We start from the raw sequence: 57,671 nt of genomic DNA, 5'->3' as shown, positions 1-57,671 counted from the left end.
AGGACGGCCTGCTGCCACAGGGCGTAGTCGGCGTACTGGACGTCGAGGCCGGGTAGACCGGTCTCGCTGCCCTCCGCCCGTGCCGCGTAGGCGGCCATCAGGTCTCGGGCGAGCACCGGGATGGACTGGCCGTCCATGGCGATGTGATGCGCCGTGATCGCGATGTGCAGACCGGCCTCGTCGCGATGGAAACGTCCGCGGATCGGCAGCTGCGAGCTGACGTCGAAACCTTCTGTGGTCGAACGGATCAGAGCGTCGATCGAATCGGCCTCGTGCCAGTCGAGCCGCTCCCGGGCCGCAGCGACGGGCAGGACTTCCTGCACCGGAGCGGCACCGACGGACGGATACACGGTGCGCAGTACTTCATGACGTGCAACGACGTCGCACACCGAGTCGAACAACAACGTGTCGTCGACGCCCCCGGACAGCGTCAGCGCCATCGGGATGTTGTAAGTGCCCGAACCCGTGTCGAACTGGTTGAGGAACCACATCCGTCGCTGAGCACGCGACAGGGGCAGCCGGTCCGGCCGAGACTCGACACGACTCACCGGCGGCAGAGCAGGACGACGATCGGCCACCGCGGCAACCAGATCCCGCACCGACGGCGCATCGAACACATCCCGGATACCGACCTGCACACCCAACGCATCCGACACCCGCGCCACCAAACGCATCGCCGACAACGAGTTACCACCCAAATCGAAGAACGACTCGGTCACCGAAACCCGCTCGGCATCAAGCAAAGTCGCAAACACCGCCGCAACCCGCTCCTCGGCATCCGAAGCCGGAGCCACATACTCGACAGCCTCGAACACCGGCGCAGGCAACGCCTTACGATCCACCTTGCCCGACGACGTCAGCGGCATCACATCCAACCGCACCCACACCGACGGGCGCATATACCCCGGCAACACCGACGCCACCGACTCGGCAACCACATCCACATCCACATCAGCCGGCGCCACATACGCCACCAACTGCTGCCCACCACCAGACTCAGCCACCACCGCTGCCGCATGCACCACACCCGGCGCCGCCGCCACCGCAGCCTCGACCTCACCCAACTCCAGCCGCTGCCCACGCAACTTCACCTGGAAATCGGTACGCCCCAGATACTCCAACTCACCCGAAGCATTCCACCGCACCAGATCCCCGGTCCGATACAACCGCTCCCCCGGCCCACCGAACGGATCAGCAACAAAACGCTCAGCAGTCAGATCCGGCCGCGCCGCATACCCCCGCGCCACCTGCACACCACCGAGATACAACTCGCCCGGCACACCCACCGGAACCCGCGCCAACCGCGAATCCAACACCCGCGTCACCGTCTTGGGCACCGGCGAACCAATCGGCACCACCGCATCACCAGCCCGCACCGAATACGCCGTCACATCAACCGCAGCCTCGGTCGGCCCGTACAGATTGTGCAAACCCACACCCGGCAGCCGCGACAACAACCCGCCCGCCACCGCCGGCGCCAACGCCTCACCCGAAGCAAACACATACCGAAGCGACGTCAACCCGCCGAGCCGATCACCCAACACGTCGACAAACGCCGACAACATCGACGGCACGAAATGCACCACCGACACCGAACGATCGACGATCACCTCACGCAGATACTCCGGATCACCATGACGACCCGGCTCCGCGATCACCAACGGAACCCCGGCAACCAACGGCCAGAACAACTCCCACACCGACACGTCGAACGTCACCGGCGTCTTCTGCAACACCCGATCCGACCCCGACACCGGATACCACGCATCCATCCACGCCAGCCGATTCAGCACCGACCGATGCGACACCGTCACACCCTTCGGCCGCCCCGTCGACCCCGACGTGAACAACGTGTACAACGCATCATCGACACTCAACGGCGCACGACGATCTGCATCCGACACCGGCCCCACACCGGCATCGAACGAACCCGACGCATCCACCTCACGCACCGACAGACCATCGACCTGCGCCACCGCAGCCGGCACCGGCAACCCGCCGGCCACCAGCACCAGCGAAGCACCCGACGTCGCCAACATGTACTCCACACGATCAGCAGGCGCATCCAGATCCACCGGCACATACTGCCCACCAGCAGCAACAACCGCATGAACCGCGACCAACAACTCCACCGACCGCGGAATCACCACAGCCACAGCAACATCCGGCCCCACACCAACCGCGATCAACTCACGCGCCAACCCCCACACCCGAGCACCGAACTCACCAAACGACACAGTCCGATCCCCAAACACCAACGCATCACGACCCGGGTACGCCGCCACCGCACGCGACAACCCGTCCGCCAACGAGCCAAGTCCGCCGAACGTGGCCGAATCGATCGTCGGCGAACCAGACTCCAGGGACGCGACAGCCGACGCCTCATCGTCCGACATCAGCGCGACGTCTCCCACCGGCGATGTCGGCGCCGCCGTCAGTTCATCAAGAACCGACACCATTCGAGTCGCGAAGGCATCCACCGTCGACGGATCGAACAGATCTGCGGCCGCGACCACCGAACCCGTCCACGAGCCGGTCTGGGAGATCTCGATGTTCACAGTGAGATCACGTTGCGCGGGTACTTCCTCGGTGACCACGGGGGCGAATTCGAGTTCCCCGAGTTCGATCGAACGCGGCACCCCAGCGGAGCGGGGCGTGGCGACGAGCATCACCTGCGCGAGCGGTGCGAATGCCTCACTGCGCACGGGGGCGACTGCATCGACTACCGACTCGAACGGCACATCCGCGTGGGCGAACGCATCCACATCGACGACGTGGACGTGGTCGAGCAACTGGGTGAACGAGCCACCGGGGTCGACCGTTGTCCGCAGCACAAGGGTGTTGACGAACATGCCGACCAGCGGGTCGAGCACCTCGCGTCCGCGCCCCGCGATGGGCGTACTGATGGCTATGTCGTCGGTACCACTGAGCCGGGACAGGGTCACGGCGAGAGCCGAGTGCAGCACCATGAACGGGGTGACCCCGTGGGCATCAGCAACCTGCCGGACGCGCGAGGTGACCTGGGGCGGGACCTGGAAAGGCCGTCGGACTCCGTGACCGGATGCCACCGGCGGTCGGGGTCGATCCGTCGGCAATTCCAGCACGTCCGGCAGACCCGCGAGCCGCTCGGTCCAGTACGCCAGCTGCCGACCGACCACCGACTCGGCATCGTCTGGCGAACCCAGCACCGCACGCTGCCACAACGCGAAGTCGGCGTATTGCACCTCGAGAGGCGCGAACACCGGCGACTCTCCGCCTGACCGCGCAAGGTACGCAGCGACGAGATCCGACACCAGAGGTGCGAGGGACTCTCCGTCTGAGGCGATGTGGTGCATCACCACCGCGACCACATGCTCCCCTGGTGCGGACTTCCAGACACGTACGCGCACAGGCCATTCGCGCTCCAGCGCGAATCCACTTGCGACGACAGCCTCGATGTCGCCGGCCGAGTCCACCTCCCGCCAATCCAGCCGTTCGGCGATCTCGGAAACCTCGTGCACCGACTGAAACGGCTCCCCTTCGACATCCGGGAACGTCGTCCGCAACGATTCGTGACGCGTCAACACATCACCCACTGCGGAACGCAGAGCCAGCAGGTCCAGCTCACCACGGACCCGCAACACCGCCGGGATGTTGTACATCCCGCTCGAAGGTTCGAGCTTGTTGATGAACCACATCCGCTGCTGCGCAAACGACAACGGAATACGATCCGGACGCGGATCCACCGCGGTGATCGGCGGCAGCGCGGCACCGCGGCTACTGGTGGCGCCCAACAACTCCCGCACGCTCGGGGCGTCGAACACGTCCCGGACCGTCACCTCGACGCCCAGTTCATCCGAGACGCGTGCCGCGATACGGGCAGCCGAGAGGGAGCTTCCGCCGAGATCGAAGAAAGATTCGGTGACACTCACCTGCTCGAGCCCGAGCAGGTCGGCGAAAAGTGCGGCGACGGCCGCTTCCTCAGATGTTTCCGGAGCCACGAACTCGACGGCACCGAATTCCGGCGCCGGCAACGAACTGCGGTCCACCTTGCCAGATGTGTTCACAGGCATGGATTCCAAGCGCACCCAGGTGGTCGGCCGCATGTACTCCGGTAGGCGTGCGGTCACACTGGCCGCCACGGCGTCCACGTCGACGTCGGCCGGGGCCAGATAGCCGACCAGTTGCTGCCCGCCGGGTGCGTCCACCACTGTCGCGGCCGCGTGCAAGACACCGGGAGCCGCGGCGAGCGCCGCTTCGACCTCCCCGAGTTCGAGGCGCTGTCCGCGTAGCTTGACCTGGAAGTCGTTGCGTCCGAGGTATTCCAGCTGGCCCTCGGTGTTCCAGCGCGCCCGGTCCCCGGTCCGGTAGAGGCGGGCTCCCGGCTCCCCGAACGGATCGGCAACGAAGCGCTCCGCTGTCAGGTCGGCTCGGCCGGCATATCCGCGGGCGAGCTGTTTTCCACCCAGATACAACTCGCCCGGCACGCCTGCCGGAGCGATGTCCAGCGAGTCGTCGAGAACGTAGGCTTCGACCCACCTCGTGGGGGTTCCGATCGGCACCGTCCGGCTGTCCGGCGTCACTCGGTGGACGGTGGCGACGATGGATGCCTCGGCCGGACCGTACTGATTCTGGACCCGCGTCTGCGGTAGGTACGCAATCAGGTCTCGCGCGACCGGTGGCGTGAGGGCTTCGCCTCCGGTCATGACCAGCCGCAGAGAGCACAACTCCCCGACTCGAGCCCCGAGGACCTCTGTGAACGCGGCGAGCATGGCCGGCACGAAGTGCACGATCGTGACGCCGTGACGACGGATCAGATCCGCCAGGTGGGCGGGATCGCCGTGCCTGCCGTGTTCAGCGATCACCATGGTCGCCCCGACCGTCACCGGCAGGAACACCTCGCGAACCGCTACGTCGAAATTGATCGGCGCCTTGTACAGAAAGACGTCCTCGTCACACAGGTCGTACTGTTCGGCATCCGCCTCGAGTCGATTGGCGACGCCCTCGTGCGTGATGACCACTGCTTTGGGGCGGCCTGTCGAGCCGGACGTGAACAAGGTGAAAGCAGCGTTGTCTGGCCTCACCGGCACGGCACGATCGGCGTCGGTGATCGGTGATTCGTCGCCGGCGGGACCCGTCCCGTCGAAGACGTGGACATCGGCGAGGTCGCCGAACCGTTCCATCGCCTCGGCTTGGCCGCTGCCCGTCACGACGACCAACCGGACCCCTGCCGTGGCCACCATGTACCGGGAACGGTCAACAGGGAGTTGCGCATCCAGCGGAACGAAGTGGCCACCGGCAGTGATCACTGCATGGATCGCGATGACCTGCTCGATCGAGCGCTCCATCTGGATCCCGACGGCGACCTCCGAACGGACACCGAGCGCGATGAGCTCACGTGCCAACGTCGCCACTCGCGATTCGAACTCGCGGCGACTGACCTCGCGATTGCCGTGGACGATTGCCGGACGGCTTGACCTGTTGCCCGGATCAGTCACCTTCGACACCTTTCGCGATTCCTCACTGTCAGTACGCTTACTCATCAGTTGACCACCGGGCTCATGCAGGGCTCGTCAGATGCACGAGCGTCGGAGACCCGATCACGCTCCGACGGCCTCGGGACCACTCCAGTATCTGATTCCGTTCACTGTCGGTGAGCAGTCGAGTACCCCCGATCGTCATCTCGGGATTCGTCGTGACCTCTGCGAGAACTCTGACGAACCTCTCGCCGAACCGGCTCACCGACTGTTCGTCGAAGAGATCGGTCGCGTAGGTCACGCGGACCTCGCCGTCGCCTGCCCGATTGGTGCCCACCGATATGGACAGATCGTTCTGCGCCGGGACGACCGGCGGCTCGAGCGGCGTGAACGCCAGATCGTTCGCGACCGCGTCGACGACGCCGGCTCCTAGGTCGACCGACCGGTCGATCACCGAGAGCACGACCTGCGCCAGGGGCGCGAACGCCTGCGAGCGCACGGGCTGAAGTCGCTCGACGACGGATTCGAAAGGTACATCCGCGTGTTCGAACGCCTCCAGGTCGACCGAACGAACCTGGTCGAGCAGATCGGCGAAACGCCCCCGCGACGTGACCTTCGTCCGCAGCACGAGTGTGTTGACGAACATGCCGATCACCGGTTCGAGAGCCTGCTGTCCCCGCCCTGCTATCGGGGTGGCGACCGCGATGTCGTCGGTCGCCGACAACCGCGCCAGCACCACCGCCAGGGCCGCATGCACAACCATGAAGGGGGTCACGCCGCGCCGGCGAGCGAGTTCCTCGATGCCCAAACTCACCTCGGCGGGCAGCGGCACCGAGACCACCGCGCCCCGGTGGGAGGCCACCGTCGGGCGGGGACGATCGGCGGGCAGCTCCAGGACATCCGGCACCCCGGCCAGCTGCCGCGCCCAGTAGGCCAACTGGCGACCGACCACCGAGTCCGGATCTTCCGGCGATCCCAGGACGTCGCGCTGCCACAGCGCGAAGTCGGCGTACTGCACATCCAGTGGCGCGAAGGCCGGGGTCCGGCCGTTCGAGCGGGCCGAATATGCAGTGACCAGGTCGGAGACGAGTGGTGCGAACGACTCCCGGTCGGAGGCGATGTGATGCATGATCACCGCGACCACGTGCTCGTCCGTGGCGGTCTTCCAGACACGCGCCCGCACCGGCCATTCGAGGCCGAGTCGGAAACCGGCTGCGACGGCGTCCTCGATGTCGGAGGCAGAGTGCGCCTCTCGCCAGTCCAACCGCTCGGCGATCTCCGAGACGTCGTGCACCAGCTGGAAGGGCTCACCGTCGACGTCCGGGAAGGTCGTGCGGAGTGACTCGTGCCTCGCCACCACATCGCCGATCGCCGTCCGCAATGCCGCCACGTCGAGTCCACCGTCGACCCGTAGGACCAGCGGGACGTTGTACATCCCGCTCGACGGGTTGAACTTGTTGATGAACCACATCCGCTGCTGCGCGAAGGACAGCGGGACGTTCCCCGGACGCGACTCCGGCCGGGCCACCGGGGGCAGCGGGGCACGTCGCCCCCGGACTGCTTCGGCGAGCTCGCGCACCGTCGGGGCATCGAACACATCGCGGACCGTCACCTCGACACCCAGGGCATCCGACACCCGGGACGTCAGACGCATCGCCGACAGCGAGTTGCCCCCCAGGTCGAAGAACGACTGGGTGACACTCACCTGCTCCACGCCCAGCAGCCCGGCGAACACGCCGGCGATCGCATCTTCGGCTTCCGAAGCGGGCGCGACGTATTCGGCCGCTTCCAGCTCGGGCTCGGGCAGCGAACGGCGGTCGACCTTGCCGGCGGAGTTCAGCGGCATCTCGTCGAGGAGCACCCACGCGGTGGGGCGCATGTATTCGGCGAGCGCGTCCGAGAGCGATGTGCGCACGGCATCGAGATCGACGGTCGCGGGAGCGACGTAGCCGACGAGCTGGTCGCCGCCCGGCCCGGCGACCACGCGGGCCGCGGCGTGGACGACACCGGGCGCGTCGGCGATCGCGGATTCGACCTCACCGAGTTCGAGTCGCTGTCCGCGCAGCTTCACCTGGAAGTCGGTGCGGCCCAGATAATCCAGATCGCCGGTGCGGCGTCGGCGGACCAGGTCACCGGTCCGGTACAGCCGCGCTCCTGGGGCCCCGAACGGATCCGCGACGAAGCGCTCCGCGGTCAGGTCCGGCCGGGCCGCGTAACCGCGCGCGGACTGGACACCACCCAGGTAGAGTTCGCCGGCCACCCCGTCTGGGACCGGGTGCAGGCGATCATCGAGCACGTAGGCGGTGGTGTTCGGCATGGGCCGCCCGATCGGGACGACGTCGACGGGCTCGTCCAATGCCGACGACATCGTGTAGACGGCGGCCTCGGTGGGACCGAACAGGTTGACCACCCGGGCGTGGGGCACGCGCTCGGTGAATCGTCGGAGCACCGCCGGAGGAAGCGCCTCGCCGCCACTGAACAACACCTGTAGTCCGGTCAGCAGATCCGGTCGGTCGACGACGTCGAGGAATACCGAGAGCAGCGACGGCACGAACTGGGCGACGGTCACGCCCGTTTCGGCCATGAGGTCGGCGAGGTAGTTCGGGTCGCGGTGGCCCTCGGCATCCGCGACCACCATCGTCTGCCCAGCTGTCAACGGCCAGAACAGTTCCAGGACCGACGCGTCGAATGTGTGCGGGGTCTTGAACACCAGACGCTGGGGCCCGGCAGGAATGAGCGAATCGAACCAGGCGACGAAGTTGGCGACCGCCCGATGCGAGATGGTGACGCCCTTCGGCCTGCCGGTCGAACCGGAGGTGAACAGCGTGTAGGCGGCGTCGTCGAGACGCAGTGTGGCGAGTCGTTCGGAAGCCGACAGCGGGGCCGCGTCGGCGGAAAGCGGTGCATCGGCGTCGAGTTCGATGATCGGCGACCGTCCGTCGAGCACATCGAGAACCTCGACGGGCCGGTGTCCCTTCTCCACGAGGACCGGTCCGATACCGGCGGTCTCGACCATGTATCGCGCGCGGTCGGCCGGGGTGTCGGGATCGATGGGGACGTACTGGCCACCCGCTGCCATGATGGCGTGCACCGCGATGACGGTGCAGGCAGACCGGCGCATCACGACGCCGACGGCTGTGTTCGGACCGACGCCCTCGGCGATCAACGTCCGTGCGACCGTGGCGACGCGGAGCCCGAACTCGCCGTAGGTCAGCGTGCGCTCGCCCGTGACGAGCGCGAGGGACTGCGCGGAGTCGGCCACGCGGGCACCGACGAGCTCGGCGATCGTCTCATCCGCGGCGGACGCCGCCGGCCCGATGGCCCCGGCGAGCAGTGCCTGATCCTGTTCGGCTGCGAGGAGCCGGATGTCGCCGACGGCGGTCTGCTCGGATGCGAGCACACCGTCGAGCAGGCGGAGGAACCACCGGGACATCTCCTCGACGGTTCCTCGGTCGAAGAGATCGGTGGCATAGGTCAGGATTCCCGACCAGTCCTCGTCGGCAGAGCCGGTGGAGACGGTCAGATTGAGGTCGACCTGGGCGGGGGCCTCGGTGATGTCCACCGGGGCGACCGTCAAACCGTTGACCGTGGCGGCACCGCTGACGTCGGCGCCGATCGGATCGACCGACAGGATGACCTGAACCAGAGGCGAGAAGGCCTCGGAGCGAACGGGATTGACCGCATCGACCACCGACTCGAACGGCACCTCGGCGTGCGCGAAGGCATCGAGATCGTCGGCTCTGACGCGGTCGAGAACAGCGTCGAACCCGCTGGCGGAATCGATCTCGGTGCGCAGCACGAGGGTGTTGACGAACATGCCGACCATGGCGTCCAGCTCGCTCTGCCCGCGGCCACCGATCGGCGTACCGACCGCGATGTCGTGGGTACCCGTCAGACGGGCGAGCAGGACCGCGAACGCCGCGTGCAACACCATGAACCGCGTCGCGCCGTGCCGGGTGGCGATGGCATCGACGCGGCGGCCGATGTCGGCGGGGATGTCGAAGGTGAACACGTCGCCCAGGTGGCTGGCGACGAGCGGCCGGGGCCTGTCGGCGGGCAGTTCGAGGACATCCGGGAGTCCTGCGAGTCGGTCTCGCCAGTAGGCGAGTTGTCCGCCGAGGACCGAATCCGGATCCTGGGGCGCGCCGAGTACCTCGCGCTGCCACAGGGCGTAGTCGGCGAACTGGATGTCGAGGGGCGCGAAATCCGGTGCCGCGCCGCGGCTTCGCGCTTCATAAGCGGCGAAGAGGTCGGTCGCGAGCGGACCGAACGACTGACCGTCGAATGCGATGTGATGGGCGACGAGGGCGAAGGTCGCCTGCCCGTCACCGGTGAGCAGAACGCGGGCACGCAGGGGCCACTCGTGCGCGACATCGAACCCGCGACGCATGTCGGTCGCGAGTTCGTCGGCGCTCGCCACGACCCGCCAGTCCAGGCGTTCGGCAGCATCTGCGGGCGCGGCGATCTGCTGGTACGGCTCCCCGTCGACGGCCGGGAAGGTCGTCCGGAGGATTTCGTGTCGGGCGACGACGTCAGCGGTCGCCGTCCGCAAGAGGTCGACGTCGACCTCGCCGGACAGCGTGAACACGGCCGGGATGTTGTATGTCGCCAGCTCCGGTTCCATCTGGTTGATGAACCACATGCGCTGCTGGGCGAACGACAACGGAATCCGTTCGGGCCGAGACTCGACACGGCTCACCGGCGGCAGAGCAGGACGACGATCGGCCACCGCGGCAACCAGATCCCGCACCGACGGCGCATCGAACACATCCCGGATACCGACCTGCACACCCAACGCATCCGACACCCGCGCCACCAAACGCATCGCCGACAACGAGTTACCACCCAAATCGAAGAACGACTCGGTCACCGAAACCCGCTCGGCATCAAGCAAAGTCGCAAACACCGCCGCAACCCGCTCCTCGGCATCCGAAGCCGGAGCCACATACTCGACAGCCTCGAACACCGGCGCAGGCAACGCCTTACGATCCACCTTGCCCGACGACGTCAGCGGCATCACATCCAACCGCACCCACACCGACGGGCGCATATACCCCGGCAACACCGACGCCACCGACTCGGCAACCACATCCACATCCACATCAGCCGGCGCCACATACGCCACCAACTGCTGCCCACCACCAGACTCAGCCACCACCGCTGCCGCATGCACCACACCCGGCGCCGCCGCCACCGCAGCCTCGACCTCACCCAACTCCAGCCGCTGCCCACGCAACTTCACCTGGAAATCGGTACGCCCCAGATACTCCAACTCACCCGAAGCATTCCACCGCACCAGATCCCCGGTCCGATACAACCGCTCCCCCGGCCCACCGAACGGATCAGCAACAAAACGCTCAGCAGTCAGATCCGGCCGCGCCGCATACCCCCGCGCCACCTGCACACCACCGAGATACAACTCGCCCGGCACACCCACCGGAACCCGCGCCAACCGCGAATCCAACACCCGCGTCACCGTCTTGGGCACCGGCGAACCAATCGGCACCACCGCATCACCAGCCCGCACCGAATACGCCGTCACATCAACCGCAGCCTCGGTCGGCCCGTACAGATTGTGCAAACCCACACCCGGCAGCCGCGACAACAACCCGCCCGCCACCGCCGGCGCCAACGCCTCACCCGAAGCAAACACATACCGAAGCGACGTCAACCCGCCGAGCCGATCACCCAACACGTCGACAAACGCCGACAACATCGACGGCACGAAATGCACCACCGACACCGAACGATCGACGATCACCTCACGCAGATACTCCGGATCACCATGACGACCCGGCTCCGCGATCACCAACGGAACCCCGGCAACCAACGGCCAGAACAACTCCCACACCGACACGTCGAACGTCACCGGCGTCTTCTGCAACACCCGATCCGACCCCGACACCGGATACCACGCATCCATCCACGCCAGCCGATTCAGCACCGACCGATGCGACACCGTCACACCCTTCGGCCGCCCCGTCGACCCCGACGTGAACAACGTGTACAACGCATCATCGACACTCAACGGCGCACGACGATCTGCATCCGACACCGGCCCCACACCGGCATCGAACGAACCCGACGCATCCACCTCACGCACCGACAGACCATCGACCTGCGCCACCGCAGCCGGCACCGGCAACCCGCCGGCCACCAGCACCAGCGAAGCACCCGACGTCGCCAACATGTACTCCACACGATCAGCAGGCGCATCCAGATCCACCGGCACATACTGCCCACCAGCAGCAACAACCGCATGAACCGCGACCAACAACTCCACCGACCGCGGAATCACCACAGCCACAGCAACATCCGGCCCCACACCAACCGCGATCAACTCACGCGCCAACCCCCACACCCGAGCACCGAACTCACCAAACGACACCGTCCGATCCCCAAACACCAACGCATCACGCTCAGGATGCTCCGACACGGCACGCGACAACCCGTCCGCCAACGAGCCAAGTCCGCCGAACGTGGCCGAATCGATCGTCGGCGAACCAGACTCCAGGGACGCAACGGTCGATGTCTCGTCCTCGGAGATGAGTGGCGCGTCTCCGACCGACATCCGTGGCGTCGAGGTCAGGGCATCGAGCAGCCGTACGAATCGGCGCCCGATGAGCGCGGCCGTCGACGGATCGAACAGATCTGTGGCGAAGGTGACCGTGCCGGACCACCCACCGGAGTCGAGGGAATGCAGACCGACCGTCAGGTCGTACTGCGCCGGGATGACCGGCGGATCGATCTCGGTGAACTGCAGTCCGCCGATCGTCGCGTCCAGCTTGTGGGCCGACTGCGCGGGATCGAACGACAGCATCACCTGCGCGAGCGGTGCGAATGCCTCACTGCGCACCGGCGCAAGGGTTTCGACGAGTGTCTCGAACGGGACGTCGCCGTTGGCGAAGGCGTCCAGATCGGCGGCCCGCACCTCCTCGAGGAAGTCGAGGAATGACTTGCCGGCATCGACACCCGTGCGAAGGACGAGAGTGTTGACGAACATGCCGACCAGCGGCTCCACCACGGCATGCGTGCGACCGGCGATCGGCGTGGCGATGGCCACGTCGTCGGTGGCCGCCACCCGTGACAGCAGCACGGCCAGTGCGGCGTGGGCGACCATGAACGGTGTGGCGCCGCTGATCCGGGCGATGTCCTCGACGCGTGCGACCACTTCGGCGGGTACGTCGAAGGCCACCTGGTCACCGCGGTTGGTCGCGACGCGAGGCCGCTCCCGGTCGGTGGGTAGGTCGATGACGTCGGGGAGATCGGCCAACCGCTCCGTCCAGAAGCGCAGCTGACCCGCGACCAACGAAGTCGGGTCGGTCGCGTCGCCGAGAACGCGATGTTGCCAGAGCGCATAATCGGCGAACTGCACCTCGAGCGGTGCGTAGTCGGGCGCGCGGTGCTCGACCCGCGAGGTGTAGGCGGTGAGGAGGTCGGCGACCAGCGGCCGCATCGACTCGCCGTCGGCCGCGATGTGGTGCACCACCACGCCGAGGATGGTCTCGTCGGTGTCGGTGCGCAGCACAGCGACTCGGATCGGCATCTGCTCGGTGACGTCGAAACCGGCCGAGACCGCGGACTCGAAGACCTCCGGCGAGTCGGTGACCGTCCAGTCGAGAACCGATTCGGCCTGTGCGAGCGGCAGAATGACCTGGTTCGGCCGACCGTCGGCGGCCGGGAACACCGTTCGCAGAACGTCCTGGCGGGCGATCACGTCGACGACGGCGGTACGCAATGCTTGGACGTCGAGATGTCCGGTGATCCGGAGCAGGACCGGGATGTTGTATGTCGGCAGCGTCGGGTCGAACTGGTTGATGAACCACATCCGCTGTTGGGAGAACGAGAGCGGGATGACAGCCGGGCGGGGATTGGCGGGAGTGATCGGCTCGAGACCGGGCGCCGCATCCTTCACCCGGGCTGCCAGGCCGCGGACGGTGGGTGCATCGAACAGATCGCGCATGTTGAGGTCGACGTTGAGGACCTCACACGCCCGACCCACGATCTGGGCTGCGATCAGCGAGTTGCCACCGACGTCGAACACGGACTCGGTGACGCTGATGTCCTCGAGACCGAGCACCGCCGTGAACACGTCGACGAGCGCGCGTTCGGTGTCGTCCGCCGGCGGCACGTACTCGACGCCGGACTCGAAAACAGGCCTGGGCAGTGCTTTTCGGTCCAGCTTCCCGTTCGCGGTGAGCGGCAGGCGTTCCACGCCGACCATTGCGTCGGGAACCATGTACCCGGGCACGTGTGCGGCCATCGCCGACCGGACCGCGGCGGCGTCCACGTCCTCGCCGGGAGCCACCACGAGGTAACCGACCAGCTGGTCACCACGATCCGGGTCCTCGATCACCCGAGCGGCTGCTGCGGCCGCCTCCGGCATCGCGGCCAGCAACGCCGCCTCGATCTCACCGAATTCGATCCGGAAACCGCGCAGTTGGACCTGCGCATCGTTACGGCCCAGATACTCGATGTCGTCACCGACCCGCCGGGCGCGGTCGCCGGTCCGGTACATCCGGGAGCCGTCATCGGCGAACGGGTTCGCGACGAATCGCGAGGACGACAGACCCGGTCGTTTCAGGTAGCCGGAGGCCAACTGGCCTCCGGTCACATAGATCTCGCCCGGCACGCCCTGCGGTACCGGGTTCAATCGCTCGTCGAGAATGTGGATACCCAGCGAGGTCAGCGGTCGGCCGATCAGGGACGCGTCGGTGCCGGCAACCGAATCCCGGTCGAGCGCACGGAAACTCACATGCACGGTGGTCTCGGTGATGCCGTACATGTTCACCAGCTGCGCGGTATCGGACGGGTTCTCGTCGTACCAACGGCGGACCTGGTCGAAACTCAGCGCCTCGCCGCCGAACACCACATACCGCAACGCCAGTTCGCGCCGATCGCCCCGACGGGCGTCGATCAACTGGTAGAACGCCGACGGGGTCTGACTCAGCACCGTCACCTGTTCGGTCACCAGGACGTCCAGGAATGCTCGTGGATCCCGTGCCAGGTCGCGATCGATCACCACCAGCCGAGCCCCGGAGAGCAGCGGGCCCCACATCTCCCACACCGAGAAGTCGAACGCATACGAATGGAACATCGTCCACACGTCCGACGCGGAGAACTCGAAATCGTCTGCCGCGGCGTCGATCAGGGTGACCACGTCACGATGGGTGATCTCGACGCCCTTCGGCCGCCCGGTCGACCCCGAGGTGTAGATGACGTACGCCCGCGAGTCCGCGGGCACCCGCACCAGGTCCGTGGAGGCGACAGGTTCGGCCGCGAGAGCCTCCACGTCGACGACCATCGCCCCGTCCGGGAGGCGATCCCACAGGGCGTGATCGGCCGACGACGCATCGCCGATGACCACCGCCACCTCGGCGTCGGCGACGATGAACGACAGGCGTTCGACCGGGTTACCCAGATCCAGCGGCAGGTACCCGGCCCCGGCCTTCATCACACCGAGGATCGCGGACATGAGGTCGACCGTCCGGGCGGTGGCGATGCCGACCAGGTCACCGGCGGCGACCCCGCGGGCGGCGAGCCCGGCGGCCACCGCGTCCGAGCGAGCATCGAGCTCGCCATAGGACAGCGACCGGCCCGACGCCGACACCGCGACGCGATCCGCGAACCGATGCGCGGCAGAGCGGAACAGACCCGGCAGCGACTCCCAATCGGAGGTTCCGGCCAGTGCCCACGCCGCGGTCCGGATCTGCTCGACGACGCGACTCGTCGTCGTGGCGATCTCATTCGGCGCGAGTCCTGCCAGCGACAACTGACCGGTGACGGCGGCTCCCACCGCCGCCTCCGTGTCGATCCCCTGCGCCGCGAGAACTCCCGCGGTCATCGAGACCGTCGCGTTCAGTGCGGCGAACGGGACCGGGCCGGACTTGCCCTCGAACGCGGTCTGCGCAGGAGCAACCGACGCGGCATGTGCGATCAGTTGCAGGGTGGACGGCCGAGCGCCCCAACCACGCGAGATGTCAGCGGCGTCAGAGTCGACGGTCACGTCCTGTTGTTTCCTTCTGAAGCGGTGGACAGATCGATGATCGCGGAGGCGTTGGAGCGCAGGCCGCTCAGAACCTCGTCGAGCGCGGCCGGACCACCTGCGGCCAGACTGGGCACCACACTCATCAGTGCCATCGTGAGCGTGGCGTCGGAGTCCGATCCCGGAAGGGCGGCCGCCATTGCTCTCACCATGTCCGCCAGTTGACCGAAGTCGGCGCTCACGCCGTCGTGTTCCACGGCGATCGCCCCGGGATCGGTATCGCCGGCGATGGTGACGAGATCGGTGAGCCGAATGTCTGCCGCAACCGGATCGACAGCTTCGGCCTGCTCATCAGCGGTGAGGATCACGATGTCCCCGACGATACACTCGGCGTCGGCGGCGACGGCCTCGAGGATTCCGAGATATCGCTGCGCCACGGTCTCGATCGTGGACCGGTCGAAGAGATCGGTGGCGTAGACGAGCTGCGCCTTCATCGCGCCGGCTCCCGGATTGTGTCCCGCCGCTGCCGGGTCGTTCGGGTACAGGTTCAACTGCAGATCGACCTTGGCCGGGATGATCCCCTCGGCCACCGGTGACACGACCACGTCGCCGAGTTCGAGCGACGGGAAGTCGATGTTCTGGAAGGCGAACATCACCTGGAACAACGGGTTGTGGGACGTCGTCGGCGCACTCAGTATCTTCGCGACGATCGTCTCGAAAGCGACGTCTGTGTTGGCCATGTCGGCGAGGTCATCACGACGCACCCGGGACAGCAGATCGCTGAACTTCTCCCCGTGGTCGATCCGGGTCCGCAACGCGAGACTGTTGACGAACATGCCCACCACCTCGTCGAGCGCCTGTTCGCCACGTCCGGCGTACGGCGTGCCGATCACGAGGTCGTTGCGTCCGCTCAGACGCGACAGCAGCACCGCGTAGGCGGCATGGGTGACCATGAACATCGTGGTGTTGTTCGCGCGTGCGACGGACTCCAGGGACCGCGCCAGATCCTCGGGGATCTCGAACTCGACCTGATCGCCGACGTACGACGGCGTCCTCGGCCGGGGCCGATCCGTCGGCAGATCGATGGTCTCGGGGGCCCCGGACAGGCGGTCGATCCAATAGTCGAGCTGGCGTTGCGCCTCGGTGACGCCCTCGTCGTCGGTCGTCGCCAGCCGTTCGGCCTGCCACAGGGTGAAGTCTGCGTACTGGACCGGCAGCGGCGCCCACGTCGGCGGGAGCCCTTCGTGGCGGGCTGCGTAGGCCATCATCAGATCGCGGGCCAGCGGCGCCATCGAGGCGCCGTCGGCGCTGATGTGATGCACGACGAAGACGACCACGTGCTCGTCCTCGTCGACACGCAGCAGGGCGAGGCGGACCGGCGGGGCGGTCGTGATGTCGAACCCGCGGCCGGTCACGGCCGCGATGGCGTCGGCCACGCTCCCCGAGACCTGTACCGGGGTCACGTCGAGGCCGGCGACCTCGTCGGGTGGGCTGATGATCTGCATCGGTTCGCCGTTGATCATCGGGTAGCTGGTCCGAAGCGATTCGTGCCTGCGGAGCAGGTCGTCCACCGCGGCGCGCAGTGCGTCGACGTCCAGCCGGCCGCGCAGCTCGAGAGCGAGGGCGACGTTGTAGGCCGGGGACTCAGGATCGGCACGGCTGAGCAGCCACATGCCGCGCTGAACGGCTGACACCGGGACCATCTCGGCGCGCTGACGCGCGATCAGCGGGACCGCCGAGTGACCGGAGAGGCTGTTGGTGATGTATTCGGCGAGCCGGGCCACATCTGCGGACTCGAAGATCGCCTTCACCGGGACCTGCCGGTCCAGCGCCGCCGACAGACGTGCGGACACCTTGGTAGCCGACAGCGAGTTGCCACCCATCTCGAAGAAGCCGTCGTGCACGCTGACCCGCTCGACCCCGAGTACCTGGGCGAAGACTTCGGCGACGATGGCCTCGAGCTGCGTCCGCGGCGGGACAAAGTCCTTGCTCGCGCTGAAGTCGACCGGCGGCAGCTTGGTGCGGTCGATCTTGCCGACGTTGGTCAGTTCGAAGGAGTCGACCACGACGATCGTGTGCGGGACCATGTAGCGCGGCAGGAGCTGCGTGACGTGCTCGGTCAACGCCTCGGGCATCGGCGAGCGGTCGTCGGTCGCGGTCACATATGCGACCAGGACGTCTTCGCCGGCCGGTCCGGGCACACCGAGGCTGACCGCATTGGCGACGTCCGGGTGGGACATCAATGCGTTGTCGACCTCACCGAGCTCGATGCGGAGTCCGCGCACCTTCAGCTGGAAATCGTCGCGGCCGTGATAGAGCAACCGCCCGTCGGCACGACGGACGACCCGGTCACCCGTCCGGTACATCCGCGTCCCGTTCGAGTACGGGTTCGCGATGAACCGCTCGGCGGTCAGACCGGGGCGGCCCAGGTAACCGATGGCCAGCTGATCGCCCACGAGGTAGAGCTCGCCGACGACCCCGGCCGGGGTCGGCCGCAGTCCGCGATCCAGGACGAGGGCCCCGACTCCGGGTACCGCCGTTCCGATCGTCATGTCGTCGGCGGGCGAGAACGGTCCGTCCGCGGTGGCCCAGATGGTCGTCTCGGTGGGGCCGTAGAGGTTGAAGAACCGGCGACCCGCGGACACCCAGCGGCGCATCAGTTCTGGCGGGCATGCCTCGCCCGCACTCAGCACCGTGGTCAGCGACGGCACCGCTGCCGGTTCCAGGGTCGCCAGTGCCGACGGCGTCATGACCGCGTGTGTCACACCGGATTCCGCGATCAGCTGCTCGAGCTGGTCGCCGGCGTAGGTGTCCGGGTCGGCGACGACCAGCTGAGCGGACGACCCGAGCGCCATCGTCAGCTCGAAGACCGAGGCATCGAAGCTCGGGGACGCGACATGCAGCACCCGCGAGGTCTCGTCGAGCCTCAGGATCTCGCGCTGATTCGCCATCATGTTCGCCAGACCACGATGGCTCACGGCGGCCGCCTTGGGCGTGCCCGTCGAACCCGAGGTGTAGATGAGGTACGCCATCTCGTCGACGCGTGTGGGCCGGACCAGTTCATCGACTCCGATCGGAGCGATGGGGTGCCCGGCGAGACGCAACTCGGTCTCGCTGTCGTCGACGATGATCCACTCCGCACCGCTGTCGATCGCGTCGACCCCGGCTTCGGCGGTGGCCAGTCCGACGCGCGCGCCGCTGTCGCTCACCATCGCCGATCGACGCTCGGCCGGGTGCATGGGATCGATCGTGACGAAGGCTGCGCCGGAACGGATCACAGCGATGGTGCACAGTACCGAGCGCGCCGAACGGCGAGCGCTGATGGCGACGACGTCGCCGGGTCCGATCCCGCGTGAGATCAATTCTCGTGCAAGTTGATTGGTCCGAGCATCGAAGACATCCGGGGTGATCTTCTCGCCGGCGACGAGTACCGGCGTCGCCGAACCGGGCGAGCACGTCGCCAGCAGATCGGCGAACACGACCGGTGTCCGACCGACGGGCTCGGTGGTCAGCTCCCGCACCTCGGCAGCGGGCACGATGTCGAACCGGCCGATCGCCTCGGTGGGGGTGGACGTCATCTGATCGAGCAGCATGACCAGCGCCTCGGCCATGGACTCCACCGTCGAGCGGTTGAAAAGATCCGTGGCGTAAGAGAATTCGAGGGCCACGCGTTCGGAACCGGCGCCGGCGAACTCGGTGGCGGTCACCGACAGATCGTACTTCGCGGACGGGATCCGGATGTCGAGTACGTCGAACTCCCCCGTCTGAGCCAGAACGGCCGACGAGTCGCGCTGGAAGGTGAAACCGACCTGGAACAACGGGCTGTGGGCACGCGACCTGCTGGGCGACACCTCGTCGACCACCATCTCGAACGGCACCTGGGAGTACTCCAGCGCGCCGGTACGTACACGGTGTGCACGGTCCAACAGTTCGGCGACCGAATCACCCGGGCGGATGTTCAACCGCAGGACGACGGTGTTGACGAACATGCCCACGAGGTCGGCGAGTTCGGGTTCGTCGCGCCCGGCGACCGCGGTACCGATGGACACGTCATCGGTGTCACCGAGCCGGCCGAGGACGGCCGCCAAGGCCACATGCAGAACGGTGAACGTGGTGACGCCGAAACGTCCGGCCAGTGAGCGGATCTTCGCGAACTGCTCGGGTGAGATCTCGGCGTCGACGTAACCGCCTCTTCCCGTGGGGATCTGAGGACGGGGCCGGTCGGTGGGAAGGGCCAGCAGTTCGGGCTGGCCGGCGAGCTGGTCGCTCCAGTAGGCGAGCTCACGTGCCATCCGGGCATTCTCGTCGTCGGCCGAACCGAGAGTGTCGCGTTGCCACACCGCGAAGTCGGCGTACTGGACGGGCAGCGGTTCCCAGGCCGGCGCAAGTCCGTTGACCCGGGCCCCGTAGGCGGCGAGGAGGTCGACGATGAGGGGGCGCAGCGACGCGCCGTCGCCGACGATGTGATGGAGGACCACCAGGAGCACGTGCCCGTCAGCGGGAGTCTCGAACAGGGAGGCACGGAAGGGCACCTGCGAGACGAGGTCGAAACCGGCCGCGGCCTGTGTGGCGACCGCGTCGAGGAGATCGGCCTCGGTCGTGGTGTGGACACCGAGCCGTACCTGGTCCTCGACGTCGGCGACGTCGACGATCTCCTGGATCGGCTCGCCGTCGATCGACGGGAAGCGGGTACGCAGCGGCTCGTGCCGGATGACCACGTCTCGGACCGCCGCGCGCAGGGCGTCGACATCGACGTCGCCACGCATACGCACCGCCCCGGGCATGTTGTAGGTCCCCGACGACGGGTCCATCCGGTTGATGAACCAGAGGCGGGATTGCGAGTACGAGACCGGGATGGTCTCCGGCCGCGTTCCCCGACGCAGCGGCGGCCGCGCCTCGACCACCGCGGCATCGGCGATGGCGGCGGCCAGCTCGCCGACGTCGTTGCTGTTGAAGATGTCGCCCAGCGCGACCGCCCGCGAGTACTGCTTACGCAGCCTCGACGCCAGCCGGGCCGCTGCCAGGGAGTCGGCTCCGAGAGCGAAGATGTTGTCCCGCATGCCGATCCGCTCGACACCGAGGACGTCACCGACGATCTCGGCCACCTTCTCCTCGATCTCCGACCGGGGAGCGACGTAGACGCGCTCGGCAGTGGTGGTGGAAGCGGGCGCGGGGAGCGCGCGTCGGTCCAGCTTGCCAGAGGCATTCACCGGGAAGGTCTCGAGAACGACCACCGCGGACGGAACCATGTGTCCGGGAAGGCCATTGCGCGCGGCACGCATCTGCCGGTCGACGATGACCTCGGCCGGGATCGTGGTGTCACGGGGTTTGACATAGGCGACGACTGCGGCGCCTCCCGTGTCGGTGCGGACGATCGCCACGGCAGCGGAGACCGATCCCTCGGCCAGCAGCACGGACTCGATCTCGCCGAGCTCGACGCGCTGTCCACGGATCTTGACCTGGAAATCGGTGCGTCCCAGGTACTCAAGCATCCCGGTCGCGTTCCACCGCACCAGATCTCCGGTCCGGTACATCCGGGTGCCGGCGTCGAACGGATTGGCCACGAACCGCTCGGCCGTCAGCCCGCCACGGCCGAGATATCCGTCCGCGAGCTGTGCACCGGCGAGGTACAACTCGCCGACCACTCCGACGGGCACCCGACGGAGCCGGGAGTCGAGCACATAGGTGTCGGTGTTGGCCACCGGTCGCCCGATGGGCATGTGGACTTCCCCACCGCCGACTCGATACTCGGTGACGTCGACCGCGGCTTCGGTGGGACCGTAGAGGTTCACCAACTCGGAATCCGAGTGTTCGACCACCTGGGTCGCGAGATTCGTCGGCAGCGCCTCACCGGACGTGAAGACCCGCCTCACCGTGGACGGGACCGCCGACTCGCCGGTCGCCGCCGCCTCGACGAACACATCCAGCATCGACGGCACGAAGTGGAGCGTGGTCACCCCGCGCTCGACGATGGTGTCGCGGAGGTAAGCCGGATCCCGGTGCCCGCCCGCCCGCGCGATCACCATTCGCGCGCCGATCTGCAAGGGCCAGAACAACTCCCAGACCGAGACGTCGAACGTGATCGGCGTCTTGTAGAGAACGGCGTCGGAATCGTCGATGTGGTAGTGGTCCTGCATCCACGCCAGCCGGTTGACGACGGCACCGTGCGAGACCTGCACGCCCTTCGGGACTCCGGTCGAGCCGGACGTGAAGATCACGTACGCGGCCGACTCCGGACGGATGTTCCCCTCGTCCACCGGGAGCCGGCGAAGCGATACGTCTGTCGCCGAGGAACCGGCGTTCGCGAGGAACTCGCGGTCGATCACCACGGTGGGTTTCGCGGTGTCGAGGATCAGGCTCCGACGGTCTTCGGGTTGCTCCACGTCGACCGGTACGTATGCGGCGCCTGCCATCAGCGTCGCGTACACGGCGATGACCTGCTCCACGCCGCGTTCGATCAGCACGGCCACCTTGTCACCGGGTCGAACGCCCGCCTCGACCAGGGCGGCTGCGAGTTCGCGACTTCGCGCATCGAACTCGCGGTAGGTGAACTCGGCGTCGTCGGTGACGATCGCTGCCGCATCAGGGCTTTCGGCCACCCGCGCGGCGAACAGATCGAGAAGCGTATGGTTGCCGGCCTGCGCCGCGGTCCAGTCGGTGCGCGGCCCGCGTTCGAAGTGATCGAGTTCGGCGTCCTCACCCGGGAGCAGGACCGGCATCGAATCGATAGGGGCGTCTACGTTGTCGAAGAGGTGCTCGACGAAAGCCAGGAACCGGCGATGATGCGACGCGATCTCGGATTCGGAGTACAGATACGGATTGCCGTGCAGATCGACGACGAGAGGCGCTTCGGGGCTCGACTGGTACAGGTTGATCAGCAGGTCCTCGAGGATGCCCGAGGTCAGTATTCGGTAGTCCATCGACGTGCCGTCGATGGCGACCGGGTCGTCGAAGAAGACCATGTTGATGGTCGGGCCGAACGAGACCGAGTTCGCCTCGAATCCGGCGTCGCGGCGGATGTCGTCGGATCGGTACCGCTGATGACGAAGCGCGCCGGTCAGCTCGAGCTGGGCCGCAGCGACCAGTTCCCGGCCCGTGCTCGCGGAGACGTTCCGCAATCGGATCGGAAGCATATTCGAGACCATGCCGCCGGAGGCCTTGATCTTCGCGGTGGTCCGCCCCGTCACCGGCAGCGTCATCACGATGTCGTCGGAGCCGGTCATCCGCGAGAGGAAGGCACCGAAGGCCGCCGACATGAGAACGGCCAGCGAGCTGTTGAACTCGGTGGCGAGCGACTCGAGGCGCTGCTGCTGGGCGACCGGCAGGTCGCCACCCGCCACAACATTGTCGAACGAGAGCGGAGCGGTGCCCGCACCGTGGGCGAGGGTCACCCGTTCGGGAAGATCCGATACACGCGACAACCAGTGCTCGCGATCGGTCTCGCGGCGGCTGCTGGCCTGATACGTGTCCTCGTAGGCCACGATCTCGGCCATCGTGGCCGGTGTCCTGTCCTTCGGCTCTTCACCGCGCCGGATGGCGTTGTAGCGGTCGACGGTGCGTCGCATGATCGACAGCGCTGCGTACCCGTCGATGATGATGTGGTGGGCGCGGTTGTACCAGAACGTCCGGTCATCCGCGACCAAGAGGAAGTTGATCACGATCAACTGGTCGGCTTGGAGGTCGACCGGACGGCGGTACTCAGCTTGCATCCACGACATCGCGGCGCCCACGGGATCGTCTGCATCACGAAAATCGAGGATTTTCACATGCTGGTCGAAATCGAGGTCGACGTACTGTGCCGGGACCCCGTCCACCTCGGTGAGCCGAACGTACGGCGATTCAATGGCCTTGCCGACTTCGACGCAGCATCGTTCGAGCAGGTCGATGTCGAGACCACCAGGTTCGTGGCGGATGTCGACGTACTGCGCGATGTTCACCGAGTAGTCCGGCGACAAGGTGTCTGCGAACCACATTCCTCGCTGTGCCGCTGTAAGAGGCAGGACTTCAGTGGTGTTTTCTCCGACAACGTTCGCGCTGTCGCTGTTATCGGCGGTCGCCACGGACGCTGACACTCCTCACTGCTTCGACTGCCTCGGTTCTATCGATTAGACCTGATACGCCCGATAGATTTCGTCCCACAAACACCAAAACTAGGCTGTTTCTCCAGGTTGCGTTTGTGGCACACACGGAAATGCCCGGAAAATCCCTCCAGCAAACGAGCGGGCACCACTTCTGTTAATCGGCCCGAACCCTCCTCAGCGTTACATTCGACAATGGCATCCAGCTTTCCACGCGTTTACGTACGAGCAGGGCGGCTCGCCGTGTTCATATCCGGCTTCACCAGATCAGCGAATCCGAAACCGACACCGAGAACAGTCGAGACCGTGCGTTCGAAGACGTTGGCCAGCCTGCGGCGCGTGCCTCGAACCCTGCTCTACTCGCCGGTGTACCCACCGATCGGACGCACAACACGTTATCGGATGCGAACGACCGGTCGATGATGGCCTCACCTGGCGGTCGCGGCCTTCCGGTATCCGCGCAGCGCGGGGTAGATCGACAGCGCCAGCAGCGCAACCGTCCAGATGCTCACCTTGAGGAGGTTCTCCGCGATCGGGCCTCCAACCGCCACCGCTCGCATCAGATCGATGGCCGGCGTCATCGGTTGGTTCGCCACGATCGGCTGCAACCAATCCGGGTACGCGCTCAGTGGCGAGAACCCCGAGTTGAAGAACATCAACAGGCTCGAGAAGAGACCCAGGTACGGCACGATCGGCGCCCCCGGTGCCGCGTTGACGGCCAGCGCCAGCGTCATGATGCCGAACGCCGCACCGTAGGCCAACGCGACCAGCACCAAGCCGATGGCCGGTCCGACGCCCTGCGTGAAACGGAAGCCGATCAGGTGCCCGGCGGCCAGCAGCAGCAGCGTCGTGACCAGCACTCGGGTCAAGTCCGCGGCCACGCGGGAGGTGAGGTCGGCGCCCCTGTTGATCGGCAGGACGTACAAGCGGGCCAGCAGCCCGGTCGACCGTTCCCGGTTGAGTCGTGTCGCCGAAGCGATCGACCCGAACATCGCGCCGACGAGGATCACCAGCGGAACCGTGCCGTAGGCGCTGTCCTGGCCGGTTGCTCGTCCGATGGCGTCGCCGAGCACGACCTTGAACATCAGCATGCTCAACGCGGGAACGATCAGCGACTGGAGAAGCGTCGGGACGTCACGTACGAAGACGAGCAACTGGCGCCCGGTCAGTGCGAGGCTCTGGCTCCACCAAGCGCGGATCGAGGCTTCGGGGTGGACGCTGACCGCGCCGGCACCTACGGAACCGACATCTCCCTGCATCGTCGACGGCTCGCTCTGCAACGACGTTGCGCCGCCGTCGGCATGAGGCGCACTCATGAACGCCCCTTCCGGCTACCCATCACGAGGAGGAGCACGGCGATTCCCAGAAGACCGATGCACCACCAGATCGTCGGTTGGAGGATCTCCCAGCTCAGGGCCCCGTAATCGGTGGCTCGCATCACGTTCACGAACTGCGAGATGGGTTGGTTGCGGACGAACGGCTGGATCCACTCGGGGAACTGCGAGACGGGCACGAAGCCGGTCGACATCATCCCCAGGATGAGGGTCGGGAGCATCATGGCCTGACTGGTGGCCTCTGGACTACCTGCCACCAGGCCGATCCCGTCCGCCAGCAGGGCGATGAGAACACCGACGGTGAACGCCACGGTGTAGAGACCGACTGTGCCGACGAGTCCACCCATCGGGCGCCACCCGATGGCGGCGCAGGCAACTGTCGCGCAGATCAAGGACACGACGAGCAGGGCCACATTCGTGGCCAGCCGCGCACACATCGGAACCGCCACCGGCATCGGCAGCACGCGAAAACGCGTGTTGATTCCCTGGGTGTCGTCGAAAGACGAGCGCATCGCGGCCGACGATGCGGCGAAGCCCACGGATTGCAGCACGATGATGGGCATCAAGAACTGTCCGTAGCTCACGCCGAACGAATCCATCAGGCTACTCAGGGGCAGATAGAAACACACTGCGAGGAAGACCGGGGAAACGAACGCGAACACGAACTCACCGTTGCGGAAAACCTTGGAGACACCACGCAATGTGAGCGCCCACCACTGTTGCAGCGGGCGGGTTCGGGCTTCTGCGGGTACGCCTGCGGACGCAGACAAGGAGCCGACTTCGGACACCGACATGACGCCTACTTCCCGCTGCGATCGGGATCGGTCAACGCCAGGAACACCTCGTCGAGCGAAGGGCGTCGCATCGCGACGTCGGAGAGTTCGATCTCGGCTTCGGTGGTGCGACGGATGACTTCCACCAGCGTCTCCGTACCGCGCGGCGCCGGAACGGAGACCGCGTGGTCGTCGGTGTGCGCCGCGCCCTCCGGGACGAGATCGGCCAGGACCTCCAACAGCCGCGGCAGATCACCGGCACGGGCGGGGGTGACCTCGCAGTACGCCGCGCCGGTGGCCTCCTTGAGCTCGTCAGAGGTTCCCTGGGCGATCACGCGTCCCTTGTCGATGACAATGATGTTGTCGGACAGGACATCGGCCTCTTCGAGGTACTGCGTGGTGAGCAGGATGGTGACGCCCTCGTCGCGGAGTCGTCCGACCAACGACCACACCTCGAGACGACTGCGGGGATCGAGACCGGTGGTCGGTTCGTCGAGGAAGACCACTTTCGGCGAGGTGACGAGTCCGCAGGCGATGTCGATACGCCGCCGCATGCCGCCCGAGTACTGCCCGACACGTTTGCCGCCGGCCTCGACCAGCGAAAACGTCTCGAGCAACTCGTCTGCACGGGCCCGGGCAGCAGACTTGGAGAGCCCGAGCAGGCGACCGAACAGGATCAGGTTCTCGCGCCCGGTCAGCGCCTCGTCGAGGGCAGCGAACTGCCCCGTCAGCATGATGGACCGACGGACTGCGGCGGATTCGGCGACGACGTCGTGCCCGTCCACGGTTGCCGAGCCACCGTCCGGCTTCAGGAGCGTGCACAGCATGTTGACAGTGGTCGTCTTGCCGGCACCGTTGGGTCCGAGTAGCGCGACGATACTGCCGGCCGGCACTGTGAAGCTGACGTCCTGAACGGCGAGAGTGTCCTTGAAGCGCTTCTGCAGGTTCCTCACATCGATCGCAGCCGCACCGGTCGGTGCAAGGCGTCCCGACTCGCGAACATCAGCAGGACTCGCGCCCGCGACAGTCGTCGCCGGCTGCTGAGGCGCATGATCCCGCAGTTTCAGATTGTCTTCGGCAGGTCGATCGCTGCCGTCGAGGGCACTCGTCCGGGGTGCGGTCTCGACACCCGGACCAGCGGACGTCACCGAATGCACGAGATGCGCTGGTTCGTCCTCTTCCGAGGTGGTCGCTGCGTCCACAACCGGTGTCGTACTCTCTCGCGTGCCGGTGGCTGCGTTCCTCCGCTCGTTCTCCAGGCGCCATTCCCGCAATTTCGCCGCAACGGCGTCCGGGTCGTTCTCGGCGGCTGCCGGCGCGGTCCGATCGTCCGTCGGGAGATCGTCTTCGGGTCGCCGATGCCGAGGTTGGCGCATCTCATCGGAGGATTGCTGACCAGAGGCCACGGGCATCTCTTCTTTCAGTCGATTACCTACGCTGCGACTCCGAGCTTCGGACCCGGACCCATACCAGCCTATCCATCCCAGGGTTGGCAATCACCCGGTGACTGTCGTGTCTCTCGACTGGCGGACACATGTCCGATTTCGGGCCCGAACGCAGCGCCGCCGGCCGTGCTCTGGGACAGTCTCCTCATGCCCCCTTCTGACACCGAGCGAGAGATCCTGTCCTGGGAGCTCAACGGCGTCGCCTGCCGCGAGCTCGCCCAACAGGTCGTGGACGACGGTTTCGCGCCCGACATCATCCTGGGCATCGCGCGCGGCGGCCTCATCCCCGCCGGCGCGATCGCATACGCGCTGGACTGCAAGTTGATGATCTCGCTGAACGTGGAGTTCTACACCGGCGTCGGCGAGACCCTCTCGGAGCCGGTCATGCTGCCGTCCCTGCTCGAGTCGAGCGGATTGACCGACCAGCGGGTGCTGGTCGTCGACGATGTGGCTGACTCCGGGAAGACTCTCAAGCTGGTCAACGACTTCTGTGAGGAGCAGGGCCGCGTCGCGGAGGTACGCAACGCCGTTCTGTACAAGAAGCCGTACACCATCACGGTTCCCGACTACACCTGGCGTACGACGGACAAGTGGATCAACTTCCCGTGGTCCGCAGAGGGGCCGATCATGGCAAGGTGACACCGTGACCCAACACGAGCAGACCACCGACAAGACCGGTGCAACCACGTCGGTACGCGACAACGGCTCGGCCCGGCGCTACGAGATCACCGTCGAAGGGACGTCCGACGGTGTCGTCGCGGGTTTCGCCGAGTACCGCGACCGCTCCGATGACACCGGCGCGGTCACCGAGCGGGTCTTCTTCCACACCGAGGTCGCCGAGGAGTTCGGTGGCCGGGGACTCGCGACGATCCTGGTTCGAGAGGCACTCGACGACGCCCGGTCGCGCGGGCTGGTCATCGTCGGGGTCTGCCCCCTCGTCGCGGCGTTCCTGAAGAAACATCCGGAGTACGCCGATGCCACGCGACCGGTCACGCGCGACGTCCTGGCGTGGCTCCGGGGTCAACAGAACTGACGGATCGCCCTCAGGCGGGGGCGACCGGACCCGTGGCCGTCCCCGGGGTGTCCACATCTCCCACCGGGGTGGCGTCCACGCTGACGCCGGAGTCCCGGTGGATCTCCACCCTGCGCATTCGCAGGCCGACGTCGACCACGATCGTCGCGAGCACGTCCCGTCCCGCCGGGAGGATGCGGGCGGTGACACTGCCGTGAGCGGCGGAGGTCGACTCGACCGCGGTCAACTCTTCGACGAGCATCCGCCGTGCGAGGCTCCCGGGCGAGGATTCGTCGGCGAGGTCGTCTGACGCGTAGTCGTCGAGGGCGCCGTCGTCGAGCAATCGCACGGAGATGCCGCGTCGGCGTACTGCCCACACCGACTCACCCACCTCCGGCGCGTCCCAGCCGGGTGCGCGGATGGTGTCGCGGAGCTGTGCCTCCGTCAGGCGCGCGTCGCGCGCCTCCTCGGGGCCGAACACATGTCCGCCGGCGATCTGCTCCAGGATCGGACGTGCGCCCGCGTCGAGACGCTCGAGTTGCCTCGTCCGTTCGACAGCCGACGCTGCCGTCGCGGCCTCCTCCGCCGCCTGCGCGAACGCCTGCTCCCGAAGGCTGCGGAGGCGATCGGGAATCGGGATCGCCATGAGCCCGAACAGTGTTGCCAGCACCAGGACGGGATAACAGAACAAGGTGTTGCCGGCCCCGACCGCGTAGCCGATGCCGATCATCTGTCCGCTCACCGCCGCCAGTCCGGTGGCGCAGAACGCCCCTACCCAGGCGAACAGCGGTCGTCTGTACAGCACCACCATGGCCAGGATGATCGTCAACGCGGAGCTCGCCGGCGTCGTCTGAAGGGTCAGGTACGTCTCCAGCGGGAGAGTCCAGAACGACGTCGCGAGCCCGGCGACGGTCAGAAGGGTCGCCACCGCGGCGGTGCCCCGCGGCAACGTCGACCGGCCGTCGCGCATGAGCAACGCCGCGGCCACCACGAACAGGGCGAAACCCGCCGTCAACGCCAACCACGTGACGGCGGAGCGGACCTGCCAACCGGCGCCGACGGTCACGGCAACGTAGATCACCGCGAAGATGACGAGTGCTCGAAGGAGCAGCGGCGAACCGAGCCCGAACAGATTACCGGTCGTCTCGTCGAGATCGATCGCTTCCTCGGGCACCGGGTGCGAGATCACGGCCGCCTCCATTCGACGGTGACGACCGTGCCCTGACCCGGCGCGCTCTCGACCTCCGCGCCGCCGCCCGGCAGACCGGCCATCCGCGCGCGGATGCCGACCGCGATGCCGAATCGCCGCGGATCCACGACGTCGGGGTCGAATCCCACGCCGTCGTCGACCACGGTCACCCTCGCGAAGCCGTCACCGAACTCAGCGGTGACCACACAGTGCGAGTGGGGACCCGCATGACGCACACAGTTCCGGGTCGCCTCGGCCACACAGTCGACCATGTTCTTGGCGACCTGCGCCGGGTAGCTCGCCGCGGGTGACGAGATGACGTGCGCGCACGACGCGAGCCCGCTCGTCGAGGCGACGGTCTCCTCTATCCGCGAGGCGAACCTCCGAGCCGTGACCTCCGACGGCGGTACGGTGCTGCGGTCGAGTTCGTCGATCGCCGACGCCGCCTGCTCCGCGAGCCGCGGGTCCGGCGGCCCCTCCCGAACGGCCAGGAGAGTGGCGATCACGTGGTCGTGGATCAGCGCGGCGAACCGGGAACGCTCCGCCTCCTGCGCCGCGCCGGCAGCGGCCCGCGCTGTCATCGCGAGGACGGCGGGGTGCCGCGCATCGAGGGCGCGCACGTTGCGCACCGCGGCGAGAGCCACGGCCAGGAACACCCCGGCAAGCGCCGCGGACAGCGGCACACTCAGCAATTCGACGGGACGGAGTTCTCCGTAGCGCGCGATCTGATTGGCAGCGTGGACGGCGAAGGTGGCGACGACGAGGTTCGTCACGGCCAGGCCGGTCCGCAACATCACGACGAGCCCGAAGCTCGGCACCGACGGGAACTGCAACAGCCACACCGCCCAGCGGGCCTCCTCGTCCGGTTCGCCGAGCCAGGCCGGGAACCACAGGAGCGTCGCAGCGAGATAACCCAATGCGCAGGCACAGACCAGTCCCAGAAGAGCTCGCGGAACGGTCAGGAAGGTCGAGGCCACCAAGAGAACGGCGGGCACGACCACCAGCAGAAAGCTCACCGGCGTCCACCAGGACGCCGCGAGGTCGGCTCGCATCACCGCGACCGGGATCATGACGGCGGCAAAGGCGAGGAGTCCGCTCCCGACGAACCTGCACCCGATCCGCTTCTGCCGGTCGAGGTCGGACGAATCCTCGCGGATACCGCGCCCCAGGCCTCGGCGAACGCGATCGACGACACGCGCCGCACGCACCGCACCCACGGTGCTGTGGGACCGTGTCGTCGTGCTCATCTGGACAACCGCCGGTCCGCCGAAGCCTCTTGAAGAGCCGCTCCCGCGGTCGTGAACTCGACCAGTTCCACCTGATCGTCGGTGTCGACCCCCACCGACGCCAGGGTGTTCCGACCCGGCGGGTGGATGCGAACGGTCACGCGACCGCTCTCGGCGTCGGCGAGGAGTTCGGCAACCGCGGCACCAAGCCGGTCACGAGTCCGCGCGGCCTCCTCTTCGGCGAAGACGGACAGACCGCCGTCGTCGAGCAGCACCACCTTCACGCCCCGCTGCCGAGCACGCCACGCCGCGTCCCGGACCTCCGGCACGTCGAGATCCGATGCCCGGATCCCGTCGCGGAGCTGTGCTTCGATGAGGCGGGCGACGGCGACCTCCTCGGCACTGAACTCCTGTCGCTCGGCGATGCGGGTGAGGATCGGCCGGGCACGTTCGTCGAGCGCTGCCAGGCGCCGGCTCCGAACCTCGGCCGCCGCGGCCGCCGCAGCATCACGCGCCGCCTGCCTTTCGTTGGCCTCACGCAGCCCGTACAGTTGCCGGGCCATCGGCCGCAGCATGAGCGAGAACAACGAGCCCATGATCATGATCGCGTAGCCGGGCAGGGTCACCGCCAGACCCCACATCGCATCCCCGAGCGCCAGATGCCCCCACTCGGTCGCCACCAGCGAGATCACGATGCTCGCGCTCCACGCTGCCAGTGGGCGGCCGCGAACCGCGACGAAGGCGAGGATGATCACCGACGCACCCATGGACGGGCCGGTCTGCATGGCGTGCGTCAACGGGAACGGCAGCGAGAACAGGGAGGCTGTCACCCCGGCGACCGCCAAGACGGCGATCAGCACCGTGGTCGGCACGGCCAACGGGTCGCCGGGCGCTTCGAGGGTCAGGAATGCGCCGGCCGCGAAGAACAGGAACCCCGCGATGATCCCGACCCACTGCCACAACCCGGCGACGTCAGCGTTGGCGTACAAGGTGACGGCGAGATAACCGCAGCCGAACGCCCCCATCGTCAGCCACAACGGACGGGAGCCGATCCCGAAGGCGTTGACGACGACGCCCCGCTCCTCGCCCCCGTGGCGTTTGCAGTTCCCGCTCACGACCGCTCCCACCCGATCTGGACGGTGGTCCCTCGGCCCGGGCGACTGTGCACCTGCGCGTGGCCGCCGGGCAGTCTTGACATCCGGCCGCGGATGCTGACCGCGATCCCGACCCGGCCGGGGCCCACCGAGTCCGGGTCGAAGCCGGTGCCGTTGTCGACGACCGCCATGCTCAGCACCTCCGGCGCGAGCTGCACGATCACCGCGCACTCGGCATCGGGCCCGGCATGCCGGACGACGTTGCGCAGCGCCTCGGACATCGCCTCGACAACCGCCTGCACGACTTCCACGGGATAGTCGACATGGTCCCACCGAGCCGCCCTCGCACCGTCGGAGTCTGTCGCCGCGCCGATTATCTGGACCTCGAATCGCTCGGAGACGTCGGCTGCCGCCGATCTGATCCGGCGAAGGGTCTCGGCTCGTGACACCGCTTCGGCGTCACCGCCGATCGGCACGCGGACCAGTTCCTCGAGCGCGGAGCGGGCCTGTGCGGCGAGGCGGTGATCCGGTGTGCCCGGTTGCACCGCGAGCAGGGACGCGATCACCCGGTCGTGGACGATGGCGTCGAACCGTGCCTTCTCGACCTCGCGGGCCGCCTCCGCGGCGACATTCGCCGCGTTCCGGTAGGTCTCCTCACGGGTCTCGTCCAGATGCCGTCCGGTGCGGGCGGCCACGAGGACAACCGCGAGGAAGACCGCGGTGAACACGACCGACCACACGATCTCGAACACCAGATCCGAGGTGATCGCCCCGAACCGCCCGAGTTGCTGCGAGACATGCGAGACGACGGACGACACGACGAGACTGATCGCACCGAGCCTGGCATTCACGAGCATCAACACCATGCTCGGCATGCCGCAGAACGCGATCATCCACTGCGCCACGTCCTCCGGGTCGGCAAGCGTGGTCCCGGTCCACGCCGGGAACCACAGCGCGATGGCCAACAGATAGCCACCCCAGGTGGCCAGGGCCAGGGGGCCGAGCCAGGACACGCCCCGGCGGAAGCTGAAGAGAATCAGGAGGATTCCGGGCCCGACGGACAGCAGGATGCTCAGCGGAACCCACCAGGAGGCGGTCACCGTGGCGGCGGAGGCGATCGCCGCGAACGAGACGATCGGGTAGCCGATGAAGCCGAGGCCGAGGAAGCGCGCGCCTATCCGGCGGACATGGTCGAGATCCGGCTCGGCCGAGTCGGATTCGAAGATCCGACGCACCCAAGCCGGATGTTCCGTCGGTTTGTCGGAGAGAGATGCATCGGTCGCGGCCATCAGGTCAACCCTCACATCCACCGGTGACGCGGTCAATCCATCGGGGGAACCAACGGAAACGGCGTACACGCCCCGGCACGACAAACGGCCCGTCCCCCTCGAGAGGGGAACGGGCCGTTCGGGTGTCGATCTCGCTGGGAGTCGGCTTACTTGGCCTTCTCCAGCACCTCGACCAGACGCCAGTGCTTGGTCGCCGACAGCGGGCGGGTCTCCATGATCCGCACGCGGTCACCGACGCCGGCATCGCCGTTCTCGTCGTGTGCCTTGACCTTGCTCGTGGTCCGGATGATCTTCTTGTAGAGCGGGTGGCTCTTACGATCTTCCAGCTCGACCACGATGGTCTTCTGCATCTTGTCGCTGACCACGTAGCCGATCCGCTCCTTGCGGCGGTTACGCTCGGCAGCCTGGTTTTCGGTCACTTTCTGGTCCTCACTCATGCGTCTTCACCTTCCGGTCCCGACGCCAGGCCCAGCTCACGCTCACGCATGACGGTGTAGATACGTGCGATCTCGCGACGCACGGTGCGCAGACGGCGGTTGTTGTCGAGCTGGCCGGTGGCCATCTGGAAGCGAAGGTTGAAGAGCTCTTCCTTCGACTCCTTCAGGCGGTCGACCAGATCGGCGTCGTTGAGCTCGCGCAGCTCGTTCGCAGCAACTCCGAGAGACATCAGAACTGCTCCTCTCGTGTCACGATCCGGGTCTTGATGGGGAGCTTGTGCTGTGCGCGGCGCAGGGCCTCGCGAGCGATCTCCTCATTCGGGTAGGTCATCTCGAACAGCACGCGACCCGGCTTGACCGGGGCGACCCACCACTCGGGCGAACCCTTACCCGAACCCATGCGGGTTTCGGCCGGCTTCTTGGTGAGCGGGCGGTCCGGGAAGATGTTGATCCAGACCTTGCCGCCACGCTTGATGTGCCGGTTGATCGCGATACGAGCGGACTCGATCTGACGGTTGGTGATGTACGCGCCTTCCAGAGCCTGGATGCCGTAATCGCCGAACGTCACCTTGGTGCCGCCCTTGGCCTGCCCCTTGAGGCTGGGGTGATGCTGCTTACGGTGCTTGACCCGACGTGGGATCAACATGGCCTAGCCCTCCTGCTTCTCAGCCGCACCAGCAGTGGCCTCGGCGGGAGCGGCCTCGGCCGCGCGAGCGGCGTCGGTGCTCGTCGCAGTGGTGCCCGAGGCACCGCTACGCCGGGGCCGGCTGGGCCGGCGCGGACGGCGATCCTCGGCTGCCGGAGCGGCCGCAGCCAGCTCGCGACGTCCACCGACGATGTCGCCCTTGTAGATCCACACCTTCACACCGATACGGCCGAAGGTGGTCTTGGCTTCGTAGAGTCCGTAGTCGATGTCGGCGCGCAGCGTGTGCAGCGGCACGCGTCCCTCGCGGTAGAACTCACTGCGGCTCATCTCAGCGCCGCCCAGACGACCCGAGCACTGGACCCGGATGCCCTTCACGTTCGGCTGACGCATCGCCGACTGGATCGCCTTGCGCATCGCGCGGCGGAACGCCACACGGTTGCTCAGCTGCTCGGCGACGCCCTGGGCCACCAGCTGGGCCTCGGACTCTGCGTTCTTGACCTCGAGGATGTTCAGCTGGACCTGCTTACCGGTCAGCTTCTCCAGGTCGCCGCGGATGCGATCGGCCTCGGCGCCACGGCGACCGATGACGATGCCCGGACGCGCGGTGTGGATGTCGACGCGAACCCGGTCACGGGTGCGCTCGATCTCCACCTTCGCGATGCCTGCGCGCTCGAGCCCCGTGGAGAGGAGCTTGCGGATCGCGACATCTTCCTTGACGTAGTCCGCGTACTGCTTGTCGGCGTACCACCGCGACTTCCAGTCGGTGGTGATGCCCAGACGGAAGCCGTGCGGGTTGATTTTCTGGCCCACTACTAGGCTCCCTTCTTCTTCGGCTGACGCGAGCGGCCACGGCCGCCGGCTGCCTTCTCCGGCAGGCTCTCCACGACCACGGTGATGTGGCTGGTGCGCTTGCGGATACGGAATGCGCGGCCCTGGGCACGCGGCTGGAAGCGCTTGAGGGTCGGGCCCTCGTCGGCGAACGCGGTGGCGACGACCAGGGTCCGGCGATCCAGATCCAGGTTGTTCTCTGCGTTGGCGACAGCGCTGGCCAGCACCTTGTACACGGGCTCGGACGCCGACTGCGGGGCGAACCGCAGGATGTCCAGTGCCTCGTCCACGTTCTTGCCGCGGATGAGGTCCAGCACGCGGCGGGCCTTCATCGGCGTGACGCGCACGAACTTCGCGGTGGCCTTGGCGGTCGGATTATCGGTCTGCGTAGTCATCAGCGGCGCTTCGCTTTCCGGTCATCCTTGATGTGACCCTTGAAGGTGCGGGTGGGGGCGAACTCGCCCAGCTTGTGACCGACCATCGAGTCCGAGATGAACACCGGCACGTGCTTGCGTCCGTCATGGACGGCAAAGGTGTGACCGATGAAGTCGGGAATGATGGTCGAACGGCGGGACCAGGTCTTGATGACCTGCTTGGTTCCCTTTTCGTTCTGATCGTCCACCTTCTTCAGGAGGTGGTCGTCGACGAACGGGCCCTTCTTGAGGCTGCGTGGCATTCTCTTACCTCCTCCTGTTATCGCTTGTTCTTGCCGGTGCGACGGCGACGGACGATCAGCTTGTCGCTGGCCTTGTTCTTGCGGGTGCGGCCCTCGGGCTTACCCCACGGCGAGACCGGGTGGCGACCACCGGAGGTCTTGCCCTCACCACCACCATGCGGGTGGTCAACCGGGTTCATGACGACACCGCGGACGGTCGGGCGCTTGCCCTTCCAGCGCATACGGCCGGCCTTGCCCCAGTTGATGTTGCTCTGCTCGGCGTTGCCCACCTCGCCGACGGTTGCGCGGCAGCGCACGTCGACACGACGGATCTCGCCGGAAGGCATACGCAGCGTGGCGTAGGAGCCTTCCTTGCCGAGCAGCTGGATCGACGCGCCGGCGCTACGTGCCATCTTGGCGCCACCGCCCGGGCGCAGCTCCACGGCGTGGACCTGGGTACCGGTCGGGATGTTGCGCAGCGGCAGGTTGTTGCCGGGCTTGATGTCGGCGGCCGGACCGCTCTCGACGATGTCGCCCTGCTTCAGGTTCTTCGGCGCGATGATGTAGCGCTTCTCGCCGTCGACGTAGTGCAGCAGCGCGATGCGCGCGGTGCGGTTGGGGTCGTACTCGATGTGAGCGACCTTGGCGTTGATGCCGTCCTTGTCGTTACGACGGAAGTCGATCAGACGGTAGGCACGCTTGTGGCCGCCACCCTTGTGACGAGTGGTGATGCGGCCGTGAGCGTTACGGCCACCGCGCCCGTGGAGCGGACGCACCAGCGACTTCTCCGGATGGTCACGGGTGACCTCGGCGAAGTCGGAGCCGCTGGCTCCACGACGACCCGGGGTCGTCGGCTTGTACTTACGAATAGCCATGAGTATCTAGTCCTTCTCGCCGAAGTCCCGGTCAGCTGACCGAGCCTCCGAAGATCTCGATGGGCTTGCTGTCTGCGGTCAGCGACACGATGGCGCGCTTGGTGGACTTGCGCTGGCCGTAGCCGGAGCGGGTCCGCTTGCGCTTGCCCTGTCGGTTCGCGGTGTTGACGCTGGCAACCTTCACACCGAAGATCTTCTCGATCGCGATCTTGATCTCGGTCTTGTTGGACTCCGGGTGCACCAGGAAGGTGTACACGTTGTCCTCCATGAGTCCATAGGACTTCTCGGAGATCACGGGCGCCAGGATGATGTCGCGCGGATCGGCAACGGTCGTCATGTCAGGCCTCCTCTGCTGTCTTCTCGACGGCAGCCTTGGCATCCGCCGTGTTCTGCTCGATGAAGGCATTGAGCGTCTCGACGCTGAACACAACCTCGTCCGAATCCAGGACGTCGTAGGTGTTGAGCTGATCGGGAGCGATCGGGAGCACGTTGTTCAGGTTCGCCACGCTCTTCCACGCCGTCAGGTCCTCGCGGCCGAGAACGACCAGGAACTTGCGACGATCGGAGAGGCTCTCCAGGAACTCGCGAGCCGCCTTGGTCGAGGGGGCCTGCCCCGCAACCAGTTCGGTGATCACGTGGATGCGCTCGTTGCGAGCGCGATCGCTCAGCGCACCGCGCAGGGCGGCGGCCTTCATCTTCTTGGGGGTGCGCTGGCTGTAGTCACGCGGCTGCGGGCCGTGGACGGTGCCACCGCCGGTGAACTGCGGTGCACGGGTCGAACCCTGACGCGCACGGCCGGTGCCCTTCTGGCGGTAAGGCTTGGCGCCACCGCCGCGGACCTCGCCGCGGGTCTTGGTCGAGTGCGTGCCCTGGCGAGCCGCGGCCTGCTGGGCCACGACGACCTGGTGCATCAGCGCGATGTTGGCGGGAGCGTCGAACAGCGCGGCCGGCAGGTCAACGGTTCCGTTGGTCTTGCCGTCGGCGGTCTTGACGTCCAGCGTCAACTTGGTCGTGGTCTCGGTGCTCACTACTTCGCACCACCCTTCACTGCGTCGCGGACCACCACGATGCCGCCCTTGCGACCCGGGATCGCTCCCTTGATCAGCAGCAGGCCGGCCTCGGCGTCCACCTTGTGGACGGTGAGGTTCTGCGTGGTCACCTTGTCGTTACCCATACGACCGGCCATCCGCATGCCCTTGAACACGCGACCCGGGGTGGCGCAGCCACCGATCGAGCCGGGTGCGCGGTGCACGCGGTGAGCGCCGTGGCTGGCGCCCAGACCGGCGAAGCCGTGGCGCTTCATGACGCCGGCGAAACCCTTGCCCTTCGAGGTGCCCGTGACGTCGACCAGCGCGCCGTCGGCGAAGATCTCGGCGGTCAGTTCCTGACCGATCTCGAACTCGCTGACGTCGTTGACGCGGATCTCGGCCAGGTGACGGCGCGGGGTGACCCCGGCCTTCTCGTACTGGCCGGCGACCGGCTTGGTCACCTTGCGGGGATCGATGGCACCGTAGGCGAGCTGGACAGCGGTGTAGCCGTCACGGTCCTGCGTACGGAGCTGGGTGATGACGTTCGGGCCGGCCTGGATGACCGTGACCGGAACGACGCGGTTGTTCTCGTCGAAAACCTGGGTCATGCCGAGCTTGGTGCCCAGGATGCCCTTGGATGAACTCTGGTTGCTCATGATTTATCTCGTCCCCGTCCTACTGGATGTTGACGTCGACACTGGCCGGCAGGTCGATGCGCATGAGCGCGTCGACCGTCTTCGGGGTCGGGTCGAGGATGTCGATGAGTCGCTTGTGGGTACGCATCTCGAAATGTTCGCGGCTGTCCTTGTACTTGTGCGGCGAACGGATGACGCAGTACACGTTCTTCTCGGTGGGCAACGGCACCGGGCCAACGACACGTGCACCCGTACGGGTCACGGTCTCCACGATCTTGCGCGCCGAAGCGTCGATCGCCTCGTGGTCGTAGGCCTTGAGCCTGATGCGGATCTTCTGTCCCGCCACGCTGTGTCCTCTTCCGTCAGTTGTTCTCGACAGACAAACACCGCGTGACCAGGGCAGGCTCTCGCCGGCTGAGCACATGACCGCCGTGTGAGATTCGGCAATCGACGCTGTTCATCTGTCGTTGTACGTTGGCTCGTCTCTGGAACGAGCCGGTTTGCTCCGGCACCCGCGGTCGGGCGTGTCGAGTCCGTGAACCTGGTTCGGAGCACGCGTTACACGCCCATTCCCCGTTAACCGGGCCTGGGAGTCATTCACCTGACCACTTCGGCGGTGTCTGCACAGTGTGCGACGTGCGTCTGCCGGTCAAGGCAACCCGACAAGTATGCAACAGAGACGGGTGCCGATTCAAATCCGACCTCGTCACACCCCCGGTCCACCAAACTGACTCATGAGTAAGATACCCGCATGGCTGCTATCGGTTCCACCTACGCCCTGCGCAAGAAGCTCCCCGACAACGCTCTCGGGAACGTCCTGTTCTCGCTGGGCCTGGTCGCCAAGGCCCCGTACTTCGGGACCGTGTTCCCGCTCGTCCAGAAGATGGAGCCCGGTTTCGCCAAGGTCACCGCTCCCAACTGGTTCGGGGTCCACAACCACATCGGCACGTTTCACGCGATCGCCGCCTGCAACCTGGCCGAGGCCGCGATGGGTGTGCTCATGGAGGCCACCACCCCCACCTCGCACCGCTGGATCCCCAAGGCGATGGAGACGCGGTATCTGGCGAAGGCCACCACCCGGCTCATCGCAGAGGCCCACCTGGCCGAGCCGGTCGACCTCGCGTCCATCACCACCGGCACGGACGTCATCGTCTCGGTGAGCATCACCGACACCAAGGGCACCGAGGTCGTGCACTGTGACATCACCACGTGGGTGACCCCGAAGTAGCTACCGGTAGCAGGCCTGCCAGCCGGCAGTGCGCACCGTCTCGGCGGAGCAGTAGGTCGCGCGCGGATAGTAGGGCCCCATCGACGACGCCGGGTCGGTCTTGTTCGCCTGCGACGCCTGCACGCTGGTCGGGTAGAACTCCGACGACGGCAGCATGTTGCGCAGGAACACGACCTTCGGCACGGTCGTGCTGCCCCACGGGATGACGGTCAGGTCCGAGCCGGCGACCTGCGCTGCGGTCAGGTCACCGGGCGCCGCGACCACATAGGTGTAGTAGCCGTCGGCGTCGATCCGGGTCGCGTGGTCCGCCGCACAGGCGACCACCGGGTAGGGCGTCACCTTGTCGTTCTGACACATCGACCAGTACCGGAGTTGCTCGCCGGGAGCGGCCGGCGACTGCCCGGCCCGACTGTCGGGGAAGCTCGGCGCCTTGCCGCGGATCACCGCGACGCGTCCGGGCCGGTAGTTGAGCAGCGAGCCGATGTACTTGTTGTGCCGTTCGGGAACAGGCCCGACGTGCTCGCCGGGTTCACGAAGGTCGCCTCCTTCGCGTTCCCGGGGAGGGAGGCCGACGCGGCGTTGCCGATCGCGTCGTCGAAGACCCCCGTGAGCGCCTGCGCGATCGGCCCGTCGTGGTCGCGCGGATTGAACGGCTGCGCGCACGGCGCGACGGGGATCTTCTGGCCCCCTATCGAGAAGGTCACGTTCGGCAGGGGGACGCCACCGTTCGGGGAGTTCGGGTCGTCGGGGACGTAGATCCGCACGATGAGGAAGCCGACAGGCGCGTTCTGACCACCGGCCGGGAGACCGCGGATCTCGTTGCGCGAGTGGTCGGCGGCGCCGGGCACGACCGTTGCGTGCCACGTGCGCTTCGACGCAGGCGGCATCGCGACCGGCGCGGCGAAGGGGTTGATGCTGCCTGTATCGCGCCGGATCTCGTTGTCGCGCAGGGTGTCGACCGTGTCGAGGTCGGTGCCGTAGGTGTTGAGCGAGAAGTACCGGGCAGCCGGGAAGGTCCCCGACAGGCGGATCGAGTCCCCCGGGCCGAGGGCGTACGGCAGCACCCAGTAGGTCGCGTTGGCGTCGGGGAAGGCGACGTTGAGATCGGTGCTGTTCGACATCAGCTGCCATACGCATCCGGGCCCGGGCGCATAGCCCTGCGGGGCCGCCGACGCGGGGACCGACCCCACGGCCGTCATCGCGAGCACCGCCCCGACGACCACACCGACGACCCCTCCGACACGGTGCTTGACCTGTGTGAACAAAGTTGCTCCCTCCGTCGCCAGATCGTATCCACAGCTCACCCGGCGTGCCGGGCCAATCCCGCGACATCACCTCGGCCTGCCTCCCGGCGGCGATGCTCATAGGGTGAGAGATGGCCCCGCCGTCGACGCCCTCCCGGCCGGAGCGGCGCAAGACCCCGGGTCCGCCCCTCCGAGTGCGGCAGTATCGAAGAGGGACGGTATCGACGGGGAACCGCCCGACAGGCGCCACCGAGCAGGAGGACAGAGATCATGTGCGGAATCTGCGGCGAGATCCGTCTCGACGGCAGCGTGCCCGACGTGTCGACCGTCGACGCGATGACCTGCGAGATGACGCGCCGGGGGCCCGACGGGAGCGGCGTCTTCGCGAAAGGGTCTGTCGCTCTCGGACATCGGCGCCTGAAGATCATCGACCTGTCCGAGAAGGGCAGCCAGCCGATGATCGACCCGGCCCTGGGCCTGGCACTCGTCTTCAACGGCTGCATCTACAACCACCACGAACTGCGGGCCGAGCTGGAGGGGAAGGGTTACTCCTTCTTCTCCCACGCCGACAGCGAGGTGATCCTCAAGGCCTTCCACGCCTGGGGCCCCGACTGCGTGGACCATTTCATCGGCATGTTCGCGTTCGCGATCGTCGACACCGACACCGGCGTGGTGACCCTCGGCCGTGACCGTCTCGGCATCAAGCCCCTCTACCTGGCCGACACCCCGGGCCGGCTGCGCTTCGCGTCGTCGGTGCAGGCGCTGCTCCGTGCAGGTGACGTCGACACGTCGATCGATCGTGTTGCGCTGCATCACTACTTCAGCTTCCACGCGGTGGTCCCGGCGCCGCACACCATCTACAACGGCATCCGCAAGCTACCCCCGGCCACGGTCATGGTCATCCACCCCGACGGCCGGCGCACCGAACGGAAGTACTGGGAGCCGAGGTTCGAGGCGCACCCCGACCGCGCGGACTGGGACGAGCAGCGTTGGCATGCCGAGCTCCTGGACTCGTTGCGCACCTCGGTGAAGCGTCGCATGGTCGCCGACGTCCCGGTCGGCGTCCTACTGTCCGGCGGCGTCGACTCGTCCCTCGTCGTGGCTCTGCTCGCCGAGCAGGGACAGACCGACCTGGCCACCTTCAGCATCGGATTCGACTCGGCCGCGGGCGAATCCGGCGACGAGTACGCCTACTCCGATCTGATCGCCGACACCTTCGCCACCGATCACCACAAGATCCACATCGGCACCGACCGGTTGCTGCCCGCGATCCCCGACACCGTCGCGGCGATGGGCGAGCCGATGGTCAGCCACGACTGCGTGGCCTTCTATCTCCTGTCCCAGGAGGTCAGCAAGTCCATCAAGGTGGTCCAGTCCGGGCAGGGCGCCGATGAGATCCTCGGCGGCTACAGCTGGTACCCGCCGCTACGCGGTGTGCCGCGGCAGGACACGACCCGCGCCTACGCGAACGTCTTCTTCGACCGCGACGACGCCGACATCCGCAGCATCCTCGCCGACGAGTACCTCCTCGAGGCCGGCTACGACCCCAGTTTCGCATTCGCCCAGGCACATCAGTCGGCGCCGGGGGCCGACACCTCGGTCGACGCGGCACTGCGGCTCGACACCACCGTCATGCTCGTCGACGACCCGGTCAAACGCGTCGACACGATGACGATGGCGTGGGGACTCGAGGCCCGGGTGCCCTTTCTCGACCATGAGTTCGTCGAACTCGCCGCGACCTGCCCAGCCGAACTCAAACTCGCGCACGGGGGCAAGGGCGTTCTCAAGGAGGCGAGCCGGTCGCTCCTGCCGTCGGCGGTGATCGACCGGACCAAGGGCTACTTCCCGGTGCCCGGCATCCGCCACCTCACCGGCGGGGTCCTCGACCTCGTCAACGACACCCTCCGGTCGCAGGCCGCCGTCGACCGCGGGCTCTACCGACCCGAGGCGCTCGACAAGTTGTTCGGCGACCCCAACGGCATTCGCACCCGGCTCGACGGCAACGAACTCTGGCAGGTCGCACTCCTCGAGATGTGGCTCCAGACGACGGAAGCGAACGCCCGACGGTGACCGCTCTACGTTTCGACGACCGCGGTTGGAAGACCTACGGTGCCTCCCTCTCACCCGACGGGAGCGCCTTCGCCTACATCGTCGACGACGGCAACGGATATCCCCGTGCGGCACAACGATCCCTGTCACGTGATGGGGTCGGCGACCTGCGCTGGGTCAAACTGCGGTCCACCGGTCCGGTCCGAAAGATCGTGCATTCCACCGACAGCCGGTGGCTGGCCGTCGAGATCGCACCCAGTGGCGGTGAACACCACCAAGTCTGGGTCGTGACCACCGATCCCGACGACGACACCGCGCACCGGATCGCGGCCACCCGCCCGGACGGCCGGTCCTACGGGACCGTCCGTCTCGTCGGCTGGGACACCGACTGGGTACTGCTCACCGCGATCGACCATGACGGCACCACGCACGCGTTGCGCGTCCACCCCGGCACCCAGACCGCCCGGACCCTCGACCTGCGCGTCGGCAGCGAACTGATCGATTCCTGGAAGGGCGCGACCCTCGTCCGCGTCGGCCCGCGCGGCTATCACGACATGCTGCTGATCCGGCGCCGTCCCGACGCGCCCGATGACGAGGTCACGATGACGCCGCTGCTCCCCCAGGACCCCGGCGCCGTCACCGACCAGGGCTATGTGCTCGACCAGGGTTTCGATCACCCGTCGCTGGTCTTTGTCCCCGCGCCGAACGAACCCATCCGCGACCTCGACAGCGTCCAGGCGTTGGTGCGCAGCGACTTCGACGCGAAATTCCCCCGACTCCTCGGCGTCGAGGTGAGCAAGTTCGGCGTCCGGTTCCGGGTGATGGCGCAACGCGTCGACATCGGACTCGACGAGTTCGCCGTCAGCCACGACCAGTCGACCGTCGCCCTGTTGTGGAACGTCAAGGGCCGCAGCGAGCTGCAGATCCTGACGCTCCCCGACCAGACACTGCATCCGCCGATCGAGCTCCCCGGTGAGGTCGCCCACGATCTGTCGATCAGTGCGGCGGGATCGGTGGTGTCGGTGACCGTGTCGAGCCCCCAGCACTCCCCGCTCGTCCACCTGATCGATGTCCCGAACCGAAAGGTGACGCCGGTGCGCGACGACGTCGTCACCGGCGAGGGTCCGTCGAGTCTCCTCCGCCCTGAGCTCGTGGAGTTCTTCGCGCGGGACGGCATGCCGCTGTCGGGTTTCCTGTATCGGGCCGCGAAGAAGAACCGCGACGACCGACCCGGGCCGACGCTGCTCTACTTCCACGGCGGCCCCGAGGGACAGACCCGCCCGGACTACCAGTTCCTCTTCGGCCCGCTCGTCGACGCCGGGATCACCGTCTTCGCCCCCAACGTCCGTGGCTCGTCGGGTTACGGCCGCCTCTTCTCCCACGCCGACGATCGATACGGCCGGTATGCGGGCATCGACGACGCCGCGGACTGCGCGGAACTGCTGTGCCGCCTGGGGATCGCCGATCCGGACTCGGTGTACTGTTCGGGCCGCTCCTACGGCGGGTACCTGACGCTGGCCTGCCTGACCTTCCACCCCGACCTGTTCGCGGCCGGCATCGCGATCTGCGGCATGAGCGACCTCGAGTCGTTCTTCCGTAACACCGAACCATGGATCGCCGTCGCCGCATATACCAAATACGGTCACCCCGAGTCGGATCGCGAGCTGCTCGCCGACCTTTCCCCCATCCACCGCATCGACGACGTGCGCGCCCCGCTCCTCGTGGTGCACGGCGCGCACGACACCAACGTGCCGGTCAGCGAATCGCAACAGATCGTCGCCGAACTGCAGGCCCGCGGCGCGGTCGCCGAGATGCTGATGTTCGACGACGAGGGCCACGAGATCGTCAAGCGCAGCAACCAACATCGGCTGACCGAGGCCGTTGCCGAGTGGATCACGAGGTACCCGACGCGTCCCGGGGTGATGCGGTGAACCGGCGGATGACCGACCGGTTGCTCGCGCAGCTGGCGGACACCCGCACCGGCAACGAGCGTGCCAATGTGCTCGAGGAACTCCGCCGACTGATCCTGTCCGGTGGCGCGCCCCCGGGTACCCAGATCCCGCCCGCCGAGATCGCCGACGCCTTCGGGGTCAGTCCGATACCGGTGCGCGAAGCGCTCAAAACCCTGGTCGGCGAGGGCCTTGTGGTGCACCGGCCCAACGCCGGGTACCGCGTCAACCAACCCTCCGCCGACGAGCTCCGCGAGATCTACTTCGTGCGTGGCACCCTGGAACAGGCCGCGCTGGCGCGGTCGGTCGAGCTCATCGACGAGTCCGCCCTCCAGATCGCCCGGGACCGCCACGCCGAACTCCTCGTCGCGGTGAAGTACAACGACGGCAAGGCATTTCACGATGTGTCCCGCGAGTTCCACCGCGCCCTCACCACCCCGTGCGCGATGCCGCGACTGCTCAACATGTTCGAGGCGACCTGGAACCTCACCGAGCCCTTCCAGATGATGCGTTCGGTGACCGCCGAGACGCAGGCAGCACTCAACGCCGATCACGAGGACATGCTCGAGGCCTTCGCCGACCGCGACACCCCGTCGGTCCTCGAAGTCGCCCGCCGACACCACCAGCGACTCGAGATCGCGATCGTCGAGACCGCCGACCTTCTCGACGTCCGCCACGACTGACGGGTCCCCCCACGACCGGTACCCTCGGGCGCCGGCCGGTGCACCCGGCGGAATATACTTGCGCGTTCATCACCAGGTAACAAACCGTTCCTACTTTTGTCCCATCAGCATTCCCGCACCTGAGAGCGGTTTTCGCGCTGAGAGACAAACCAGGAGAACACATGTCCACACCGACCCCTGCCGAGGCGGCGCAGTCGCATCACGGCGCCGCGGGCGAGAGCGTCATCAAGGCCGGCTACGACGACCGGCTCACCAACACCGATCTCGCTCCACTGAAAGAACAGAAGTGGACCTGGTACAACATCTTCGCGTTCTGGATGTCCGACGTGCACAGCGTCGGCGGTTATGTCTTCGCCGGTAGCCTGTTCGCGCTGGGTATCGCCGCATGGCAGGTTCTCGTCGCCCTCGTGGTCGGCATCGTCGCCGTGAACATTCTCAGCAACCTCGTCGCCAAACCCTCGCAGATCGCCGGCGTCCCGTACCCGGTGACGACACGAGTGTCCTTCGGGGTGAAGGGTGCCAACATCCCGGCGATCATCCGCGGCGCCATCGCAGTCGTCTGGTACGGCATCCAGACCTACCTGGCCTCGGTCGCGTTCGGCCTCCTGGCCCTGAAGTTCTGGCCCGGACTGGAACCGTGGGGTGATGTCGACCAGCACGGGTTCATGGGACTGTCGGCGCTCGGCTGGGCCGGCTTCCTCCTGATGTGGGTCCTGCAGGCGTTCGTGTTCTGGAACGGCATGGACACCATCCGCAAGTTCATCGACTTCTGCGGTCCCGCTGTCTATGTCGTCATGATCGCGCTCGCGGGTTACCTGATCGCCAAGGCCGGCTGGGGCAACGTGAGCCTCGACCTGTCGGTCGGCGACGGTCTCACCGGATGGTCGTCGGTCACGATGATGATCAGCGCGTTCGCACTGGTGGTCTCCTACTTCTCCGGCCCGATGCTCAACTTCGGCGACTTCTCCCGCTACGGAAAGACATTCGGCGAGGTGAAGAAGGGCAACTTCTGGGGTCTGCCGGTCAACTTCCTGTTCTTCTCGCTGCTCGTCGTGTGCACCGTCTCGGCGGCGGTCACGGTGATCGGCACGGACGCGGACGGCAACATCATCACCGACCCGGTCCACATCGTCGACAAGATCGACAACACCACCGCCGCGGTGCTCGGCGTGCTGACCTTCGCCATTGCCACCATCGGCATCAACATCGTCGCCAACTTCGTGTCCCCCGCCTTCGACTTCTCGAATGTGGCCCCCACCAAGATCAGTTGGCGCACCGGCGGCATGATCGCAGCGATCGGTTCGGTGCTGATCACCCCGTGGAATCTCTTCAACAATCCGACCGCGATCCACTACACGATGGACACGCTCGGCGCCGTGATCGGTCCGCTGTTCGGCATCCTGATCGCCGATTTCTACCTGGTCAAGAAGCAGAAGATCGTCGTCGACGACCTGTTCACCGTGAAGCCGGAGGGCACCTACTGGTACCGCAACGGCTGGAATCCGGTCGCGGTGGGCTCGACTGTCTTCGCCTCCATCCTGCCGGTCTGTGTCGTCATCTTCGGCACCGCCTACCAGGCCAGCTTCACCTGGTTCATCGGCGCCGGTCTCGGCATGGCGGTCTACTGGCTGGGCATGAAGTTCGTTCCCACACAACTGATCTACGGTTCCGCACCCATCGCAGACACGACCACCGACATCGCGGTCGACGCGGCGGGGGAACCCGATCCGACGCCTGAACCGGTGATCGCCGGGGCCGCCGCCGAGGAGGCACCGAGCAGCTGATGCGTCCGAGCGTCGTCGATCCGACGCCCTCTCGGAGCTGACAGCGGTGTTTCGATCGGGCCGCGCGATCTCCTCGCGCGGCCCGATCCGTGTCTACGGGGTCCGACCGAGCCCGCGTGCCGCGATCGCCTCGAGAACGTCCATCGACGCCTTGTAGGGTTCGGTGTCGCGCGGCCAGGGGACGATGACGTCGGTGAAGCCGAGTTCGTCTGCGCGCCCGACCATGTCGTCGAAGAGGTCGACGCTCTCGAGTGGGTTACGCGGTGCAGCCTCGAGACTGAGGTATCGGTCGATCCGACGACCCGGTTGCCGACCCAGTTCCTCGTCGAGGACCGCGACGGCCCGTGCAACGGACGCGAACCACTCGTCGAGGTTTTCCGTCCCCTGGCCGGTGGTCACCCAGGCGTCGCCGTGACGCGCGGCGAACCGCACCGAGCGTGGACCGTTGCCGGCGAGCAGGAACGGCACCCGATCTCGTACCGGTCCACGCCCCAGACGCATGTCCCGCGCGCGGAAGTACGGGCCGTCCGCGTCGACGTGATCCTCGCTCAGGGTCCGGCCGAGCAGACCGACGAATTCCTGGAATCGGTCGACGCGCTGACCGACGGTCAGTTCCGGCTGCCCGAGCACGGCGTCGTCCGGTGTGCCGCCGACACCCAGACCCAGCAGGAAGCGGCCGTCGGAGATGTCCGCGAGGGTCTCGACCTCACGCGAAAACGCCGCCGGGTGACGGAAATTGGGTGAGACCACGAAGGCACCGAGCCCGATGGTGTTCGTGACGACAGCGGCCGCCGACAGCAGCGGCATGCAAGCCGACCAGAGCGAGTCCGGCAGGCCGCCCCAGACGAGGTGGTCGTAGGTCCAGGCGTGGTCGAACCCCATCTCCTCGGCCAGGATCCACCGGGGTCGGGACTGCTCCCAGGTCAGGTCGGGGAGGATGCAGATGCCGTGGCGCACGGCTCACACTGTACTTCGGTTCAGCGGGCGACCGGCGAGACCGCGCCGGGGATCTCGAGGACCATCCTGCGCGCGTGGTCACGTAGACACTGGTGGCCGAGAACCCGGCACCGTTTGCGCCGACGGAGATCCCGGCCGGCGTCGTCAGGTTCACCCATGCGACGCGGATCAGCGGTGCCGGGTGCCCGGCAGCACGATCGCCGACGCCACGAAAAAGCAGAGTGCGCCCACGAATGTCCCGGCGTTGGCGGCGATGGCATCGGCTGTCACACCGTCCTTGTTGACGAAGGCACCGACGGCCGACACCCCGAACGCGACACATCCCACCCAATTCATCAGGACCGACCACCAGCCCCGGTCCTCGAAGTCGAGACCGTGACCCGTCGACCGGGAGTACGCGGCGAAGGCGACCGCGCCGCTGATCAGGAAGGCAACCGAGCCACCGGCGTCGGGAGACCACACGAGGTGGCGCTCACCGGCAACCGTGTGGGCGAACAGGGCGCTCGTCGTCGAGATGTTGAACAGCAGGGTCCCGACGGTTTGGGTTGCGGCGCTGAGCCATTCGGCACGGAGTGCCGATCCCGGCATCGATGCCGCCAGCTCGACGGGGGATGCGCTGCGCACCAACTGGATCAGGCCGGCCCCCGTGAAGAACCACGCGCCGACGAAGTAACACAGATTGACGACATCGGCACCGGCGAGATCGCCGAATCCGGGTGCCGAGCCGAGAGCGAACAGGGCCGACCCGACCATGAATCCCCAGCACTGCTTCGGCAGCGTGGGCGCGAGCGGTGCGGTGGGCCAGGCACGACGCCGCGTCGGTGTTCGGGGTGCCGACCGCTCAGGCGGTGACATCGAGACTCACGACGACCTTGCTCGGTTCGATCCAGACGCCCAGTTCACCCGGTACCCCGTTGCGCGCGCCGAACTCCTCAGCCCGGTCGGCACCCATGTATCGCGCGCCGCACATCGTGGCGATCCGGCGCACCTCGTCGGGGTCCTCGGTCACCACCGCGCGGCCCTGCACCTGGACGAACCCGTACGGCGGTTCCGGCAGGTCGACCGACATCGTCACGCGCGGATCACGCTGTAGTGCGCGTCCTTTCGCGGTTGTCTCACCGGTGTTGAACGCCAGTCGGTCGCCGTCAACGACGAACCAGACCGGGACCACCAGGGGCCTGCCATCGGCGGCGGTGTATCCGAGGTGGCCGGTCTTGGTACCGGAGGCCAGGAATTCCCGGACCGCGGGATCCGACAGCGACGTTCCAGACATGTGTTCAGCCTAGGTGTTCCCGACCCGGACGTTCTCGATTCCAGTAGCCGGCGACGACTTTGGGTAGTAGATGTTTCCGCGTGGCCGATTCCTTCCCGCTTATCGGACAGCACCCGCGGGAAGGAAACAGACACCGCGGGAAGGAAACGGTCCCGCGGGTAGACGAACAGTTCCTCGCTCACCCCTTGTCCGACAATCGGTTGCCGATGTGGACGGCCACCATCATGATCGTGGCGTGCGGCCCGCTGCGGCCTCCTGTCGGCAGGATCGACCCGTCGACGATCCGCAAGCCCTCTGTTCCATGGACCGCACCGAGTGCGTCGGTGCGCACACCCATCGGCATGGTGCCCCAAGCGTGCTGCGAGAACCCCGGCACCGCGGCCACCGAGACGCTGTCCGGCACGACGATGCCGGCGAACTCGGACGAGTGCAGCATCTCCACCACCTCGTCGGCGCCCGCCCGCATCGCCGCGGTCGCCTCCGCCGACGGTTCTCCGAACTCGAGACGGACACGTTCGTCGCCGGCGACCAACCGCACCGGTGACCGGTGCATCGCGGTCACCTCGACCATCGACCCGCTGCGCGGGAGACCGTCGATGTAGGTTGCGAAATCATCGCGATAGCAACGGATCTCGAGACCGTCATCGGTGTGCAACACCGTCGGCAGCACCATGCCGGGCTCGGCCGGTTCCTTTCGGCGGTAGGAAACGGCCAGTCCGCGGTGTTCACCGGCGGCGAGGAATGCGGCCCCGCCGAGCGACTCGAGGTCCGAGGCGAGCAGGAGCTGCGCGGTGCCCAGTGTGCCGCCGGCGAGGACCACCTCGCCGGCTCTGACGGTGAATCGTTCGGTGTGTACCCCGGTGACACGGCGCCGGCCGGCGACCTCGAGCCGCCGGACCTCACAGTCTGGGACGACGCGGAGATTGGGCCGGTCGAGGGCCTGATCGAGGTAGGCCTCGGCGGCGGTCCGGCGCAACATCCCGGACCGGTTGCCGAGCACCCGGTTCACGCCGACCACCGGCCAGCGGTCACGAAGCGACCGAACCGCCGTCCGCGCCGACCAGTACCGTTCGAAAGCCCTTCCGGCGTCGCCGAGTTCGTCGTCGGACACCGGTGAGACACTCATCGTGCCCCCACCCCCACCCCCGTCGAGCTCGGAGTAGGCGGCGTCGATCGCGTCGAGGCCCCAGCTGTCCGGCCAGTCCGCGAAGTCCTCCGGATGCCAGCGCAGGAAGTATCCGCCGTTGACCGCGGAGGAGCCCCCGATCGCACACCCCCGCGCGGCGGTGAGGCCGTCGAGATCGGTGGTGTGCCGGACCGCGTAGGGCGCGTGGTCGCCGATGGGGAGGCGCCGGAGGTCTCGCTCCTCCGGGCCCGGCCAGCGCCCGGGTCCGCGCTCGAGCAGCACGACGTCCCGCCCGGGTTCCCGCGACAGCTTCTCCGCGAGGACACAACCGGCGCTCCCCGCACCGACTATGACGACGTCGGCACTCATCACAGCTGCGCTCATGACACCACGCTCATGACATGAGGGATCAGGTGCGCATTGCGGGGCAACGTCATCGGGAGATGACCGGGCGCAATGCCTCCGCGTCTCGGTGGGTGATGACGCCCTGCCACAGACCTGCGCCATACGCGAGGTCGTCGAGGCGGCGCATCATCAGGTAGCGGAACGGCCCCAGGGCCGGCGGGGTCGTCGGGTCGGCGAGGAGGTCCCGGAACCAGGACACCACCCCCTCGACGATCGCCACCTGGATCGCGAGGGTTCGGAACCGTCTCGACACGAGGGCCAGCAGCAGGGCCACCGGCCAGTAGTGCCGGCAGATCGCATCAGCCGCCTGCAGCAGTCCGAATCCCGCGGCCCGGCCGGTGAGTTGTGCCGAGACGAGCGGCGCCGACGGCAGGTCGCCCAGCCGCTTACGAAGGCGGGTCGCGAGATGGGTCAGGATGAGCATCGCCAGCGCGGCGCCGAAGCGGGTGCGGGTCAGTAGGGCGCCGACGGCCGCGGCCATCGGCACCGACATCACCAGCGGGGCGGCACGGTTTCCGTGGCGTGCGGCGAGGTGGGCTGCTCCGGTCCCGTAGAAGCATCGCCGGGACAGCACCGACCGCATGTCGGTGCGATGGTCGTGTGCCACCCGCGCGACCGGGTCGTACCGTATACGCCACCCTGCAGCGTGCATGCGCCAGCATGCGTCCACGTCCTCGGCGACCCGGAGCGACTCGTCGAATCCACAGAATGCACTGCGCCGCACGACGATTGCCGCACTGGGAACGTAGGGGACCCGGGTGGACGGCAGGACCGCGGACTCCTCGGGACCCATGTCCAGCGACGACCAGCCGTTCTCGTAGCGCTCGGCCAATGAGGACGACCGGTCGGCGGACCGGAGTCCGACGATCCGCGGGGCCACGATCCCCACCGTGGGGTCGGAGAAGTGGGTGAGCAGAACCGTCAGCCAGTCCGGGTCGGGCACGACGTCGGAATCGAGGAAGGCCACGAAATCCGTGGTGGCAGCGGCTGCTCCGGCGTTCCGGGCCGCAGCGGGGCCACGGTTCTCGTCGAATCGGATGACACTCACGCCCGGTCGGTCTGCGACGATCGGGACGCCGGATCCGTCGTCGACGACCACGACGGTCAAACCGTCGAGTGCATCGAGGAGGCGGTCGACGCCGGCCTGATTGTCCTTGACCGGGATCACCACGGTGACGTCGGCGGGCTTCGGACCGAACATCGGACGCGGGTTGGCGACCCCGGCGTCCAGGAGAGCGCGCGCGAGACGACGGGTCACGTTGTCGCACACCTCGATTCGACCGTCGTCCGAGGTCATCCCCAGCGCGGTGTCGGACATGCGCATCAGCCGCGTCGGCGATCCACCGACGAGGTATCGCAGGTCGCCGCCGCGCGCGGACCGCAGATCGATCTGGACCTGGAAGCCATCCGGGAGGTCGGTGCGGTTCTCCGGGGACGCTGCGTCCGCGGTGTCGGCATCGTCACCCGGGTCGTCATCCGAAACAGTCCGTGCACCAACGGTTTCGCCGTCGGTGATGGCCTCGTTGCCGAACGTGTCCTCGTCGGCCGGGTTCCTGTCGGTCACGTCCCTGCCCTCGGTCGCGTCGTCACCACTGATGCCCTGGGCCGAACCACTACCACGCGGGGCCGAATCGTCGAGCGCGGTCATCCGAGCCGCCCCTGGTCGTCGACCTCCCAGGAGACGAGCGCCGCACCGAGGCGATCGGTCACCTCGGCAACCAGGCGCCGGCCCTCGTCTGCGGAGGCCTCGGTGGGATCACCCAGGACGCCGTTGGGACTGACCGCACCGACCCCGCCCTCACGCATGGCACCGAGGAGTGCGCCGACCGGCTCACGATTACCCGCGACTGCCCGTGACGTGTCGACCGACGACGGCGAGACATGAAGCAGCACCGAGGTTTCCGTGAAACCGGCATGTGCGTCCGCGCCCGGGAAGGCGCACGGGAACCAGGCGGCATCCCGCCCCTCGTACCGCAGGCGGGTCACCGCGTCGATCAGGGTCCGCGTGTTGCCGCCGTGCCCGTTCACGAACACGATGCGCCGCGCCCACCGGCAGGCACTGCGGCCGTACTCGATGAGCATCCCGCGCAGTGCGTCGTGACCGATGGAGATCGTCCCGGCAAAGCCCTCGTGCTCGCCACTCGCGCCGTAGTTGAGGTCGGGCGCACGGAGGATGTCGGAATCCCCGAGGCGCTCGCAGACGACGTCGGCGACCGCCGTGGCGATTCGCGTATCGGTGTCCAGAGGCAGGTGCGGACCGTGCTGCTCGACAGAACCGAGAGGTACCACGAGAGTGATCACCTTTCCATCGAGGTCCGGCCAGCTGCACTGCCCCAGCGTCGACGGTCCTGTCATCTGACCAATGCTAGCCATCGTGCTCCCAAGCTTCTGCTCCTCGGCCCAAAAACAACGAGAAAAACGGGCCGAAAACGTCGTGCCGACCACATTGACGAGCGTTCGATCGGTTATGGAATGCTATTGCGTGACACGTGACGCCTGACACAGTGGCGGTACAACGACCGGAGGACGACACATGAGCAGTACGACACCCCACAACAGCGGTAAACCCGGCCCACTCAGCTCCATCCGGGTCATCGAGTTCGCAGGTATCGGCCCGGGACCCCACGCGGCCATGTTGCTCGCCGACCTCGGCGCCGATGTGGTCCGTGTCCAGCGTCCCGGCACGCTCCCCAAGCCCGGCGTGAACGCCGACGCGCTGCTGCGCGGCCGTCGCGTCGTCGAGGCCAACCTGAAGGACGAGACCGATCGCGCGACGATCCTCGATCTCGTCGCCAAGGCTGACGTCATCATCGAGGGTTTCCGTCCCGGCGTCATGGAACGTCTCGGTTTCGGCCCCGATGACCTCACCGAGGTCAATCCCGGCCTCGTGTACGGCCGTATGACCGGCTGGGGACAGGACGGCCCCCGCGCCAACCTCGCCGGCCACGACATCAACTACATCTCGCTGACCGGCCTGCTCCACGCAATCGGCCGCAAGGACGATCGCCCGGTGCCGCCGCTCAACCTCGCCGGCGACTTCGGCGGCGGATCGATGTTCCTCGTCGTGGGCGTGCTCGCCGCTCTGCTCGAGCGCGGCATCTCCGGCAAGGGACAGGTCGTCGACGCCGCCATGGTTGACGGCGCTTCCGTTCTGGGACAGATGATGTGGGCGTTCCGCGGCACCGGCCTGTGGAGCGACACCCGCGGCACCAACATGCTCGACACCGGCGCCCCCTACTACGAGGTCTACGAGACCTCGGACGGCAAGTACATGGCCGTCGGCGCCATCGAGCCGCAGTTCTACGCCGAGCTGCTCAAGGGCCTGGGCCTGGCCGACGCCGACCTGCCGGCACAGAACGACATCGCGAACTGGGGCAAGCTGAAGGAGATCTTCACCGAGACCTTCAAGTCGCGCACCCGCGACGAGTGGGCCAAGGTCTTCGACGGCACCGACGCCTGCACCTCGCCGGTGCTGACCTTCGCCGAGGCACCCGCCGATCCCCACATGGCCGCGCGGGCCAACCTGGTCGACATCGACGGTGTCACCCAGGCGCAGGTCGCTCCGCGCTTCTCGCGCACCCAGCCGGAGACCCCGGCCGGACCCTCGACCGAGGCCGTCGACCCGAAGACCCTCTGGGCCTGATCCGACAAGTATTCCCCTCCGCTGCCTGAGGTGCGAGGAGCGAAAGCGACGAGCCACTCCCCCTCCGCTGCCTGAGGTGCGAGGAGCGAAAGCGACGAGCCACGAAGGCCTGGCGAGAATTCCTCACCAGCCCTTCGTGGCTCGCTGCGCTCGCACCTCAGGGAGCAACAAGAACCGCTGCGCTCGCACCTCAGGGAGCAAGAAGAACCACTGCGCTCGCACCTCAGGGAGCAAGAAGACCGCTGCGCTCGCACCTCAGGGAGCAGGGGTCAGACCTTCGAGTGCCCCATGTCGATCTGGAACTCGGCACCGGTGATGCCCTTGGCGCTGTCGGAGGACAGGTACAGGACGGCGTCGGAGATCTCGTCGCACGCCGCGACCGGGTGGTAATCCAACATCGACACGAAATGCGGGGTGACCCACGGCTTTTCGAACAGTCGATGGGCTTCGGTGTCGGCGACTCCCATCGGGGTGTCGACCGCGTAGGGGTGCACGCTGTTGACGCGGATCCGGTGATGACCGAGTTCTTTGGCCGCGGTCTGCGCCAGGCCGACGAGGCCATGCTTGGACGCCGAATACGACGCCTGCATCGGCATCGCCTTCAGTCCGGCGACCGAGCTGATGATGGTGATCGAGCCGCCGTTGCCGGCCTCGAGCATCGCGGGAACCGTGGCCTTGAGCGTTTTCCAGGCGCCGACGAGGTTGATGTCGACGACGTCGGTGAACTGCTCCTCGGTCAGTTCCCAGACCGACCCCCAGGTGAGCACGCCGGCGTTGGCGATGACGTGATCGAGCCGGCCGAACTGCTCGACCGCGTCTGCGACCAGCTGCTGCTGGAACGCGAGGTCCCGCGTATCACCCTGCCGCGCAAGGATCTTGCCGCCCACGCCCTCGACGAGCCGGATCGTCTCTTCGAGGTCCTCGGCCGTGGCGGGCGGGTAGGTAGCGTGGTCGATGATCGGACCCGCGATGTCGAGACCCACGATCGCGGCGCCCTCACGGGCGAACCGGACCGCGTGATTACGGCCCTGACCACGGGCGATGCCGGTGATGTAGACGACCTTGCCGTCGAACTGTCCCATGGCAGAACTGTAACACGTTCTAGTTCTGTCGCGGGCACCGTTTCGCGCGGGTTCTGCTCGAGAACGGGGACCGGGACACCTCCGCCCGCCGACCGGATCTCCGGCGGCGGGCGGGGGTGCGTGCTTGTTCGGATCAGACGTGGCCGAAGGACCGCTTGAAGTCGTCCGGGATGATCAGATCGTCGGCCGAGAGGTCGTTGACGCTCTTGTGCCCCAGGCCCATCAGCGCGCCGTCGAGTCCCATACGCATGAGATCGAGGACGTTCTCGACGCCCGCCTGGCCGTTGGCGGCGAGACCCCACAGGTAGGCGCGGCCGATCATCACGGCGCGGGCGCCGAGGGCCAGGGCCTTGGCGACATCGCTGCCGCGGCGGATACCGCCGTCGAGCAGGACCTCGATGTCGTTGCCGACCGCATCGGCGATGTCGGGCAGCAGACGGATCGTCGCCGGGGTGCCGTCGAGGTTGTTGCCGCCGTGGTTGGACACCGAGATCGCCGTCGCGCCGATGTCGACGGCGCGCTTGGCGTCGTCGAGACGGGTGATGCCCTTGACCATGAACGGTCCGCCCCACTGCTCACGGAGCCACTGCAGGTCCTCCCAGGTGGGCGGCGGGGTGCCCATCCACTCGCCGTAGGCGCCGAAGAAGGTCGGGCCGGGAACACCCTGCGGGGTGAGGTTCGGCGCGGTGAGGTCCGGGATGATGACTTTGCCGCCCTTGACCCAGTCCAGCGCGTACCGCGGCTTGACCGCGATCTCCGGGCCGAGACGCACGAGCGCCTTCAGGTTCACCTTCTCGGGGATCTCCGGGCTGCCCCAGTCGCGGCCGACGTTGAACACCCAGTCGGTCGTGACGATGAGACCCTTTGCGCCGGCGGCCCGTGCACGCTCGGCGCGGCGGAGGATGTCCTCGCGGCTGCCGAGCCAGTAGATCTGGAAGAACACCTTGTCGTTGACGGCGGTGACCTCTTCGACGGCGTGCGAGGCGAAGCTCGACAGGCCCATTGCGGTACCACGCGCGGCCGCGGCGCGCGCGACGGCGACCTCGCCCTCAGGGTCGACGGCCTGGACACCGGTAGGCGAGATCATCACCGGGAAGGACAGCTCCTGCCCCATCACCGAGGTGGTCATCTCACGCTCCGGTTGTGCGCCGACAACGTGTGGCGCCCAGCCGAGTTCGTTGAAGGCCTGCACGTTGTCGTCGACGGTCACACCGGCCTGCGTGCCGGCGACCAGCGACGAGTAGACCGACTTCGGCAGTCGCTTCTTCGCCCGGCGCTGGGCCTCGGTCACCGTTTCGAACCAGGGGTTTTTCGCCCAGGGGTTGAGAGCCATTTCTCCTACTCACTCACTTCTCGGATGCGTGCCATCGCCCGGGGCACCCGTGTACCCCGGGGAGGACTCGACACTGTTGGGCCGCGGGCGGATTACCGCGCAGCAGGGGTGAACCCGGCGAGCGGGTTCTCATCACAGGACTTGGTGGGCCGACCGATCGGGGTGAGGTCCCCGTCGGGTCGACGGGTCATCAGCGTCAGCGGGGTTCCGCGCGAATGATCCTTGTTCGCCGTCGGTTTGGTGCGTTCGCCGGCGAGGAGCTCTTCGCCGTAACCCTGCACACACTCGGGATCCGGTCCGGCCAGCGGCAGACCGGTGAAGAACTTGGCCGCCATGCAGCCACCGCGGCAGGCGTCGAAGTGCGCACACTTGGTGCAGGCACCGGCGTTCTGCGGTTCACGCAGTTCGGTGAACAGATCCGAGCGCTGCCAGATCTCCTGGAATCCGCCGTCCGAGAGGATGTTCCCGGCGAGGAAGTTCTCGTGGATCGCGAACGGGCAGGCGTACACGTCGCCGACCGGGTCGATGAGGCACACGACGCGTCCGGCACCGCAGAGGTTGAGGCCGGGCAGACCGCCACCGGAGTCCCCACCGAACGCCGACAGGTGGAAGAACGAGTCTCCGGTCAGCACGCGATCACCGTGTGCGACAAGCCAATCGTAGAGTTCACGCTGCTGCTCGGGCAGCGGGTGCAGGTCGTCCCACACATCGGCGCCACGGCCCGACGGACGCAGGCGGGTGATGCGCAGGGTGGCGTCGTACCGATCGGCCAACGCCTTGAACTCGTCGAGCTGCGCGACGTTCTGCCGCGTCATCACGACGCTGATCTTGGCGTCCTTGAAGCCGGCCTCGGCCAGGTTCTCGAGTGCCCGGACCGCCATGTCGAAGGAACCCGGGCCGCGCACGGCGTCGTTGACCTCCGCGGTCGCG

At 67.1% G+C, this 57,671-nt stretch carries 39 protein-coding genes and 1 pseudogene (2 of these 40 running past the window's edge); 8 read left to right on the top strand and 32 right to left on the bottom strand.

The window, feature by feature from the left end:
* From M1L58_RS03455 to M1L58_RS03425, 6 genes are all read right to left on the bottom strand, one after another.
* Positions 1–5,477, bottom strand: partial view of a non-ribosomal peptide synthetase gene (locus M1L58_RS03455; protein WP_308221786.1) — the 5' portion only. Its footprint begins 8,689 nt before the window's first position; the window shows 5,477 of its 14,166 coding nt (coding positions 1–5,477); its start codon is at positions 5,475–5,477; the stop codon falls past the left edge of the window.
* A gap of 61 nt (positions 5,478–5,538) precedes the next feature.
* Positions 5,539–15,462 (bottom strand): non-ribosomal peptide synthetase, encoded by a 9,924-nt coding sequence (locus tag M1L58_RS03445; protein ID WP_248657833.1) that lies wholly within the window; start codon positions 15,460–15,462, stop codon positions 5,539–5,541.
* The gene (locus M1L58_RS03440; RefSeq protein WP_248657832.1) at positions 15,459–23,414 is read right to left on the bottom strand and encodes an amino acid adenylation domain-containing protein; all 7,956 of its coding nucleotides are present in this window, start codon (positions 23,412–23,414) and stop codon (positions 15,459–15,461) included. The genes M1L58_RS03445 and M1L58_RS03440 overlap by 4 nt, the downstream gene beginning before the upstream one ends.
* Positions 23,415–23,947: 533 nt before the next feature.
* Positions 23,948–24,778 (bottom strand): ABC transporter permease, encoded by an 831-nt coding sequence (locus M1L58_RS03435; RefSeq protein ID WP_248657864.1) that lies wholly within the window; start codon positions 24,776–24,778, stop codon positions 23,948–23,950.
* Between the two features lie 53 nt (positions 24,779–24,831).
* Complete coding sequence (locus M1L58_RS03430; protein ID WP_248657831.1) at positions 24,832–25,647, bottom strand: ABC transporter permease; 816 nt, start codon at positions 25,645–25,647, stop codon at positions 24,832–24,834.
* 5 nt (positions 25,648–25,652) lie between these two features.
* The gene (locus M1L58_RS03425) at positions 25,653–27,038 is read right to left on the bottom strand and encodes an ATP-binding cassette domain-containing protein (protein WP_248657830.1); all 1,386 of its coding nucleotides are present in this window, start codon (positions 27,036–27,038) and stop codon (positions 25,653–25,655) included.
* 180 nt (positions 27,039–27,218) lie between these two features.
* Here M1L58_RS03425 and M1L58_RS03420 point away from each other — a divergent pair, with 180 nt between their 5' ends.
* Together M1L58_RS03420 and M1L58_RS03415 are read left to right on the top strand one after the other, a co-directional pair.
* Positions 27,219–27,710, top strand: a complete 492-nt coding sequence (locus M1L58_RS03420; RefSeq protein WP_248657829.1) for a phosphoribosyltransferase — start codon at positions 27,219–27,221, stop codon at positions 27,708–27,710.
* Between the two features lie 4 nt (positions 27,711–27,714).
* Positions 27,715–28,104, top strand: a complete 390-nt coding sequence (locus tag M1L58_RS03415) for a GNAT family N-acetyltransferase (RefSeq protein ID WP_248657828.1) — start codon at positions 27,715–27,717, stop codon at positions 28,102–28,104.
* A gap of 10 nt (positions 28,105–28,114) precedes the next feature.
* Here the strand turns inward: M1L58_RS03415 and M1L58_RS03410 are convergent, their stop codons facing one another.
* The 15 genes from M1L58_RS03410 to rpsJ form a co-directional block, all read right to left on the bottom strand.
* Positions 28,115–29,272, bottom strand: coding sequence for a hypothetical protein (locus M1L58_RS03410; protein ID WP_248657827.1), 1,158 nt, complete (start codon positions 29,270–29,272; stop codon positions 28,115–28,117).
* Positions 29,269–30,519 (bottom strand): sensor histidine kinase, encoded by a 1,251-nt coding sequence (locus tag M1L58_RS03405; protein ID WP_248657826.1) that lies wholly within the window; start codon positions 30,517–30,519, stop codon positions 29,269–29,271. Before M1L58_RS03405 ends, M1L58_RS03410 begins: the two co-directional genes overlap by 4 nt.
* Complete coding sequence (locus tag M1L58_RS03400; RefSeq protein ID WP_248657825.1) at positions 30,516–31,613, bottom strand: hypothetical protein; 1,098 nt, start codon at positions 31,611–31,613, stop codon at positions 30,516–30,518. Before M1L58_RS03400 ends, M1L58_RS03405 begins: the two co-directional genes overlap by 4 nt.
* The gene (locus M1L58_RS03395; protein WP_248657824.1) at positions 31,610–32,881 is read right to left on the bottom strand and encodes a sensor histidine kinase; all 1,272 of its coding nucleotides are present in this window, start codon (positions 32,879–32,881) and stop codon (positions 31,610–31,612) included. The genes M1L58_RS03400 and M1L58_RS03395 overlap by 4 nt, the downstream gene beginning before the upstream one ends.
* A gap of 146 nt (positions 32,882–33,027) precedes the next feature.
* On the bottom strand, positions 33,028–33,318 hold the full coding sequence (rpsQ, locus tag M1L58_RS03390) for a 30S ribosomal protein S17 (protein WP_005194649.1): 291 nt from the start codon (positions 33,316–33,318) through the stop codon (positions 33,028–33,030).
* The gene (gene rpmC / locus M1L58_RS03385) at positions 33,315–33,548 is read right to left on the bottom strand and encodes a 50S ribosomal protein L29 (protein WP_005194647.1); all 234 of its coding nucleotides are present in this window, start codon (positions 33,546–33,548) and stop codon (positions 33,315–33,317) included. The genes rpsQ and rpmC overlap by 4 nt, the downstream gene beginning before the upstream one ends.
* On the bottom strand, positions 33,548–33,964 hold the full coding sequence (gene rplP, locus M1L58_RS03380) for a 50S ribosomal protein L16 (protein ID WP_004020548.1): 417 nt from the start codon (positions 33,962–33,964) through the stop codon (positions 33,548–33,550). Before rplP ends, rpmC begins: the two co-directional genes overlap by 1 nt.
* Positions 33,965–33,967: 3 nt before the next feature.
* On the bottom strand, positions 33,968–34,774 hold the full coding sequence (rpsC, locus tag M1L58_RS03375; protein ID WP_004020549.1) for a 30S ribosomal protein S3: 807 nt from the start codon (positions 34,772–34,774) through the stop codon (positions 33,968–33,970).
* A 2-nt stretch (positions 34,775–34,776) separates the two neighbouring features.
* On the bottom strand, positions 34,777–35,187 hold the full coding sequence (gene rplV, locus M1L58_RS03370; protein WP_005194644.1) for a 50S ribosomal protein L22: 411 nt from the start codon (positions 35,185–35,187) through the stop codon (positions 34,777–34,779).
* Entirely contained in the window at positions 35,187–35,468 is a 282-nt protein-coding gene (gene rpsS / locus M1L58_RS03365) for a 30S ribosomal protein S19 (protein WP_006866074.1), read from the bottom strand. Before rpsS ends, rplV begins: the two co-directional genes overlap by 1 nt.
* A 17-nt stretch (positions 35,469–35,485) precedes the next feature.
* Positions 35,486–36,322: a 50S ribosomal protein L2 gene (gene rplB / locus M1L58_RS03360; protein ID WP_127962541.1), complete on the bottom strand. Its 837-nt coding sequence runs from the start codon at positions 36,320–36,322 to the stop codon at positions 35,486–35,488.
* Positions 36,323–36,353: 31 nt separating this feature from the next.
* Complete coding sequence (rplW, locus tag M1L58_RS03355; protein WP_005194638.1) at positions 36,354–36,659, bottom strand: 50S ribosomal protein L23; 306 nt, start codon at positions 36,657–36,659, stop codon at positions 36,354–36,356.
* A 1-nt stretch (position 36,660) separates the two neighbouring features.
* Positions 36,661–37,350 (bottom strand): 50S ribosomal protein L4, encoded by a 690-nt coding sequence (gene rplD, locus M1L58_RS03350; RefSeq protein ID WP_006866075.1) that lies wholly within the window; start codon positions 37,348–37,350, stop codon positions 36,661–36,663.
* A complete protein-coding gene (gene rplC / locus M1L58_RS03345) occupies positions 37,350–38,006 on the bottom strand; it encodes a 50S ribosomal protein L3 (RefSeq protein ID WP_005194633.1) in 657 nt (218 codons plus the stop codon). Before rplC ends, rplD begins: the two co-directional genes overlap by 1 nt.
* Positions 38,007–38,025: 19 nt before the next feature.
* A complete protein-coding gene (gene rpsJ, locus M1L58_RS03340) occupies positions 38,026–38,331 on the bottom strand; it encodes a 30S ribosomal protein S10 (RefSeq protein WP_003938093.1) in 306 nt (101 codons plus the stop codon).
* A gap of 405 nt (positions 38,332–38,736) precedes the next feature.
* Here rpsJ and M1L58_RS03335 point away from each other — a divergent pair, with 405 nt between their 5' ends.
* Positions 38,737–39,213, top strand: coding sequence for a hotdog fold domain-containing protein (locus M1L58_RS03335; protein WP_127962540.1), 477 nt, complete (start codon positions 38,737–38,739; stop codon positions 39,211–39,213).
* Here the strand turns inward: M1L58_RS03335 and M1L58_RS03330 are convergent.
* A pseudogene (locus tag M1L58_RS03330) lies at positions 39,214–40,412 on the bottom strand (hypothetical protein).
* Between the two features lie 315 nt (positions 40,413–40,727).
* Between M1L58_RS03330 and M1L58_RS03325 the strand changes: the two are divergent.
* The 4 genes from M1L58_RS03325 (at position 40,728) to M1L58_RS03310 (ending at position 46,922) form a co-directional block, all read left to right on the top strand.
* Positions 40,728–42,527: an N-acetylglutaminylglutamine amidotransferase gene (locus M1L58_RS03325; protein ID WP_248657823.1), complete on the top strand. Its 1,800-nt coding sequence runs from the start codon at positions 40,728–40,730 to the stop codon at positions 42,525–42,527.
* The gene (locus M1L58_RS03320; RefSeq protein ID WP_248657822.1) at positions 42,524–44,437 is read left to right on the top strand and encodes an alpha/beta hydrolase family protein; all 1,914 of its coding nucleotides are present in this window, start codon (positions 42,524–42,526) and stop codon (positions 44,435–44,437) included. The genes M1L58_RS03325 and M1L58_RS03320 overlap by 4 nt, the downstream gene beginning before the upstream one ends.
* An 8-nt stretch (positions 44,438–44,445) precedes the next feature.
* On the top strand, positions 44,446–45,138 hold the full coding sequence (locus M1L58_RS03315; protein ID WP_248657821.1) for a GntR family transcriptional regulator: 693 nt from the start codon (positions 44,446–44,448) through the stop codon (positions 45,136–45,138).
* A gap of 161 nt (positions 45,139–45,299) precedes the next feature.
* Positions 45,300–46,922, top strand: coding sequence for an NCS1 family nucleobase:cation symporter-1 (locus M1L58_RS03310; protein WP_248657820.1), 1,623 nt, complete (start codon positions 45,300–45,302; stop codon positions 46,920–46,922).
* 93 nt (positions 46,923–47,015) lie between these two features.
* On the opposite strand, the gene M1L58_RS03305 is transcribed toward M1L58_RS03310, so the two are convergent.
* The 7 genes from M1L58_RS03305 to mftE form a co-directional block, all read right to left on the bottom strand.
* Positions 47,016–47,879 carry an LLM class flavin-dependent oxidoreductase gene (locus M1L58_RS03305; protein ID WP_248657819.1) on the bottom strand — a complete coding sequence of 288 codons (864 nt, stop codon included), beginning with the start codon at positions 47,877–47,879 and terminating at the stop codon, positions 47,016–47,018.
* 20 nt (positions 47,880–47,899) lie between these two features.
* The gene (locus M1L58_RS03300) at positions 47,900–48,037 is read right to left on the bottom strand and encodes a hypothetical protein (RefSeq protein WP_248657818.1); all 138 of its coding nucleotides are present in this window, start codon (positions 48,035–48,037) and stop codon (positions 47,900–47,902) included.
* A 10-nt stretch (positions 48,038–48,047) separates the two neighbouring features.
* Entirely contained in the window at positions 48,048–48,632 is a 585-nt protein-coding gene (locus M1L58_RS03295) for a hypothetical protein (protein ID WP_248657863.1), read from the bottom strand.
* An 88-nt stretch (positions 48,633–48,720) separates the two neighbouring features.
* Positions 48,721–49,152: a PPOX class F420-dependent oxidoreductase gene (locus M1L58_RS03290; RefSeq protein WP_248657817.1), complete on the bottom strand. Its 432-nt coding sequence runs from the start codon at positions 49,150–49,152 to the stop codon at positions 48,721–48,723.
* A gap of 178 nt (positions 49,153–49,330) precedes the next feature.
* Entirely contained in the window at positions 49,331–50,662 is a 1,332-nt protein-coding gene (gene mftG / locus M1L58_RS03285) for a mycofactocin system GMC family oxidoreductase MftG (RefSeq protein WP_248657816.1), read from the bottom strand.
* 49 nt (positions 50,663–50,711) lie between these two features.
* Positions 50,712–52,331, bottom strand: a complete 1,620-nt coding sequence (gene mftF, locus M1L58_RS03280; RefSeq protein WP_248657815.1) for a mycofactocin biosynthesis glycosyltransferase MftF — start codon at positions 52,329–52,331, stop codon at positions 50,712–50,714.
* A complete protein-coding gene (gene mftE / locus M1L58_RS03275) occupies positions 52,328–53,038 on the bottom strand; it encodes a mycofactocin biosynthesis peptidyl-dipeptidase MftE (RefSeq protein WP_248657814.1) in 711 nt (236 codons plus the stop codon). Before mftE ends, mftF begins: the two co-directional genes overlap by 4 nt.
* 178 nt (positions 53,039–53,216) lie before the next feature.
* On the opposite strand from mftE, the gene M1L58_RS03270 reads away from it, so the two are divergent.
* Complete coding sequence (locus M1L58_RS03270) at positions 53,217–54,326, top strand: CaiB/BaiF CoA transferase family protein (RefSeq protein WP_006866088.1); 1,110 nt, start codon at positions 53,217–53,219, stop codon at positions 54,324–54,326.
* A gap of 269 nt (positions 54,327–54,595) precedes the next feature.
* Here the strand turns inward: M1L58_RS03270 and M1L58_RS03265 are convergent, their stop codons facing one another.
* From M1L58_RS03265 to mftC, 3 genes are all read right to left on the bottom strand, one after another.
* The gene (locus tag M1L58_RS03265) at positions 54,596–55,408 is read right to left on the bottom strand and encodes a mycofactocin-coupled SDR family oxidoreductase (RefSeq protein ID WP_006866089.1); all 813 of its coding nucleotides are present in this window, start codon (positions 55,406–55,408) and stop codon (positions 54,596–54,598) included.
* 133 nt (positions 55,409–55,541) lie between these two features.
* A complete protein-coding gene (gene mftD, locus M1L58_RS03260; protein WP_006866090.1) occupies positions 55,542–56,741 on the bottom strand; it encodes a pre-mycofactocin synthase MftD in 1,200 nt (399 codons plus the stop codon).
* 92 nt (positions 56,742–56,833) lie between these two features.
* On the bottom strand, positions 56,834–57,671 hold the 3' portion of the coding sequence (gene mftC / locus M1L58_RS03255; RefSeq protein WP_006360267.1) for a mycofactocin radical SAM maturase. 452 nt of this gene lie beyond the right edge of the window; only the last 838 of its 1,290 coding nucleotides appear in the window; its start codon lies beyond the right edge, outside the window; the stop codon is at positions 56,834–56,836.

It is taken from the genome of Gordonia sp. C13 (assembly GCF_023218005.1).
GTDB classification, from domain to species: Bacteria; Actinomycetota; Actinomycetes; order Mycobacteriales; family Mycobacteriaceae; genus Gordonia; species Gordonia namibiensis.
This window is presented reverse-complemented; position numbering and strand designations above follow the sequence as displayed.

Coding starts and splice junctions, on each gene's coding strand:
- rplP (WP_004020548.1), bottom strand. CDS start 33,964: ATGTTGATCCCACGTCGGGTCAAGCACCGTAAGCAGCATCACCCCAGC.
- M1L58_RS03430 (WP_248657831.1), bottom strand. CDS start 25,647: ATGTCGGTGTCCGAAGTCGGCTCCTTGTCTGCGTCCGCAGGCGTACCC.
- M1L58_RS03395 (WP_248657824.1), bottom strand. CDS start 32,881: ATGGCCGCGACCGATGCATCTCTCTCCGACAAACCGACGGAACATCCG.
- rplW (WP_005194638.1), bottom strand. CDS start 36,659: ATGACGACCGTTGCCGATCCGCGCGACATCATCCTGGCGCCCGTGATC.
- M1L58_RS03265 (WP_006866089.1), bottom strand. CDS start 55,408: ATGGGACAGTTCGACGGCAAGGTCGTCTACATCACCGGCATCGCCCGT.
- M1L58_RS03325 (WP_248657823.1), top strand. CDS start 40,728: ATGTGCGGAATCTGCGGCGAGATCCGTCTCGACGGCAGCGTGCCCGAC.
- M1L58_RS03405 (WP_248657826.1), bottom strand. CDS start 30,519: ATGAGCACGACGACACGGTCCCACAGCACCGTGGGTGCGGTGCGTGCG.
- M1L58_RS03295 (WP_248657863.1), bottom strand. CDS start 48,632: ATGGTCGGGTCGGCCCTGTTCGCTCTCGGCTCGGCACCCGGATTCGGC.
- rpsS (WP_006866074.1), bottom strand. CDS start 35,468: ATGCCACGCAGCCTCAAGAAGGGCCCGTTCGTCGACGACCACCTCCTG.
- M1L58_RS03290 (WP_248657817.1), bottom strand. CDS start 49,152: ATGTCTGGAACGTCGCTGTCGGATCCCGCGGTCCGGGAATTCCTGGCC.
- M1L58_RS03440 (WP_248657832.1), bottom strand. CDS start 23,414: ATGTGGTTCGCAGACACCTTGTCGCCGGACTACTCGGTGAACATCGCG.
- rplC (WP_005194633.1), bottom strand. CDS start 38,006: ATGAGCAACCAGAGTTCATCCAAGGGCATCCTGGGCACCAAGCTCGGC.
- M1L58_RS03315 (WP_248657821.1), top strand. CDS start 44,446: ATGACCGACCGGTTGCTCGCGCAGCTGGCGGACACCCGCACCGGCAAC.
- M1L58_RS03425 (WP_248657830.1), bottom strand. CDS start 27,038: ATGCCCGTGGCCTCTGGTCAGCAATCCTCCGATGAGATGCGCCAACCT.
- M1L58_RS03420 (WP_248657829.1), top strand. CDS start 27,219: ATGCCCCCTTCTGACACCGAGCGAGAGATCCTGTCCTGGGAGCTCAAC.
- M1L58_RS03270 (WP_006866088.1), top strand. CDS start 53,217: ATGAGCAGTACGACACCCCACAACAGCGGTAAACCCGGCCCACTCAGC.
- mftD (WP_006866090.1), bottom strand. CDS start 56,741: ATGGCTCTCAACCCCTGGGCGAAAAACCCCTGGTTCGAAACGGTGACC.
- rplB (WP_127962541.1), bottom strand. CDS start 36,322: ATGGCTATTCGTAAGTACAAGCCGACGACCCCGGGTCGTCGTGGAGCC.
- M1L58_RS03435 (WP_248657864.1), bottom strand. CDS start 24,778: ATGCAGGGAGATGTCGGTTCCGTAGGTGCCGGCGCGGTCAGCGTCCAC.
- M1L58_RS03310 (WP_248657820.1), top strand. CDS start 45,300: ATGTCCACACCGACCCCTGCCGAGGCGGCGCAGTCGCATCACGGCGCC.
- M1L58_RS03300 (WP_248657818.1), bottom strand. CDS start 48,037: ATGGGTGAACCTGACGACGCCGGCCGGGATCTCCGTCGGCGCAAACGG.
- mftG (WP_248657816.1), bottom strand. CDS start 50,662: ATGAGCGCAGCTGTGATGAGTGCCGACGTCGTCATAGTCGGTGCGGGG.
- mftE (WP_248657814.1), bottom strand. CDS start 53,038: ATGACAGGACCGTCGACGCTGGGGCAGTGCAGCTGGCCGGACCTCGAT.
- rpsQ (WP_005194649.1), bottom strand. CDS start 33,318: ATGAGTGAGGACCAGAAAGTGACCGAAAACCAGGCTGCCGAGCGTAAC.
- rpmC (WP_005194647.1), bottom strand. CDS start 33,548: ATGTCTCTCGGAGTTGCTGCGAACGAGCTGCGCGAGCTCAACGACGCC.
- M1L58_RS03335 (WP_127962540.1), top strand. CDS start 38,737: ATGGCTGCTATCGGTTCCACCTACGCCCTGCGCAAGAAGCTCCCCGAC.
- rplV (WP_005194644.1), bottom strand. CDS start 35,187: ATGACTACGCAGACCGATAATCCGACCGCCAAGGCCACCGCGAAGTTC.
- mftF (WP_248657815.1), bottom strand. CDS start 52,331: ATGACCGCGCTCGACGATTCGGCCCCGCGTGGTAGTGGTTCGGCCCAG.